Below are 57,671 nucleotides of genomic sequence, written 5' to 3' on the forward strand. Positions count from 1 at the left end.
CTGTGCCGCTCACCGGGCCCCACGCGCGCGTGCCGCCAGGTACTCCTCGAACGTCCCCTTCCCCACGGCCCGTTCGGGTGCCAGGTGGCCGCCCGCCCGGAACCCCCGGTAGGCCGCGCCGAACAGCGGCAGGTTCACCACCCGGCGCCGCTTGCCGCTCGCCTTCAGATACGCGCGGGCCAGCGACTCGAACGTACGGACCTCGGGTCCCGCCATGTCCGCGACGCGCCCCGCCGGCGCCCCGGCGGCCAGCTCCGCGAGCCGGCCGGCGACCTCGGCCACCTCCACCGGCTGATCGCTCACCCCGGCGGGCAGCACCAGCACCGGCACCCTGGCCAGCGCCTCCAGCACCTGGAGCACCAGATCGTGGAACTGGGTCGCGCGCAGCACGGTCCAGCCCAGCCCCGAGTCCGCCACCAGCCGCTCCACGGCCAGCTTCGCCCTGTAGTAGCCGAACGGCACCCGGTCCACCCCGACGATCGAGATGTACACGAGGTGCCGTACCCCCGCCTTCCGGGCCGCCGCGATCAGCTGCGCGGCCGCCTTCTCGTCGCCCCCGCGCGGGGTGCTCGCGCAGTGCACGACCGTGTCCACACCGGTCAGGGCCGTGTCCAGCCCCGGCCCGCCCTCCCGCAGATCGACGGCGTACGGCCGGCTGTGCCGGCTCAGCACCCGCACCTCGTGCCCGTCCGCCCGCAGCCGCTCGGTGACGAGCCTGCCGAGGGTTCCGGTACCGCCGGTCACCAGGATCGTGGTCATGCCGTTCAGCTCCTTCGGACACCGGGGCGCTCCCGGACGGAACGCCCTTCGCCCGCTGAGACCGAGCGGTGCCCGCCGAATGTGACAGACCCCGCGATCACGCGAGCTGACGTCGTACGAAGTCCAGCTTGTCCGGGTTGACCACCGCCCGCAGGCCGGTGATCCCGTCGGGGCCGCAGTCGAAGCCGATCGCGGCCACCAGGGTGCCGCCGTCCCGGGCGAGCAGCGCCGGTGCGCCGTTGAGCTCGACGGCGGTGTACGTGAAGCCCGCCGCGAAGCTCCGGGAGCCGCCGGCCAGGAACCGCAGCACCTTCTCGCGCCCCTCGATCGGCCGCCGGGCCGCGCTGACCCTGCCCCCGCCGTCGCTCCACCACGTCACGTCGGCCGCGAGGATCCGCTCCAGGCCGGCGAGGTCGCCGTCCCGGGCCGCCGTGAGGAAGGAGGCGACCAGCTCCTCCCGTCGCCGGGCGGGAACGTCGAAACGGCCTTCCCCGGCCGCCAGCCGCTGCTCGGCCCGCCGGTACAGCTGGCGGCAGTTGGCCTCGCTCAGATCGAGCGTCCCGGCGATCTCCCGGTGGCTGTAGGCGAACGCCTCCCGCAGCACGTACACCGCCCGCTCGGTCGGTGTCAGCCGCTCCAGCAGGACCAGCATCGCGAGCGACACGGCGTCCCGCTGCTCGGCCGACTCCAGGGGGCCGAGCGTGCCGTCGGAGGTGACCACGGGCTCGGGCAGCCAGGGCCCGGCATAGCGCTCGCGCCGCGCCCGCGCCGAGGTCAGCCGGGTGAGACACAGGTTGGTGACGGTCTTCGCGAGCCAGGCCGCCGGGTGGGTGATCGCGCTGCGGTCGGCCCCGCTGAAGCGCAGGTACGCGTCCTGGACCGCGTCCTCGGCCTCCTCGGCCGAACCCAGCATCCGGTACGCGAGCCCGAACAACCGGGGACGGTGTGTCTCGAACTCGTCGGCGGTCGCGGTCGTCGTCATGGGCTCACCCTGCCAGAGCCCCGAAGGGGGCCCGCGCCGGGAGCCCCGGGCTGGGAGGCCCGGCGACGGGCAAGGGCCGTCGTCACCGCCGCCGGACGCACCCGACGACCCTAAGAGGACTAGACCAATAGGGTCAATAGGTCTGGACCAGCTGTCGGGTGTGCTCTCGGCGCCTGTGAGCGAGCCCACATACTTCGCCCGTATGGACGACGATCGGGCGTGGCACACTGGCCCTGTACCTAAAGCAGCGCACTCCGGGGTCGGTGAAAGTCCGAACCGGCGGTTATAGTCCGCGACCCGGTCACTTCCAGTGGCCGGTTGACCAGGTGAAATTCCTGGACCGACGGTTAAAGTCCGGATGGGAGGCAGTGCGCGGCGGGCGGGCATTCGTGCGCGCCGCCGTATGTGTACTCGTCCAGGCGGACGAGTCTGTCGGCGTCGCCCCCGATGTCCCCGCTCGTGTCTGCTGTCGTCATCGACAGGCCCCGGAGTCCGTGCCCCAATGAGGCAGGAGGACCCGGGAAGTGTTCACCGGAATCGTCGAAGAACTGGGTGAGGTCACCGCCGTCGAGAATCTCGGCGACGCCTCCCGTTTCCGGCTGCGCGGCCCCGTCGTCACCGACGGCGCGAAGCACGGCGACTCCATCGCCGTGAACGGGGTCTGTCTCACCGTCGTCGACCACGAGGGCGACGAGTTCACCGCCGACGTCATGGCCGAGACCCTCGACCGCTCCAGCCTCGGCGCCCTCGCCGTCGGCTCCCGCGTCAACCTCGAGCGTCCCACCGCCGTCGGCGCCCGCCTGGGCGGGCACATCGTCCAGGGACACGTGGACGGCACCGGCCGGGTCCTGGAGCGCAAGCCCTCCGAGAACTGGGAGATCGTCAAGGTCTCCCTCCCGGCCGGGCTCGCCCGGTACGTCGTCGAGAAGGGCTCCATCACCGTCGACGGCATCAGCCTCACGGTCGTCGAGGCCGGCCCCGACTTCTTCACCGTCAGCCTCATCCCCACCACCCTCGCGCTGACCACGCTCGGCCTCAAGCAGCCCGGCGACCCGGTCAACCTCGAGGTCGACATCGTCGCCAAGTACGTCGAGCGCCTGCTGACCACCGCACAGCAGGGAGCGGGCCGGTGAACTGGCTGAACTCCGAAGCGTTCGTCGCGTTCGACCAGCACATCATCTGGTCGGACATGATCGGCAACATCCTCGGCCTGATCACCCTCGCCCTCGGCTGGCGCCGCTCGCTCCTGACCTGGCCCGTCCAGTTCCTCTCCGGCCTGGTCCTGTTCACCGCCTTCTACGGCCACCTGGCCGGCAGCGCCGGCAAGCAGGTCGTCGTCATGGTCGTCGCCCTGTACGGCTGGTGGCAGTGGAACCGCAACAAGGGCCGGGCCGAGGACGGCGGGGACGGCCACATCGTCCCGCGCTTCGCCACCTGGACCGAACGCGCGGCCATGCTCGGCGCCGCCGCCCTCGGCACGGTCGCCGTGGCCCTGCTCTTCAAGGCCTACCCGTCCCTGTCCTGGGACCCCTGGCCGGACGCCTACATCTTCGTCGGCACCGTCGTCGCCATGTACGCCCAGGCGCGCGGCATGGTCGAGTTCTGGATCGCCTGGCTCCTCGTCGACCTGGTCGGCGTCCCCCTCAACTTCGCCAACGGCTATGCCTTCTCCGGCTTCGTCTACGTCATCTACGGCGCGCTCGTCCTGTGGGGCATGCGCGACTGGTGGCTGCGCTCCCGCAAGGCCGCGCGGCCCACCCTGGAAGGAGCGCCGGCATGAGCGCGGCACCGATCCTGTACAGCACCGACGGCCTCGACGACCTCAGCCTCGACCCCGTCGAGCAGGCCGTCGCCGACATCGCGGCCGGCCGCCCGATCGTCGTCGTCGACGACGAGGACCGCGAGAACGAGGGCGACCTCGTCATCGCCGCCGAGAAGGCCACCCCCGAGATCATCGCGTTCATGATGAGCGAGTGCCGCGGCCTGATCTGTGCCCCCATGGAGAGCGACGAACTCGACCGGCTGAAGCTCCCTCAGATGGTCGAGGACAACACCGAGTCGATGAAGACCGCCTTCACCGTCTCCGTCGACGCCTCCGGCGCGCACGGCGTCACCACCGGCATCTCCGCCTCCGACCGCGCCACCACCCTGAGGCTCCTGGCGAGCGGCGACGCCGAACCGACCGACTTCGTCCGCCCCGGCCACATCTTCCCGCTCCGCGCCCGGTCCGGCGGGGTCCTGACCCGCAACGGCCACACCGAGGCCGCCGTCGACCTCGCCCGCCTCGCGGGGCTGCGCCCGGCCGGCGCGATCGTCGAGATCGCCGGCGAGGACGGCCGGATGCTCCGGCTGCCCGAACTGATCCCGTTCGCCCGCAAGCACGGCCTGACGATCATCTCCATCGAGGACCTGATCGCCTACCGCCGCAGCGCCGAGCCGACCGTCCGCCGCGAGGCCCAGACCCGGCTGCCCACCGTCCACGGCACCTTCACCGCGTACGGCTACCGCTCCACCACCGACGGCGTCGAGCACGTCGCCCTCGTCCACGGCGAACTCGGCGACGGCGAGGACGTCCTGGTCCGGGTCCACTCCGAATGCCTCACCGGCGACATCTTCGCCTCCCAGCGCTGCGACTGCGGCCCCCAGCTCGACGCCTCTCTGGAGCGCATCCAGAGCGAGGGCCGGGGCGTCGTCGTCTACCTGCGCGGACACGAGGGACGCGGCATCGGCCTGCTCTCCAAGCTGCGGGCGTACGAACTCCAGGAACAGGGCCACGACACCCTCGACGCCAACCTGGAACTGGGTCTGCCCGCCGACGCCCGGGACTACGGGGCGGGCGCGCAGATCCTCGCCGACCTCGGCGTGCGCAGCGTCCGTCTGATGACCAACAATCCCGAGAAGAGCGACGCGCTCGTCCGGCACGGTCTGGAGGTCACGGACCGGGTGCCGATGCCCGTCCAGGCGGGCGAGCACAACATCCGCTACCTGCGCACCAAGCGGGACCGGATGGGACACGACCTGCCCTGGCTGGACACGGCCCCCGTGTCCCCCTGCGGCAACCAGTAAGCAAGAAACACCTCGAGGAGAGACGTGAGCGGCAAGGGCGCACCGGAACTGTCCGTACGCAATGTGGGTGACCTCAGGGTCGCCGTCATCGCGGCCCAGTGGCACGAGAAGGTGATGGACGGTCTGGTCGACGGCGCGCTGCGCGCCCTGCACGACCTGGGCATCGACGAGCCGACCCTGCTCAGGGTCCCCGGCAGCTGGGAGCTCCCGGTCGTCGCCAAGGTCCTCGCGGGCCGCGGCTACGACGCGATCGTCGCCCTCGGTGTCGTCATCCGCGGCGGCACCCCGCACTTCGAGTACGTGTGCGGAGGCGTCACCCAGGGCCTCACCCAGGTCTCCGTCGAGACCGGTGTCCCCATCGGCTTCGGCGTCCTCACCTGCGACACCGAGGAGCAGGCCCTCGACCGGGCCGGTCTGGAGGGCTCCCACGAGGACAAGGGGAACGAGGCCGTGACCGCCGCCGTGGCCACCGCGGCCACCCTCCGCTCAGTATCTGAACCCTGGAGGTAGGCGGCCCGGCATTACGGCTAGGGTGGGACGCACCATGTCCAAGAAGACGTTCGAGGAGCTCTTCGCCGAGCTCCAGCAGAAGGCCGCCACCGGCGACCCCGCCACCTCCCGCACCGCCGAACTCGTCGGGAAGGGCGTCCATGCCATCGGCAAGAAGGTCGTCGAAGAGGCCGCCGAGGTCTGGATGGCCGCCGAGTACGAGGGCAAGGAGGCGGCCGCCGAGGAGATCTCGCAGCTGCTCTACCACGTCCAGGTGATGATGGTCGCCCGCGGAATCTCGCTGGACGACGTCTACGCCCACCTGTAATACCCGATCCCGACAGACACCCACTTCTCCCGCGAAGGAAGCCGACCTCATGCTGCGCATCGCCGTCCCCAACAAGGGTTCCCTGTCAGGCCCTGCGGCGGAGATGCTGCATGAGGCCGGCTACCGGCAGCGCCGCGAGTCCAAGGAACTGCGGATCGTCGACCCGGCCAACGAGGTCGAGTTCTTCTACCTGCGCCCCCGCGACATCGCGATCTACGTCTCCTCCGGCAAGCTCGACATCGGCATCACCGGCCGCGACCTGCTGATCGACTCCGGCGCCAGGGCCGAGGAGATCCTCCCGCTCGGCTTCGCCCGCTCCACGTTCCGCTTCGCCGCCAAGCCGGGCACGGCGAACGGCGTCGAGGACCTCAAGGGCCGGACCGTCGCCACCTCCTACGAGGGCATCGTCGAGGGCCACCTCGCCGAGCACGGCGTCGACGCCTCCGTGGTCCACCTCGACGGCGCCGTCGAGACCGCCATCGAACTGGGCGTCGCCGAGGTCATCGCCGACGTCGTCGAGACCGGCACCTCGCTGCGCAACGCGGGCCTGGAGGTCTTCGGCGAGCCCATCATGAAGTCCGAGGCCGTCGTGATCCGCCGTACCGACGCGGAGTCCGACGAGGCCGAGCCCAAGGTGCAGCAGTTCCTGCGCCGCCTCCAGGGCGTCCTGGTCGCCCGGACCTACGTGATGATGGACTACGACTGCCGTGTCGAGCAGCTGGAGAAGGCCGTCGCGCTGACCCCGGGCCTGGAGTCGCCGACCGTCTCCCCGCTGCACAACGAGGGCTGGGTCGCCGTGCGCGCCATGGTCCCCGCCAAGGAGGCGCAGCAGATCATGGACGACCTGTACGACATCGGCGCCCGCGCCATCCTCACCACGGCGATCCACGCCTGCCGCCTCTGACCTCGACCTCCACCGGGAACATGTCCGATCTTCCGGGCAGCGAGCTGCCCACCCTCCCCGTCACCTTCCGGCCGGGCCGCACCCGCGCGGTGCTGCTCTGCGCCGGGGTGGCGATCTTCCTCGTCATCTCCGGCGTCGCCATGCTGCTGGAGAAGCTCGGCCCGGGGGAGCGTCTCAGCTTCGTCGTCACCGGCGCCCTGATCTTCTGGGCGCTGGCCCAGCTCGCGCGGGTCCGGGTCGTCGCCGACGGCACCGGCGTCACCGTGGTGAACATCGCGAGCAGGCGGCGGCTCGACTGGGCCGAGATCATCCAGGTGAACCTCCGTCCGGGCGACCCCTGGGTGTTCCTCGACCTCACCGACGGCACCAGCCTGCCCGCGCTCGGCATCCAGCCCGGCATCAACAAGCAGCAGGCCATCACGGACGCCCGGGCGCTGCGCGGACTCGTCGAGGCACGCTCGGTCCGGGACCCCGAGACGCCCACTGGGCAAGATCAGGGCTGACTCGGGGCCGTCGCCCCTGCCGCTCAAGGCCCTGTCTTGATTAATCTGGTGACGGAGGCGTTCCCTTTGTGCCTCCGCCCCTGTGGTGCCCTGCCGGTGCACAGGGGTTTCCTGCTACCCGAGGAGTGACCCTCTCCGGCGATGGACGGTTCGTCCTGTAGTACCTGCGCCGCCCCCATCCGGCACGTTCCGGAGGCGGCGGCATCATGACCATCCCCTTGCTGCTCCTGGCGGCCGCGTTCCTGCTCATCCTGGCCAACGGCTTCTTCGTGGCCGCCGAGTTCGGCCTCGTCACGGTCGAGCGGCCGGAAGCGGAGAAGGCCGCCGCCGAAGGCGACAAACGCGCCCGTACGGTCGTGGAGTCCCTCAAGGAGCTGTCCTTCCAGCTCTCCGGCACCCAGCTCGGCATCACCATCACCTCGCTCGTCGTCGGCATGCTCGCCGAACCGGCGCTCGCGGAGCTGCTGCACACCCCGTTCACCGCGATCGGCATCCCCGAGGGCGCCGTCTCCGGTGTCGCCGTGGTCGTCGGCATGCTGCTCGCCTCCGCCGTCCAGATGGTGGTCGGCGAACTCGTGCCCAAGAACTGGGCGGTGTCCAAGCCCCTCCAGGTCGCGCGGTTCGTCGCCGGCCCGCAGCACGCCTTCTCCCGCCTGTTCCGGCCGGTGATCTCGGCGCTCAACACCGTCGCCAACCGGCTGGTGCGCGCGCTGGGCGTCGAGCCGACCGAGGAGCTGGCCTCGGCCCGCACCCCCGGCGAACTCGTCTCCCTGGCCCGCCACTCGGCCCAGGCCGGCGCTCTCGAACAGGACACGGCGGACCTGTTCGTCCGCACCCTGTCGCTGGCCGAGCTGACCGTCCAGCATGTGATGACCCCACGGGTGAAGGTCAGCGCCCTGCAGTCCTCGGCCACCGCCGAGGACGTGGTCAATCTGACCCGGGCCACCGGCCTGTCCCGTTTCCCCGTCTACCGCGAGAAGATCGACGAGATCGTCGGCATGGCCCACCTCAAGGACGCCCTGGCCGTCCCCGTCCAGGACCGGCTGCGCACCCCCGTCGCCCGTATCGCCCGCCCGGCGCTGCTGGTGCCCGAGACCCTGCCCGTCCAGCCACTGCTGGCCCGGCTGCGCAGCGAGCAGCCCATCGCCGTCGTCGTCGACGAGTACGGCGGCACGGCGGGCGTGGTCACCCTGGAGGACATCGTCGAGGAGATCGTCGGCGAGGTCCGCGACGAGCACGACGGCCAGGACACCCCCGAACTGGCCGCCGCCCCGCCCGAGGAGGGCAAGCCCGCCTGGGACGTCGACGGCAGCTGCCGGGTCGACACCCTCCAGCGGATAGGCCTGGAGGTGCCCGAGGGGCCGTACGAGACGGTCGCGGGCCTCGTCGCCGACCTGCTCGGACGCATCCCGGCCGTCGGCGACCGGACGGAACTGCCCGGCTGGCGGCTGTCCGTGCGCCGGGTCGGCCACTACCGGGCCGAACGGGTCCGGCTGGTCCACGTCGGCCGGCTCGGTCAGGCCGCGGCGGCCCAGGCCGCGGAGGCCGCCCGATGAGCGTCCTCCAACTCGTCTTCGCCGCGCTGCTCGTGCTGGCCAACGGCTTCTTCGTGGGTGCCGAGTTCGCGCTCGTCTCCGTGCGCCGCAGCCAGATCGAGCCCCTGGGCACCGCGCGCGCCCGCCAGGTCCTCCACGGCCTGGAGCGCCTGCCGCAGATGATGGCCGCCGCCCAGTTCGGCATCACCCTGTGCTCCCTCACCCTCGGCGCGGTCGCCGAACCGACCGTGGCCGAGCTGCTGGAACCGTTCTTCGAGTGGATCCACCTCCCGCACGGCATGATCCACCCGCTGGGCTATGTCATCGCCCTGGCCGCCGTGGTCTTCTTCCACCTCGTCATCGGCGAGATGGTCCCGAAGAACCTCGCGATGGCGGCCCCCGAGAAGGCGGCCCTGTGGCTCAGCCCGGGCCTGGTCGCCTTCGCGCGGGTCTGCCGGCCGATCACGGTCGCCCTCGGCGCCTGCGCCCAGGCCATCCTGCGGCTCTTCCGGGTCGAGCCCAAGGACGAGGTGGAGGCCGTCGTCACCAGCGAGCAGCTCAACCGGCTGCTGGAGGACTCCGGCCAGGCGGGTCTCCTCGACCCCGAGGAGCAGGAGCGTCTGGAGGACGCGCTGGAACTGGGCTCCCGTCCGGTGACGGACGTCCTCCTCAAGCGGGAGTCGCTGATCACGGTGCCCCCGTCGGTCACACCGGGCCAGATCGTCGAGCTCACCGCCCGCACCGGTTACTCCCGCTTCCCCGTCGCCGCGGAGAACGGCGCCTTCATGGGCTATGTCCATGTGAAGGACGTCCTCGACGTGGAGGACTCCGAGCGGGCGGTACCCCAGCAGCTGTGGCGCCCGATGACGACCCTGCGCTCCGACCTCCCCCTGGACGACGCCCTGACGGTGATGCGCCGCGCGGCCACCCACCTCGCCCAGGTCGCGGACGCCTCCGGCAAGGTGCTGGGCCTGGCCGCCCTGGAGGACGTACTGGAGCTCCTGGTCGGCGAGGTCACCGACCCGGCGCACCGGGACGTCCCGGAGGTCCGGCTGACGGAGCCACGGGCGAGCGGCGAACCGGAAGAGGCGATGGCCGGCTAGCGCGGCGGCCACCCGTCCCCGCTACATCGACGACGGATCCTGCGGCCCCCGCCCCGACAGCACCTCGCCGTACGCCTGCATGAGGTCCGGGAGCCGCAGGGTCGACAGGTCGTCCCGGGTCAGCGCCGTCGGGTACGTCGACAGCCGCAGATCCCGGTAGGCGCAGCTCTTCTCGTACAGCGTCCGCAGGAACCGCCCGTTGCCCAGTTCGTCGATCCACCCCTGGTCCACGACGTGTCCGGCGATCGAGCGCAGCTCGTCCAGCGCCTCCTCGTCCCACACGTCACCGTTCTCGGCGGCGAGCACCTCGCCGATGGAGGTGAGCTCGAGGGGGCGGTACGAGGGGAAGTCGACGCGGGTGGTGAAGCGGGAGGACAGCCCCGGGTTGGCGGCGAGCAGGCGGTCCATGCCCTCCGGGTAGCCGGCCAGGATCACCACCAGATGGTCACGGTTGTCCTCGGCCCGTTTCAGCAGCACCTGGAGCGCCTCGTCGCCGTACGCGTCGCCCTTGCCGTACCCGGAGTTGGAGAGAGAGTACGCCTCGTCCACGAAGAGGACACCACCGAGGGCGGAGTCGATCAGCTCATTGGCCTTGACGGCGGTCTGGCCGAGGTACTCGCCGACCAGGTCGGCCCGCTGGGCCTCCACCAGATGGTCGCCGCCGAGCAGACCGAGGGCGTAGAAGACCCGGCCGAGGATGCGGGCCACCGTGGTCTTGCCGGTGCCGGAGGGGCCGGAGAAGACGAAATGCCGTTTGGGCGGCTGGACCGGAAGGCCCTGCCCGGCCCGCAGCCGGGCCATGTTGAGCTGCGCCGACAGCGCCTTGACCTGGCGTTTCACGGGTTCCAGGCCCACCATGCGCTCCAGTTCGGCGAGCGCCTCCTCGAGTAAGCCAGGGTCGGTGGGTCCGGCGGGCAGCGGGGACCCCACGACCGTCTTCGCGCGGACCGCCGGGTCGGCGACCGACGGCAGCGGCCCCACGGGCGGCAGGTCCGGGGGGTCGGTGAGCTTGAGGTCCCGGCCCTCGGTGCCGAACAGCGGGTCGAGGACGTCCGGGCCGTCCCCCACGTCCTGCCCGATCCCGGTGAGCGTGACCGCGGCGAGGTCGGAGGGGTCGTCGTAGCCGTCGCCCTCGGCGATCGCGGCGAGCCGCGCCGAGGTGTCCATGAAGGCGGGATCGACCCGGTGCACCGCCCGGTACAGCGGGAGCGCGGCGGCCGAGCGGCCGGTGCCCTCGTGCGCCCGGGCCAGCCAGTACCGCAGCTCCTTGCGCTGCGGCTGCTCGCTGCGGCAGCGCATCAGGGCGGCGGAGAGCAGCGGTTCGGCCTGGCCGTACATCTCCAGCCGGACCCGGGCCATCCCGCCGAACAGCCCGGCCTCGATACCGAGCAGCGGGTCGTCCAGGAGCGGGTCGGTGTGCCGGACCAGCTGTTCCCAGTCCTTGACCAGATAGGCGCGGCAGGCGTGCAGAAACCGGACCTGGTGGTCGGTGTCGACGGGTGGGAGCCCGGCGAGCGCCCGGTCCAGCTCGGGCACATGCCGGCCGTCCAGCCAGTGCGAGGCGTGCGCGAGCAGCAGATCGCGCGGGCTCTCCAGCACCGGCTGCACCCACCAGCCCAGCCAGTACCAGGAGTTGAGCGTCCTGCGGTGCCGGGCGCGCTGCTCGCCGAACCGGTCCCGGTGCCGGTACATCCGCAGCAGCGCCGTCGTCGTGTCCACGCGCAGCGCGTGCAGCCCGAGCCAGCCGTCGGCCATCCCGGGATCGATCCGTACCGCCGTGCGGAATTCCTCTTCCGCCTGCGGATACGCGCCCATGGTGTAGGCGTCCACGCCTCGTAGCCAGGCGAGGTCGGCCGGGGCCTCCAGGCCCTGCGTGCCGAAATCCATCACGTCCCCCACAAACCGTGCCCCCGTCGGTTTGCCACCGGGCCCTCGCCCGCCGGCTGCCTTGGTCGAACCGCTGTGCCGCGGACCGGAGTTGCAAGGTGCGCGAAGCAGCTGTCCGTAGGTCGCACCGAGGGCATCGTACCTGCGGAGGAGTGCCTGCCGAAGGGTGCCGCCCAGGCCGTTTGACGAGGTGGGAGCGGACGGGGCGCATCCCGCAACGGTGACCCTCGGTGAGCGCGCGGCGTCGTGGCGCGTCCGGAAAAGGGGGCTGCGGAGCGGTGCGAGGGCAGAACGAAGCCCCCGATCACGGGGGAACAACCGGGGGCTTCGCGACTTGGGGCGGCTGCGATTGCCGCACATTCAGAACGTAAGACCTGTACGGGCCGCCGGTCAAGCGAAGTTGAGGCAGTTGGCGAAGTTCGAGCGCGGGGCTTTTCACACGTTCACCACATCGCGGGTGGTCCCTCACGGTGGGTGACATCCGGGTGTCCCGCGGGGTCTCCCCGCAGCCCCGGCAGTACCTCGTACCCCTTGCCCAACTGCCGTACCAGCAGCCCGGCATAGGGGCGCGAAGGGTCGTCCGAGAAGTGGTGCGCCTCCGCCCGGACCCAGCCGTCCCAGAACTCCCGCTGCTCCTCCCCGTCCCGCGCCCGCCCGCGCGCCCAGGCCTGCTCGGGCGCCATCTCCAGCCACAGCAGAAAGGCCAGATACGGACGCAGGGCGCGGCGGCCCGCGCCGACCCCCTCGATCAGGACGACGGGCGCCGCGGGCAGCGGCCGGGGCGGGCCGAAGCGGTGCTCGCGCCAGTCATAAGGGGCGTAGTGCGCGCTCTCGCCGCGGCCGAACGGCTCGATCACCTCGGTCAGCAGCCGCCCGGACCACGCGAACAGTTCCGCGTGGCTGGCGATGTCGTCGAGGTGCAGCACCGGCGCCCCGCCGAGCGCCTCGGCCAGCAGGCCCGCGAAGGTGGACTTCCCGGAGCCCGCGTGCCCGTCGACCCCGATCAGCCGGACCGGGCCGCAGGACGGCGGGAGCCGGCGGAGCCGGGCGGCCAGCCGGCGGACGGCGGGTGCCGGCGGCCTCACGGGGCGGGATGCGGGATACGGGTGCGCACGGCGCGGAAGTCTAGTGCGACACGGGTGACCTCCGAGGCTGCGGTGCTGGTGGGCGTGGCCGCCCGCGCTCATAGTGGGCGCACAGTCGTGCACCGGACACCCTGGGGGTCCTTCCGCCCATGAGCAGCTCAGACCACCCCTCCCGCAGAACCGTCCTCACCGCTGCGGTCGCCGTCGCGGTGGCGGGCGGCGCGGTCCCGGCCCATGCCGCCCCGGCCCCCGGCGCGGCCCCGGACGCCGCGGCCCCCGCCGGGACCGCGGACGCCGAGGCCATGGCCGTGACCCCGGGCGCCGGGTCGGCCGCCGCCCGGACCGTCGACCTCCGCTCCTGGTTCACGTACGCCGACTGGAGCTCGGGCTCCGCGGAGGGCACCCGTGCCGTCGCGGGCGAGCGGCCCGGCCTGGTCCTGGGCAGCGCCGCCGGCACCCTGGCCCACGCCGATCCGCACGCCAGGACCACCGCCGACTGGGAGTACGCGACCTGGACGTCCCCCGTCCACCGGCTCGCCGTCCCCGCCACCGAGGTGATCGCCTCCTGGAACGCGAGCACCCCCGCCGGCACCTGGCTCCAGGTGGAGCTGCGGGCCACGTACGCGGACGGCACCGACACCCCCTGGTACGTGATGGGCCGCTGGGCCTCCGGAGACCAGGACATCAGACGGGCCTCGGTCGACGGCCAGAGCGACGGCCGCAGCACCGTCTGGACCGACACCCTCGCCGTCGACGACGCCTCGACGGGCCTGCGCATCGGCTCGTACCGGACCCGGCTGACCCTGTACCGCCGCCCGGGTACGACGCTCACCCCGACCGTGTGGCGGCTGGGCGTGATGGGCTCCGCCGTCCCGGACCGCTTCACCGTCCCGGCCTCGGCGCCCGGCCTCGCGCGCGAGCTGGCGGTCCCGCGCTACTCGCAGGAGATCCACCAGGGCCAGTACCCGCAGTACGACAACGGCGGCGAGGCCTGGTGCAGCCCCACCTCCTCCCAGATGGCCATCGAGTACTGGGGCGGCCGGCTGACCCCCGCACAGCTGAAGTGGGTCGACCCGTCCTACGCCGACCCGCAGGTGTGCCACGCCGCCCGGTACACGTACGACCACCAGTACGCGGGCTGCGGGAACTGGCCCTTCAACGCCGCCTACGCGGCCACCTTCGACGGCCTGCGGAGCGTGGTCACCCGGCTGACGTCCCTCACCGACCTGGAGACGCTGATCGCGGCGGGCATCCCGGCCGTGACGTCCCAGTCCTTCCTCGAGGAGGAGCTCACGGGCGCGGGGTACGGCACGGCCGGCCATCTGATGACCGTGATCGGGTTCACGGCCGGGGGCGATGTGATCGCCAACGATCCGAACTCGGCCGACGACGCCTCGGTGCGGCGCGTGTACGCGCGGCGGCAGTTCGAGAACATCTGGCTCAGGACCAAGCGCTACAACGCGGCGGGCAAGACCGTCTCCGGCAGCGGGGGCGTGTGCTACCTGTACTTCCCGGTCCGTCCGACCGTGCGCCAGTGCGCGGCGCTGGAGGCGGTGGGGGTCAGCGTGTGAGCAAGGTCTCGACGGCAAAAGCCCTGGCCGGTGGCAAAGTGGACACCATGACCGCACACGCCGCCACCGCCACCCGTACCCGTACCGGCGGCCCGGGCGAGGACGGCCCGAAGATCGTCGAGCAGGTCCTGGGCTGGGTCCTCGTCGCCGTCGTCGCGATGCTGGTGACCCGCCTGGGACTGCTCTGACCTCCGCTGTTCGGCTGCCGCCGGGGTGAGCTGACCCGCTGTTCGACCTGACATACTGACGTGGTCCCGCCGACCGTTGGAGACCAGGTCGAAATTGAATATCAGCCAACAGCGCGACGCCGTCCGTCCCCGGGCGCGGGGAACCGAGCGCTCACTGGCGCGCCGCGCCGAACTCATCACCATCGGGCGCAAGTTGTTCGCCGACACGTCCTACGACGCGCTCTCGATGGACGACATCGCCCGGCAGGCGCACGTCGCCAAAGGGCTGATCTACTACTACTTCCAGTCGAAGCGCGGCTATTACCTGGCCATCGTCCAGGACTCCGTCGCCGATCTGGTCTCCTTCGCCGCGAGCGGTCTGGAACTGGCCCAGGTGGACCGGGTCCAGCGCACCATCGACGGCTATCTCCGGTACGCCGAGCACAACCAGGCCGCCTTCCGCACGATCGTCAGCGGCGGGGTCGGCTTCGACACCGAGGTGCACGCCATCCGGGACGGGGTGCGCGCGGCGATCGTCGCGACCATCGCCGAGGGCGCCTACGGCGACGGTGACGTCCCGCCGCTGCCGCGGATGGCCCTGCTCTCCTGGGTGTGCAGCGTCGAGGGCGCCACCCTCGACTGGATCGACCGCCCCGAACTCTCCCGCGACGTCATGTGCGACCTGCTGGTGAAGACCCTGGGCGGGACCCTCCGCGCGATCGAGGAACTCGACCCCGCCTTCCCGGCACCGAAGCCGGCCCGCAGGGACTGAGCACCCGCAAGGGGCGGAGGCTCGTACTCCTCCGCCCCAGGCCGTACGCCGGTCCGGTCAATGGTGTGGACCGGTCCTGGAGCCGCCCCGCCGTGCGGGGAGAGCGTCCTGCGGGCATACTCACAGCGCGAAGCCGCAGGTCGGCAGTGAGGAGACGCACCATGGGCGAGCGAGTGCCGGCGTCGGTGGACCGTCTCCTGCCCACGGAGGAGGCACGGGAACTGCTCGCCCTCGTCCGGGACATCGCCCGCCGGGAGATCACCCCGACGGCGGCCGCGGAGGAGGACGCGGGACGCTTCCCGCGCGAGCTGTTCACCCTCCTGTCCGCGTCGGGGCTGCTCGGACTGCCGTACGACTCCCGCCACGGTGGCGGCGACCAGCCGTACGAGGTCTACCTCCAGGTCCTGGAGGAACTCGCCGCGGCCCGGCTCACCGTGGGGCTCGGGGTCAGCGTCCACACCCTGGCCACCTACGCCCTGGCCGCCCACGGCACCGACGCCCAGCGGGCCGCGCATCTGCCGGGCGTGCTCGGCGGCGGGCTGCTCGGCGCGTACTGCCTGTCCGAACCCTCCTCCGGATCGGACGCCGCCGCGCTGCGGACCAGGGCCGTGCGGCACGGCGGGGACTGGGTGATCGACGGCACCAAGGCCTGGACCACCCACGGCGGGATCGCCGACTTCTACACCGTCCTGGCGCGCACCGGCGGCGAGGGCCCGCACGGGATCACCGCCTTCCTCGTGCCCGGTGACGCCGACGGCCTCACCGCCGCGCCGCCGGAGCGGAAGATGGGGCTGAAGGGCTCGCCCACGGCCCAGCTCCACTTCGACTGCGTCCGCGTGAGCGACGACCGCCGCCTCGGTGCGGAGGGCCAGGGATTCGCGATCGCCCTGGCCGCGCTGGACTCCGGGCGCCTGGGCATCGCGGCCTGCGCGGTCGGCCTCGCCCAGGCGGCCCTGGACCAGGCCGTCGCCCATGCCACCGAGCGCCGGCAGTTCGGGCGGCCCCTCGCCGACTTCCAGGGCCTGCGCTTCCTGCTCGCCGACATGGCGACCCGCGTCGAGTCGGGCCGTGCCCTGTATCTGGCGGCGGCGCGGCTGCGGGACGCCGGCCGGCCGTTCGCCCGGCAGGCGGCGATGGCCAAGCTCCACGGCACGGACGCCGCGATGCAGGTCACCGTCGACGCCGTCCAGGTGCTCGGCGGATACGGCTACACCGCCGACTTCCCCGTCGAACGCCATCTGCGCGAGGCCAAGGCCCTCCAGATCGTCGAGGGCACCAACCAGATCCAGCGCATGGTCATCGCCCGTCATCTGCTGGGCCCGCAGACTCGCTGAACTGGCCCGGCCGTACCTGGGGAGCCGCCAGCCGCACCCACTCCGGGTCGTGCCGCCCCGGCAGGGCGCGGCCCCGGTCGGACCAGGTGCGGATCAGCTCGCGGTAGATGGGCGGGTCCGGCGGGGGAGCCGGGGCGGCCGGAGCCGGCGGGGGCAGGGGAACCGATTCTTCGGGTCTGTGTCCGGTGCCTCCGGCGTCCGCGGAGGCACCGGGCTGGCGATGCCGTCCACGTGCCGTCGTACAGGTGAGGGTCATACCGGGGCCAACGCGAGGGCGTGAGGGCAGGTCACGGCCCGTTCGCCCGAGCGTGCGTTCGGCAGGGCCCCGGCCCCGCTTTCGGCCGGTCCCGCCCCTGGCCGCCGAACCGTCCCTGACGTACCGTCAAATCCCTTGCGTCCAGGGAGGAGTTCCCATGGCCGACGACCGCCCCGTGCCGCTCGACGAGTACCCCGTCCACCAGGTGCCCCTGTCGATGAAGCACGTGGCGACCGGGGACCGCAACGCCTACGACCGCTGCATCTTCCACGTCCTCGACCACCGGGGCCACGCCCTGCTGATCACCGGCCTCGGCGTCTACCCCAACCTCGGGGTGATCGACGCCTACGCCACCCTCCGCCGCGGGGACACCCTGTACGCCGTCCGCGCCTGTGACGCCCTCGGCGAGGACCGGATGCGCCTGGAGGTCGGCCCGCTGCGCATCCGTGTCGAACGTCCGCTGCGGGACTTCGTGCTGAGCTGCGCCGCCGACCCGGACGACCCGGACGGACTGTCGTACGAGATCCACTGGTCGGCCGACTTCCCGGCCCTGTGGGAACCGCACCACCAGCAGCGGCGCGGCGGCCGGCTCACGCTGGAGGGGAAGCGGTTCGTGCAGGCCGGCCGGTGCGTGGGATGGCTGCGGGCGGGCGGCGAGACGGCCCGGCTGACGGCGGGCGCCTGGACCGGGACCCGGGACCGCAGCTGGGGCGTACGCCCGGTGCCCGGGGAGGAGGGCGGCCGGCTGGCGCAGGAGCATCCGACCGAGGGCTTCCACTGGATCTGGTGCCCGGTCCGCTTCGACGACCGCTTCCTGATGGTCATCACCCAGGAGGACGCCGACGGCCACCGCTCCCTCAACGACGCCACCCTTGTGCGCCCCGGCCGCCGCGACCGCCAACTCGGCTGGCCCCAGCCCGAGATCACCTACCGGCCCGGCACCCGCCACCCCGAACGCGCCCTCGTCCACCTCGGAGACGTCCGCAAACCCCTGGAACTGGAGGCGGAGATCCTCATCTCCTCCCCGCTCGCGATCGGCGCCGGCTATCCACCGGCCGACGACTGGCAGCACGGCACCTGGCAGGGCCCGCGCTGGACCGACCGCCGCAGCTACGACCTGACGGTCCCTCACCCCCGGGCCGCCTACGGGGTGACCGACCACGCGGCCCGCTTCCGGCTCGACGGCCAGACCGGTTACGGCATCTTCGAGCACGGCTCCTTCGGCCGCCACGACCCGAGCGGCTTCTCCGGCTTCGACTCGGTCGCCCCGCAAGGAGGTTGACCCACCAGGAGGGTGACCCATGACAACGGCACCGCGGCCGCGCACCACGACCCGCGACCCCGAGGAACTGACCCGCCGGCTGACCGCCTGGCTCGGCACCCGGCTGCCCGGCGCCCGGGCGACCGGCGTGACCGTGCCCGCCTCCAACGGCCTGTCCAGCGAGACCCTGCTCTTCGACCTCGACCACCCCGAACCACCCCTGCGCCGCTGCGCGTTGAGGCTCGCGGCGGACCCGGCGGCGTACACCGTCTTCCCCGTGTACGACATGGTCCGCCAGTACCGCACCCTGCGGCTGGTGGCCGCGCACACGGACGTGCCCGTGCCGCGCGTGCTGTGGCTGGAACAGGATCCCGGTCCGCTCGGCGCCCCGTTCTTCGTCATGGAACGCGTCGAGGGACGGGTCCCGCCCGATGTGATGCCCTACACCTACGAGGGGAACTGGCTGCACGCCGCGAGTGACGCGGAGCGGGAGCGCCTGGAGGCGGCGACGATCGGCCTGTTGGCCCGGCTCCACGACCAAGTGCCGGTGAACGAGGCTGAGTTCCTCGGGTACCCCGGTGAGGGCGACGCCCTGCGCCGCCATGTCACGGCCCAACGCGCCTACTACGACTGGGTGATCGCCGGACTCGCCCCGTCACCGCTGATCGAGTCCGCCTTCGACCGGTTGGAGCACCTGTGGCCGAAGGAGCCGGCCCCACCCGTCCTCAGCTGGGGCGACGCGCGCATCGGCAACATCGTCTACGACGGCTTCGAGCCCGCCGCCGTACTCGACTGGGAGATGGCGGGGCTCGCCCCGCGCGAGGTCGACCTCGGCTGGACCGTCTATCTGCACCGCTTCTTCCAGGACCTGACGGTCGCCTCCGGACAGCGCGGACTGCCCGGCTTCCTGCGCCGCGACCGGGTGGAGGAGCGCTATGCGCGGCTCACCGGGTACCCGCCGCGCGACATGGAGTTCCACACCCTGTACGCGGCGCTGCGGCACGCGATCGTCATGCTGCGGATCGCCTACCGCCAGGCGTACTTCGGCGAGGTGGCCGTCCCGGCGGATCCGGACACACTGATCCTGCACCACGGCAGCCTGCGGGCCATGGTGCAGGGCAGCTACTGGAAGACGGGCTCCTGAGAGACGGGCTGCTGGGAGCCGGCCCCCGGGAGTCGGGCGTCGCGGCTCAGGCGGCCTGGCGGCGCATCGCCGGTACGCGCAGCGGGCGCGAGCCCGGGCCGCCGACGTGCGAGAAGGGCTGCATACGCCAGTCGAGCCCCTGAGGGAGCGTCAGCAGGAGCGCGGTCTCCTGCTCCTGGGCCGGGTCGGACTCGTCCGCCGACCGGGCCTCGGACGCCGGACGTCCGGTGCCGGCGCAGACCGTGAGCCCGAACGGGTTCCACGGCGAGGCGCACAGCGCGTGCTCCGGCAGGACCTGCTCGTCCGCCAGCAGCGCGATGGACTGCGCGCAGTCCGGGCAGATCACCCGGTACATCTCGAAGGTGTCGTACGCGTCGAGCTCGTCGGCGTCGAACGCGTCGGGTTCGACGCCCTCCGGCTCGGGCTCGACCACGGACAGCCGCTTGGGCACGGTGCGGCCAGGGCGCTTAAGACTCTGCATGGGATTCTCCCCCTCGGGCTGGGCCGTAAGGCACTGCGGCCTCGACCACAGCAAGCACTTCCCAGCCCGTCTCGGCGGTAATCACGAGGACATCACGAAGCCTCTACGCGCGCTGTGGTCTTCGTCACATGCCATCCGCAGGTGCCACTCCGCTCCGGCCGCCCGGCAGATCACGAACCGGGTATGACCTGGGCTGCATAGGTATCCGAGGAGATCACACGCACTGTAGGTTCTTGCGTCATGGAGGAGCTGGACCGCCAAATCGTGCAGCTGCTCGTCAAGGACGGGCGGATGAGTTACACCGACCTGGGCAAGGCCACGGGCCTGTCCACGTCGGCCGTGCACCAGCGGGTGCGCCGGCTGGAACAGCGCGGCGTCATCCGGGGATACGCGGCCGTCGTCGACCCCGAGGCCGTCGGGCTGCCCCTGACCGCCTTCATCTCGGTGAAACCGTTCGACCCCAGCGCCCCCGACGACATCTCCGACCGGCTGGCCGGCGTGCCCGAGATCGAGGCCTGTCACAGCGTCGCGGGTGACGAGAACTACATCCTCAAGGTGCGCGTGGCCACCCCGCACGAGCTGGAGGAGCTGCTCAGCCGGATCCGCGCCCTCGCCGGGGTGTCGACCCGGACGACCGTCGTCCTGTCCACGCCGTACGAGGCGCGACCGCCGCGGATCTAGTGCCGCGGCAGGCAACGTTCGCCCCGTCGCGACGCCCGGCACGCCCGCTCGCCGCACCGGCCGAAAGCCCAAGTACGTCCAGTACGAGGACTTCCGGCCGGCACGCCGAGATCACGAGCGCACGCCGGGCCTCCTCGGGTCCGGGGCGCCGGGTGCCCCTCGACGCGCCCCAGGTGCGAGCGCGGTCCCGCGGCGCGAGAAACTGTCGGTCATGAGTGAGCGCACACCCGAGCCGAAGACCGTCCTGCTCCGCCGCGGAGAGGTCCACAGCCCCGCCGACCCGTTCGCGACCGCGATGGTCGTCGAGCGCGGCCAGGTCGCCTGGGTCGGCTCGGAGGGCGCGGCCGACGCCTTCGCGGACGGCGTCGACGAGGTGGTCGACCTCGACGGCGCCCTCGTCACCCCGGCGTTCACCGACGCGCACGTCCACACCACCTCGACGGGCCTCGCCCTGACCGGCCTCGATCTGTCCTCCGCCGTCTCCCTCCCGGCGGCCCTCGCCCTGGTACGCGACTTCGCCGCCGCCCGTCCGCAGGACAAGGTGCTGCTCGGACACGGCTGGGACGCCTCCCGCTGGCCCGAGGGGCGCGCTCCCCGCCGGGACGAACTGGACGAGGCCGCCGGCGGCCGGCCGCTCTACCTCAGCCGGATCGACGTCCACTCGGCCGTGGTCACCACCGCCCTGCTGGACCTGGCGCCCCGCACCCGCACCGAGCCCGGCTGCACGGACGGTGAGCCGCTCACCCGCGACGCCCATCACGTGGCCCGCGCCGCCGCGTTCGCAGCCGTGACGCCCGCCCAGCGCTCCGAGGCCCAGCGGACCGCCCTCGCGCACGCCGCCTCGCTCGGCATCGGCTCCGTCCACGAGTGCGGCGGCCCCGAGATCTCCTCCGAGGACGACTTCACGGACCTGCTGCGGCTCGCCGCCGAGGAGAGCGGCCCGCGCGTCGTCGGCTACTGGGCCGAGCGCGACGCCGACCGGGCCCGGGAACTCGGCGCGCTCGGCGCCGCCGGGGACCTGTTCGTCGACGGCGCCCTCGGCTCCCACACCGCCTGTCTGCACACCCCCTACACCGACGCCGCCCACACCGGCACCGCCTACCTGACCGCCGCCGACGTCGCCGCCCATGTGGTCGCCTGCACCGAGGCGGGTCTCCAGGCGGGCTTCCACGCCATCGGCGACGCCGCCGTGACCGCCGTGGTGGACGGTGTGCGGGCGGCCGCCGAGAAGGTCGGCCTCGCCCGGATCCGTGCCGCCCGCCACCGGGTCGAGCACGCCGAGATGCTGACGCCCGGGACCGTCGCGGCCCTCGCCGAGCTGGGTCTCACCGCCTCCGTGCAGCCCGCCTTCGACGCCCTGTGGGGCGGCGAGGACGGCATGTACGCCCAGCGGCTGGGCGTGGAGCGGGCCCGCACCCTCAACCCCTTCGCGGCCCTGCTGCGGGCCGGCGTCCCGCTCGCGTTCGGCTCCGACAGCCCGGTCACCCCGCTCGACCCGTGGGGAACGGTCCGCGCCGCCGCGTTCCACCGCACCCCCGAGCACCGCGTCTCCGTACGCGCCGCCTTCACCGCCCACACCCGTGGCGGCTGGCGGGCGATCGGCCGCGACGACGCCGGTGTCCTCGTCCCCGGAGCACCCGCGGACTACGCGGTCTGGCGCACCGACGACCTGGTCGTCCAGGCCCCCGACGACCGGGTCGCCCGCTGGTCCACCGACCCCCGCTCCGGCACCCCCGGCCTGCCCGACCTCACCCCCGGCGGCGACCTTCCCGTGTGCCTGCGCACGGTGGTCGCCGGAAGGACGGTGTTCGTACGGCCGGGCGAGTGATCTCCGGGTCCGGTGCGGGGAAGATCACCCGTCCGCACGCCGAGGTGTGTCCGGCACCACTTCCCCGCTGACCAGGGCATTGACCGCAAAACCGCAGGTCGAACGGCTGTTGACAGCCGATGGCCGGGGGCGGGTAGGTTCGGCCGGGTCCACCACCGGACGCCCCGCCGCAGAACGTCCGCGCACTCGTGGCGGCGCCGCTGGGTCAGGGACGGTGTGCCGCACCGGGGCACCGCCACTGGCAGCCAGGCTCAGCGCCAGCGCCGCAGCGAGGGAACGTTCCGTCCGGCCGGGGAGGTGTGACCCGGGTGGGGCCCGGGCGCTCAGTAGACAACGGCTTTCGGTCGACCCGCAGCCAGCGGGCCCCAGGTCGGCCCGAAGGGCGCCGGGCCCCCATCCGCAGCACGCTTCGACTCACCCGGGCGGGGTACGTTCGTACAAACAAGGCCAAAAGCTGGTTCTTACCCCGCTCTTGTGGAATCGACACCACCATTCGATCGTCCTGTCACGTCATCGCAGGCGGTGGCCACTATGGTGGTGGCCTGCGTACGGACACGAAGGGGCAGCAGTGAACGACGGCGACGGGACCCTCGCGGCACAGAAGCGGGGGAGGCAGTTCGGCCCGCTCGGCACCGCCTTGGTGATCATTCCGACCTACAACGAGGCGGAGAACATCAAGGGCATCGTCGGCCGGGTGCGCGAGGCCGTCCCCGAGGCCCATGTCCTCGTGGCCGACGACAACAGCCCCGACGGCACCGGCAAGCTGGCGGACGAGCTGGCCGCCGCGGACGACCAGGTCCAGGTCCTGCACCGCAAGGGCAAGGAGGGTCTCGGCGCCGCCTACCTCGCGGGCTTCCGCTGGGGCCTGGAGAACGGCTACGGCGTCCTCGTCGAGATGGACGCCGACGGCTCCCACCAGCCCGAGGAACTGCCCCGCCTCCTCACCGCGCTCAAGGGCGCCGACCTGGTCCTGGGCTCCCGCTGGGTGCCGGGCGGCCGGGTGGTGAACTGGCCCAAGTCCCGCGAGTTCATCTCCCGTGGCGGCAGCCTCTACTCCCGTCTCGCCCTGGACCTGCCGCTGCGCGACATCACCGGCGGCTACCGGGCCTTCCGGCGCGAGACCCTCGAGGGCCTCGGTCTCGGGGAGGTGTCCTCCCAGGGCTACTGCTTCCAGGTCGACCTCGCCCGCCGCGCCGTCAGGGCGGGCTTCCATGTCGTCGAGGTCCCCATCACCTTCGTCGAGCGCGAACTCGGCGACTCCAAGATGAGCCGGGACATCCTCGTCGAGGCGCTGTGGCGGGTCACGGCGTGGGGCGTGGGGGAGCGGGTGGGCAAGATCACGGGCCGCGCCGCGGACCAGCCCGAGCCCCCGCGGACGCCGGCCGAGGCTGCCGTCCCGGCCGTCAAGGCGTCCGCCCAGGTGTCCGGAGAGACGACCGCGAAGCCCCACAGCGAGGGCTGATCGTCCTTTTATGCCGCTCTGAGCCGGGTCCGGGCACACTGGAAGCATGACGACTGGCGCTCCGATCCCGACCTACCCCGTTTCCGGCTCCGACTCCGCTCCCCACCGCCCCCGGCGCTCGCGCCTGCGGACGTACCTGCCGCTCGGGCTCGCCGCCTGGCTGGTGCTGGAGATCTGGCTGCTGTCCACGGTCGCGGCCGCGACGAGCGGATTCGTGGTCTTCCTGCTGCTCGTCGCCGGTTTCGTCCTCGGTTCCGTGGTCATCAAGCGCGCGGGCCGCCGCGCCTTCCGGAACCTCAACGAGGCCCTCCAGCGAGGCGGCTCGCCCTCGAAGGGCTCCGGCAACGGCCTGATGATGCTCGGCGGCCTGCTCCTGATGATCCCGGGCCTGATCTCCGACGCCGCCGGCCTGCTCCTGCTGCTCCCGCCGGTCCAGAGGGCGGTCAGCTCCTACGCCGAACGCAAGCTCCTCGCCGCCACCGGCCCCGGCTCCCTCGGGGACGCCTTCCAGCAGGCCCGCATCCACCGCCCGGACGGCAAGGTGGTCCAGGGCGAGGTCATCAGGGACGAGCGGTGATCCAGCGCACAAAGACCGCGGGCGCCGTACGTGTCTCACGTACGGCGCCCGCGGTCATGTGCCTGCGCTGATTACCGGCTTTCCGCTATGCCGACTTACGGCTGTCCCGGGGATGCACCGCAAGGTTCATCGCCCCGGACCGCAGAACGGCCAGCCGCTCCTCGAGGACCTCTTCGAGTTCCTCGCGGGTCCGCCGCTCCATCAGCATGTCCCAATGCGTACGCGCGGGCTTGGCCTTCTTCTCCTCAGGGCCGTCGCCGTCCACGAGGAGTGCAGTGGCACCACAGACCTTGCACTCCCACTCCGGCGGGATCTCCGCCTCGACCGAGAAGGGCATCTCGAACCGGTGCCCCTTCTCGCATGCGTACTCCACGGCCTGGCGCGGGGCCAGGTCGATACCGCGGTCCGTCTCGTAGCTGGTCACCACGAGGCGCGTGCCGCGAAGAGCTCGCTCACTCATGAATCGTGCCTCCCGGGCTTGTCGCCCACAGGACAGGTGTCGCTGTCGTCGTCGTCCGGTCAACGTCCGGTCGGCGGTAAAGATTCCCGTTCCGAGTCCCGTTCCGGGTCCTGCGTCGCCGTCGTAGCCGCAGCCTTGTCAACCAGTGCAGTACCCACCGGCGCCCGGTTTGTCACATCTGCAAGGAGATGTCACCCAGCGTTTCGGCATCTTTGACGCGCAGTAACGGTACGCCTGGCAGGCCAAACGCGTACACTACCGCCCTTTCGCCTTGAGCGCTAAATCTTCTCGGGCACCGGATTTCCGGCGGCCCCGATCGCCCGCCGCACCGGAACCCGCGCGAGCAGCAGGAACCCTATGACGAAGAAGGCCACCAGGGAGATGATCGCGTCCCGGTAACTTCCGGTGAACTGGTAGGTGATCCCGAACAGCAGCGGCCCGAGCCAGCTCATCCCGCGGTCGCTCATCTCGTACGCGGAGAAGTACTCGGCCTCCTTGCCCGGCGGTACGAGATGGGAGAACAGGGACCGCGACAGCGCCTGGCTGCCGCCGAGCACCAGCCCGATCGCCGAGGCCAGCAGGAAGAAGCCCACCGGCGCCCCGGCCGGCAGGAAGTACCCCGCCCCCAGGGTGAGCGTCCAGGCCACCAGCGAGCCGAGGATCGTCCGCTGCGCGCCGTACGTCCGGGCCAGCCGCCCCATGCCCAGCGCGCCCGCGACGGCCAGCACCTGGACCAGCAGGACGGCGCCGATGAGCGTGGACTGGCCGAGGCCGAGTTCCTCGGCGCCGTAGACCGACGCCTGGGAGATCACGGTCTGGATGCCGTCGTTGTAGATGAGGTAGGCGAGGAGGAAGGAGAGGGTGAGGGGGTGGCGGCGCATGTCGCGGATCGTCGCCGCGAGCTGGCGCAGCCCCGGAGCCGTCGCCTCCCGTCCGGCGGCCGGCTCGGTGCGGCCCCGGTCGCGCAGCCGCCGCAGCGGGATGATCGCGAACCCGCCCCACCACACACCCGCCGAGGCCAGACAGATGCGCACGGCCGTCGACTCCGAGACACCGAAGGAGTCATGGGCGAGATAGAGGACCAGGTTCACGACCAGCATCAGCGAACCGGCCGCGTAGCCGAAGGCCCAGCCGCGCGAGGAGACCGCGTCGCGTTCCTCGGGCGGGGCGATCTGCGGGAGATAGGAGTTGTAGAGCATGGTGCCGACGGACATGGACGCGTTCGCCACGACCAGCAGCACCCCGCCGAGCAGATAGCGGTCGCCGCCCAGGAAGAACATGCCGGTGGTGGCCGTGGCGCCCACGTAGGCGGTGACCCCCAGCAGCGGCTTCTTGCGCCCCGTGCGGTCGGCGGCGGCACCCACCAGGGGCATCACCACCACCGCGAGGATCACCGACAGGGACACGGAGTACGCGAAGAACGACCCCGCGCGCACCGGTATGCCCAGCGGATGCACATACCCGTCCGCATCCGCCGCCTCCTTGGCGACGGACGTCAGATACGGCCCCAGGAACACGGTGAGCACACTCGCCGAGTAGACGGAGCACGCCCAGTCGTAGAAGTACCAGCCGCGCTGTTCGCGCCGCCGCCCGGCGGCCTCCTCGGACGCCGCCGTCCGCACGGTGTCGGTGCCCACCCGTGCCCTCGCTTCCCGCTGGTGCGAAGGCGTGCGACGACGGTGTGCGGCGGGTCAGACCCAGACGCCCCGGTCCTCCATGACCTTGCGCAACGTGTCGATGTGATCGGTCATGATGCCATCGACTCCCAGGTCCAGGAGCCGGTGCATGGCATCGGGATCATTGATGGTCCACACGTGCACCTGCAACCCTCGCGCGTGGGCGACGCGGACGAAACGCCGGTCCACGACCTGGATGCCCGACTGGGCCTCGGGCACCTGCGCGGCCACCGCCGAGGGCCGCAGCGCCGCGGGCACCCCCCAGGACCGCAGCCGCAGATTGAGCACACCCCGGGTGCCGTACGACGTCGCCAGGCGCGGCCCGGCCAGCCGCTGGGCGCGCACGACGCGGGCCTCGGAGAACGAGCCCACGCAGATCCGGTCCCAGGCGCCGGTGCGCGCGATCAGGTTGAGCAGGGGATGCAGCGCCGGTTCCGCCTTGATGTCCACGTTCCAGCGCACCTCGGGGAAGGTCTCCAGCAGCTCCTCGAAGAGCGGCACCGGCTCCTTGCCCGCCACGCGCGCGTGCCGTACGTCCGCCCACGGCAGGTCGGCGATCCGGCCGGCGCCGTCGGTGACCCGGTCCAGCGTCCCGTCGTGGAAGGCGACGAGCTTGCCGTCCCGGGTGGCGTGCACATCGGTCTCGATGTAGCGGTACCCCGTCTCCACCGCGCGCCGGAACTGCGCCACGGTGTTCTCCAGACCGTCCGCGGCCCCGCCGCGGTGGGCGAACGCGATGGGCCCCGGATGGTCGAGGTAGGGGTGGCGTATGAGGGTGGTCACCCGCGCAGTATCGCCCCATGGGGTGTCCCCGTGGCAACGACCGTGCTGCCGTCGGATGCCTTGGGAACGGCGAACGCCCGCAGGAAGAACTGGGCGAGGGGACCGATGGACAGCGCGTAGAGCAGGGTGCCGACGCCGATGGTGCCGCCGAGCGTGAAACCGGTCACGACGACGGCCACCTCGATCGCCGTCCGCATCAGCCGGATCGAGCGGCCGGTGCGCCGGTGCAGACCGGTCATGAGGCCGTCGCGCGGACCGGGCCCGAAGTCGGCGGCGATGTACAGGCCGGTGGCCACCCCGTTGAGCAGGACACCGGCCACCAGGAGGGGGACGCGAACGGTCAGGGCGTGCACCTCCGGGACCAGGGCCAGGGTGCCGTCCATCGCGAGGCCGACCACAAAGACATTGGAGACGGTGCCCAGGCCGGGGCGCTGGCGCAGCGGTATCCACAGCAGCAGCACCACCGCGCCCACGACGATCGACACGACACCGATGGTCAGACCGGTGAGCTCGGCCAGGCCCTGGTGCAGGACACCCCACGGCTCCAGGCCGAGGCCCGCCTCGACGAGCAGCGCGGCACTGGCGCCGTAGAGGGCGAGCCCGGCGTACAGCTGGAGCAGTCGGCGTACGAGAGGTCCCCTGGTGGACCGGGCCGGCGTGGACAAGGGAAGCCCCCTGATGGTGGTAGTGGCCTGACGCATGACACTCTGTGGCTTGGAAGGAATCGTCATCCATGGCCAATTCGGGGAAGGTGGACTGGTATCCATGGCGCAGTGGACCTCCGCGGTGGGGGCCGCCCAGCTCGCACGGCTGCTCAAGTCCCAGCAGGACCGCCCGGCCGGCCCCGGCACCCGACGTCCGCCCGCCTACCGGGCGCTCGCCGACGGTATCCGGCTGCTGGTCCTGGAGGGCAGGGTCCCGGTGGCCGCACGCCTGCCCGCCGAACGCGAACTGGCCCTGTCGTTCGCGGTGAGCCGTACGACGGTCGCCGCCGCCTACGAGGCGTTGCGCGCGGAGGGCTTCCTGGAGTCCCGGCGCGGGGCCGGCAGCTGGACAGCGGTCCCGGCGGGCAACCCGCTGCCCGCGCGCGGCCTGGAACCCCTGCCGCCGGAGGCCCTCGGCTCGATGATCGACCTGGGCTGCGCGGCCCTCCCGGCACCCGAGCCCTGGCTCACCCGCGCCGTCCAGGGCGCCCTCGAGGAACTGCCCCCGTACGCCCACACCCACGGCGACTATCCGGCGGGCCTGCCCGCGCTGCGCTCGATGATCGCCGACCGCTACACCGCGCGCGGGATCCCGACGATGCCCGAGCAGATCATGGTGACGACCGGAGCGATGGGCGCCATCGACGCCATCTGTCATCTCTTCGGCGGGCGCGGCGAACGCATCGCCGTCGAGTCGCCCTCCTACGCCAACATCCTCCAGCTCATGCGCGAGGCGGGGGCCCGGCTGGTGCCCGTCGCCATGGCCGAGGGGCTCGCCGGCTGGGACATGGACCGCTGGCGCCAGGTGCTGCGCGAGGCCGCGCCGCGGATCGCGTACGTCGTCGCCGACTTCCACAACCCGACCGGCGCCCTGGCCGACGAGGACCAGCGGCGGCGGCTGGTGGAGGCGGCCCGGTCGGCCGGGACCGTGCTGGTCGCCGACGAGACGATGACCGAGCTGTGGCTGGACGAGGGTGTCGAGATGCCCCGGCCCGTGTGCGGCTTCGACCCCGCCGGGTCGACGGTGATCACGGTCGGTTCGGCGAGCAAGGCCTTCTGGGCGGGGATGCGCATCGGCTGGGTACGGGCGGCGCCGGACGTCATCCGCAGCCTGGTCGCGGCCCGCGCCTACGCCGACCTGGGCACCCCCGTGCTGGAGCAGCTCGCGGTGAACTGGCTGTTCGGCACCGGTGGCTGGGAGCAGGCCGTGGACCTGCGCCGCGCCCAGGCCCGGGAGAACCGGGAGGCGCTGGTCGGGGCGCTCCGGCGGGAGCTGCCCGACTGGGAGTTCGCCGTACCGGAGGGCGGGCTGACGCTCTGGGTCCGGGCCGGGGGCCTGTCCGGCTCGCGCATCGCCGAGGCGGGCGAACGGGTCGGGGTCCGCGTCCCGTCCGGCCCGCGTTTCGGGGTCGACGGCGCCTTCGAGGGATTCGTCCGGCTCCCCTTCACGGTGGGCGGCGCGGTGGCCGACGAGGCGGCGGCCCGCCTGGCGGCGGCGGCGAACATCGTGCGGAGCGGAGGGACGGCGGGCGGCGAGGCACCGCGCACGTTCGTCGCGTGACACGACGGGTGGGCGGATCCGGGAGATCCGCCCACCCGTCGCGGTGGTGAGACCGGGCCGTGGCGGGCGCTACTCCGCGACCGCCGCCTCGACCGGCACCGGAAGCGCGTCGGCCGCCGCGTCCGCCGGAGTGCTCCGCGGCGGCAGCAACTCCAGCACCGCCTGCCGCTGCACCTCACTCGTCGCGTCGTCGTACGGATCCGGAGTGGCCGGCACCTGAAGCCGATGCACCGGCCCCGCCCCCAGCCGCGCATACCCCCGCCCCGGCGGAACCTGCTCCACGGGCGTGGTGTGCGGAGGAGCCCCGAGGACCGCGGCCAGCCGCCCCGCCGAGGCGGGCCCGAGCACGACACGCGCGCGCGTGTGCTGCCGTACGGCATCGCTGAGCAGGTCGAGGCTGTCGAACTGTTCGGCCACGACCACGGTGACCGAGGCCGCGCGGCCGTGCCGCAGTGGAACCTGGAGCAGGGACTGCGGGTCCTCGCGGCCGTCCGCCGCCGCGAGCGGGACGAAGGCGGTGGGCCGGTCGAGGAGGATCCACAGCGGGCGCCTGGTGTCCTCCGGCGGGGTCTGCCCCGCCTGGCGGGCCTGGTTGGCCGCGATCAGACGGCGCTCGGTCTCCTGGGCCGCCCATTCCAGTCCGGTCAGCGCCCCCGCGAGCCCCACCTCGACGCCCAGGACGCCGTCCCGGCCGGTGAGGCAGGCGTACTCGCCGGTTCCGCCGCCCTCGACGATCAGGACGTCGCCGTACTGGAGGGCCTGGAGCGCGAGGGAGCGCAGCAGGGTGGAGGTGCCGCTGCCGGGCTGGCCCACCACCAGCAGGTGCGGCTCGGTGGAGCGGGCGCCGGTGCGCCAGACCACCGGCGGGACGTCGCGCTGTTCCGCGCCGTAGGTGAGGGGGAGCGTGCGCTGGACGCGGATGGGGTCGGTGAAGCCGAGGACGGCCTCGCCGGGCGCGGTCACGAACCGCTGGGCGGCGATGTCGGTGGGGAGCGGGTCGAGGACACCGACCGTGAGTTCGTTGCCCTCCTCGTCCCAGGTGAAGAGGTACTCGCGGCCGCGGCCCGACTTCGCGGTGAGCAGCAGCTCGACCCGCGCGCGGGGCTCGGCCTCGCCGTCCGGGAAGTAGGCCGGGTAGCGGATCACGAGCTGGGTGATGCGGCCGGAGCCGTCGAACTCGTACGCCGGGAAGGCCTTCTCCCACTCGCCGCCGTGGGCATAGAGGGGAGAAGGGTCCTCGGCCGTCGAGAAGTACGGGACCAGGGCCTCGTACAGCGACTGGAGCCGCTGGGTCTGCGACTCGTCGGGGCCTTCGGGATCCGGTGGGGTGCGGTCCCGGCCCTGCCAGGCCGCCGCCGCCATCAGGGTGATGACGGCGAGCAGCGGGCCGTACGGCACGAGCACCACGACCAGGATCACCGAGGCCGCCAGGAACAGCAGCGGGCCGCGCTTGTCCTTGGGGGTCTCGGCCCATCTGCGCCGCCCGGCCGAGGCCAGCCGGCGCAGACCGCGCGTGATCGTGATCAGTGGTTGGAGGACGTCGGTGGCGCTGTCGGCCGCCGTCCGGGCCAGCTCCCGGCTCCGGGCGATCTGCGCGCTGCCTGTGCTCAGGATGCGGGGGAGGGGGCGCCGGGCCACTGCTGTCTCCTGATCGTGCGTACGGAAGGAACGGTCGGCGGGACGGGCGGCGTCAGAACTTGATGCCGCCGAGCAGGCCGGCCAGGCTCTCGCCGCCCGCCTTGATGCTCGGGGCGATGGCCGTGCTCGCCAGGTAGAAGCCGAACAGGGCCGAGACGCAGGCGTGCGACGCCTTCAGTCCGTCCTTGCGGAAGAAGAGGAAGACGATGATGCCGAGCAGGACGACGCCTGACATGGACAGGATCATTGGGGATCTCCTGGTTCGCGTGGGGACAGTCACCATGAGTACTTCCAGGATCACAGGATGTATCCATACGATAAAAGGTGCAACTGGATGATTTTCCGTGCATTTCCCCCTGATGGCGGAACATCTGCTGGGCTGCCTGAGCAGGAGAATTACGGCGAACGGGTCGCTCCGTGATCTTTGCCTCGGACAGGACCACCCATGTACGGCACGAGCCAGTACGCTGGCGATTCACCTGAACGGTTGAGTCGAGCTGTGAGCGAGAGGCGGTCCAGGCCGATGAGTGAAGCCCCCGACCCCGAGGTCGTGGAGCTGGCGACCAAGATCTTCGATCTGGCCCGGCAGGGGCGGACCGAGGAGCTCGTGGCGTATGTGGACGCGGGCGTTCCGGCGAACCTCACCAATGACCGCGGCGACGGTCTGGTGATGCTCGCCGCCTACCACGGCCACGCCGACGCGGTACGGGCCCTGCTGGCCCGTGGCGCCGAGGCGGACCGGATCAACGACCGGGGGCAGACCCCGCTCGCGGGGGCCGCCTTCAAGGGCGAGGCAGACGTGATCAAGGTCCTTCTGGAGGCGGGCGCCGACCCGTCCGCGGGCACCCCCTCGGCCGTCGACACGGCCCGGATGTTCGCCAGGGCCGAGCTCCTGGAGCTGTTCGCGGCTCAGGGGGCCGACGGCTCCTAGCCGTCGCACCGACGGCTTGCGATCAGGTGATACGAAGTTCCTGAGCAGGTAAATCGACGACCACGGGGGAGGCGGTACAAGGCCGCCGGAAATATCGGTCGCGGCAGGCAGAAGCGCCGGGTCATCATGACGACGTGATTCACGGACGCGAGGGCTGGGCAGGTGTTGCCGCACCGCGCGGGCCGTGATGCGGTCCGCATGGGCCACCGACGAGAGGCAGAGGAAGATGGTCTACAGCAAGCAGGAAACGGCGGGCGCCCCGACGTGTTGTCACGCGGCCAGGTAGTGCACGTCCCCGGTTGCGTCGACGCTTGATGTGAGGCTGTTTCCCATGTTCGATCCGGTCATAGCGCCCAGCGGTACCCTGCTCGGCCTCCTCCAGAGAGGCCGAGGCGACGGTACGCTGCACGCGCTCACCGCCCCGCGCGCCGAAGCGCTCGCGGCACTCAACCACTGTGTGTTGCGCGATCCCCGCCACGACTGGCAGGTGGAGAACCGCTCCCTCTACTACGCCCGTCTCTATCTCGACCTCAGCGGCGAGCTGGACGAGATCGAGGCGCATCTCTTCGACGTCGAGGACGCCTTCGACACCGAGGAGTCACGCACGGGCCTCGCCCTGGCCGTCCTGGGCCACCTGGCCTCCTACGGCCGGCGGGACGCCCTGGAACTGCTGCGCAGGTACGCCGCCACGGGTGCCAACTGGGCCTGGGCCCTGGACGAGCTCGCCCTGCGCGACGACGACGCCGGGCTGCGCGCCCTCGCCGCACCGGTGCTCGCGCGGTTCGCCACCGACGCCGAGGGCGAGGCCGAACTGGCCGTCGCCGTACGGGACGCCTTCGAGCCACGGCCCTGGCGCCTGTGGGCCGAGGATCCCCGCGAATACGTCTCCACACGCGTGCGTACCGCCCAGGAGGCCGGCTGTTTCGACCGCTGGCAACGCCAGATGAGTCCCAGCGGACCGCGCCCCGGCTGGAGCGTGCGGGCCGTGTTCGAATGGGCGCAGCAGGGCCTGGAGCGCGGTGCTGCCCTCCACGTCCCCGCCGCCCGCTGCCTGACCGCCGTGGCCGGCCCCGAGGACCGCCCGGAGATCGTGCAGGCCGCCAAGGACGGCACCGACGGAGCCCGCTGCACCGCCCTGCGCTACCTCGCCGACTGCAACGACCCCGACGCCCTGACCCTCGTCGAGCAGGCCGTGATCACCGGCTCCACCGCCGTCGTGGACGCCGCCGTCGACGCCTTCGAACGCATGCGCAGCATCGCCGCCGTCGAACGGGCCCGCGGCTGGGCCCACCGGCCCGACGCCCTCGGCGCCGCCGCCGGACGCATGCTCGCCTGCCGCGGCGGCACCAAGGACAGCGACCTCGTCCTCGGCGCCCTGCGCGAGGCCGTACGCGGCGAAGGCTGCGACGCGCCGACCCTGTGGACCCTCGTCGACGGCACCGGACGACTCGGCATCGTCTGCGCGGCCCCCGTGCTGCGCCACATCTACCGCGAGACGGCCTCCTCCCATCTGCGCGGGCGGTGCGCCCGCGCCCTCGCCGCCACCGACCCCTCCTTCGCCACCGGCTTCGCCGTCGAATGCCTGTGGGACTGCGAGGAGGCCACCCGCGAGATCGCCGCCCGGCACGCCGAGACCGGCGACGCCCGGGTCGTCGAACGCCTCCGGCGGCTCGCCGCCGACCCCGCCGAGGAGGCCGAGGTCCAGACGGCCGTACGCAGCCGCATCGGACCGGACGCGGCGTCCGCGATGTAGACCCACGCCCGGCCCGGCGCCGCCGGAGCGGCCGATGTCCGCCCGCCCGGTGAACACCGGATGACCCGCGGGTCAGGCGGGCATGGACACGGCCTGACCTGCTCGGGCACCGGCGGCGCGGGCCGTTCGGGGGGCGCCGGCGCACGCAGCGCAACGCTCATGGGACGTTTGTCGTCAGGAAAGATCCACGTTGACGCGGCCACGTCCAAGGCGGCGACAACACCGGTATGCGTGTCGTCATCGTGACCGAATCCTTTCCCCCCGACGTGAACGGCGTGGCCCACTGCGCGCTCCAGACCGCGCGGCACCTCGTAGATCGCGGTCACTCCCCGCTCGTCGTCGCACCGGCCACCGCGGCCGGTACCGGGCCCGACGCCTCGGCGCCGTGCCCCGTCGTCCGTGTCCCCTCCCTCCCGCTCCCGGGCTACCCGCAGGTCCGCGTCGCCCTCCCCAGCCGGCGTGTCGCCGCGGCCATGGCCGAGCACCGCGCCGACGTGGTCCACCTGGCCAGCCCCTTCGTCCTCGGCGTACGCGGCATGGCGGCCGCCGCCCGGCTCGGCATCCCCGCCGTCGCCGTCTACCAGACCGACCTGGCCGGATACGCCCGCACGTACATGGGCGTCGGCGAGGCCACCGCCTGGCGGCGCATCCGCTCCGTGCACGCCGCCGCCGACCTCACCCTCGCGCCCTCCCGTGCCGCCCTGCACGACCTGGAGACGCACGGCATACCCCGCGTCAAGCTGTGGCAGCGCGGCGTGGACACCGTCCGCTTCCGCCCCGAGCACCGCGACGAGACCCTGCGCCGAGAACTCGCGCCCCACGGCGAACTGATCGTCGGCTATGTCGGCCGCCTCGCCCCCGAGAAGCAGGTCGAACTGCTGTCCGGAGTGTGCGGGCTGGAGGGCGTACGGGTCGTGGTCGTGGGCGACGGGCCCAGCCGCGCCCACCTCGACGAGGCCCTGCCCGGCGCGGTCTTCCTCGGCCGCCGCACCGGCGACGACCTGGCCCGGATCTTCGCCTCGCTGGACGTCTTCGCGCACACGGGTCCCTTCGAGACGTTCTGCCAGACCGTGCAGGAGGCCATGGCCAGCGGTGTGCCGGTCGTCGCGCCCGCCGCCGGCGGCCCCCTGGACCTGGTCGCCCACGGCCGCACCGGCCTGCTCTTCCCGCCGCGCGACACGGCCGCCGTACGGGACGCGGTGGCGGACCTCGCCGCCGACCCCGCCCTGCGCACGGCGTACGGCACCGCCGGGCGCGCCACGGTCGAGGGGCGCACCTGGGCCGCCGTCGGCGACCAGCTCATCGGCCACTACGGGGACGTGCTGGCCGCGCGCCGGCCGGTGGTGGCGGCGTGACCGGCGGGCCGCTGCGGATCGTCCGCCTGGCCAACTTCGTGGCCCCCGCCTCGGGCGGACTGCGCACCGCGCTGCGCGAACTCGGCAAGGGCTACCGCGAGGCGGGGCACGAACCCGTCCTGATCGTGCCGGGCGAGCGGGCGGGCGACCGGGACACCGAGCAGGGCCGGGTGATCACCCTGCCCGGACCGCTGCTGCCCGGCACCGGCGGCTACCGCGTCCTCACCGACAAGCGCCGCCTCGCCCGCCTTCTGGAGGACCTCGCACCGGACCGCCTGGAGGTCTCCGACCGTACGACGCTGCGCTGGACCGGCAAGTGGGCGCGGCGCGCCCGGGTCCCGGCCGTGATGGTCTCCCACGAGACCGCCGACGGCGTGCTGCGTACCTGGGGCCTGTCCGAGGCCACCGCCCGGCGCACCGCCGACGCGCTCAACATCCGTACGGCGCACACGTACGCGCGCGTGGTGTGCACGACCGAGTTCGCCGAACGGGAGTTCGTACGGATCGGGGCGCGGAACGTGGTGCGCGCCCCGCTCGGCGTCGACCTCGTCGCACGGCATCCCTCGCTGTACGACGCGGGCGTACGGGCCCGGCACGCGCGCGAGGACGAGATCCTGCTGGTCACCTGCACCCGGCTGTCCGTGGAGAAGCGGCCCGGTACCGCGCTGGACGCCCTGGAGGCGCTGGTGGCGCGGGGTGCGCGGGCGGCGCTGGTGATCGCCGGGGACGGGCCGCTGCGGCCGCGCCTGGAGCAGCGGGCCCGGGAACGCGGACTGCCGGTGACCTTCCTGGGGCATGTCGCCGACCGGGCCGCCCTGGGCGCGCTCCAGGCCTCCGCCGACGTGTGCCTGGCGCCGGGGCCCGCGGAGACCTTCGGGCTGGCCGCCCTGGAGGCGATGGCCTGCGGGACGCCGGTCGTCGTGAGCGCGTCCTCGGCGCTGCCCGAGGTGATCGGAGAGGCGGGCGCGGTCGCGGCCGACCGGGGTGGTGCCTTCGCGGACGCGGTGGAGAGTCTCCTGGAGCGCTCCGTGCCCGAGCGCCGGGAAGCGGCACGCGCGCGTGCGGAGTGCTTCGGGTGGGGGACGTCCGTGGAGGCGTTCCTCGCGGCACACGACGCGACGGTACGGGCGCGTTCCGTCGTGACCGGAGGGGTGGGATGAGACGCGTCCGTTTCGTCGCCCTCGGTGACTCCCTCACCGAGGGCGTGGGCGACCCGGCCGGCGACGGGTGGCGCGGCTGGGCCGCACTGCTCGCCGCCGGGCTCACCGAGGAATCGGCGGGGTCTGCGGGATCCATGGGGTCTGCGGCGCCGACGGAGTCCGTCGGGTCCGTGGAGTTCACGAACCTCGCGGTCAGCGGCGCGCAGACGCGGGACGTGCTGGAACGGCAGCTCCCGGCCGGGCTGGCGCTGCGGCCCGACCTGGTGTCCGTCGTCGTCGGCGTCAACGACACGCTCCGCTGCACCTTCGACATCCACGCCGTCGCCGCCCGGCTCGACACGGTGTACGCCGCCTTCGCCGAGCAGGGCGCGGTGCTGCTCACGGCGTGCCTGCCCGACCCGGGAGCCATGCTCGGCCTGCCCGGAGCCCTCGCCCGTCCGCTGGCCCGGCGTCAGCGCGCGGTCAACACCGTCGTCCACGCGCTGTCCGAACGGTACGGGGCCGTCCATCTGCACGCGGCGGAGGGCCCTTGGCTGACGGACCGCGCGATGCGGAGCGCGGACCGGCTGCACCCGGGCGAACGGGGACACCGGCAGCTGGCGGTGCGCTTCCACGCGCTGCTGGCCGAGGCGGGCCTCGCCACCGGACCCACGCCCTCGCCCGAGCCGGAGTGCCCGGCGCCGACGACCTCCGCGAGCCTGTGGTGGCTGGCGACGGCGGGCACCGGCTGGGTGGCCCGGCGCTGCACCGACCTGCTGCCCCAGCTGCTCAGGCTGGCCGCCGACGAGATGCACCACCGCGCGCGGGGGACGAGCGCCCGGCTCGACCTACGGGCGTCGGCGGCGGTCTCCGCGGCACTGGCGGCGCTGTCCGCGACGGAACCGCAGCCGGACGCCGCCTAGGCTGACGTGCTGACCGGAGTCGTCACCGCCGTCGTACCGCCACGAAACGCACCGGTGTGCCCGGTACCGCCTGGGCGGCCGCCGGGAGGTCGGTCGTGCGGACGACCCCGATCACCGGGTAGCCCCCCGTGGTCGGATGGTCGGCCAGGAAGACCACCGGCTGGCCGTTGGGGGGCACCTGGACGGCGCCCAACACCATGCCCTCGCTGGCCAGTTCACCGGGCAGGGCCCGCTCCAGGACGGGGCCCTCGGTGCGCAGGCCGATGCGGTTGCTCGCCGGGGACACGCGGTACGCGCGCGTGGTGAAGACACGGACCGCCTCCGCCGTGAACCAGTCCTCGCGCGGGCCGAGCGTGACGCGCAGGACGAGTTCGGCCGGGGGAGCGGCCTGCGGGGCGACGTCCACGCGCGCGTGCGGGGCGGGTTCCGGGCCCAGGGGCAGGACCGTACCGTCCGCGAGGGGTACGGGTCCGAGCCCCGAGAGCAGGTCCGTGGAGCGGCTGCCGAGGACCGGTTCGACGGCGACGCCGCCGGACACGCCCACGTAGCTGCGCAGCCCGGACACGGCGGACCCGACGTCGAGGACCGCCCCGGAGGGCACCCGGACCGGCGCCCCCCAGGCGACCGGACGTCCGTTCACCGTCACCGGACAGGGCGCACCCCCGACCGCGACGGTGACGTCGGAACGGGGCCGCAGGGCGCAGCCGTTGACGGTGGTCTCCAGGACCGCCGCCCCGGGAGGGTTGCCGACGAGCCGGTTGACGAGGGCCGCCGCGGGCACGTCCAGCGCGCCGGAGCGGGGCACGCCGAGATGGGCGTGCCCGGGCCGCCCCTGGTCCTGCACGGTGGTGAGGGCCCCCGCGCGGACGACGGAGAGAGCGCGGTCCGTCACCCGGCACCCACCGGCTCCGCCGCGACGAAACGCACGCGCGTGCCCGGCGAGAGCAGCGCGGCCGGCACGCGCGCGTGGTCCCACAGCACCACGTCCGTGCTGCCGATCAGCTGCCAGCCGCCCGGCGACGAACGCGGGTACACGCCCGTGTACGGCCCGGCCAGCGCCACCGAGCCGGCCGGCACCGCCGTGCGCGGCGTGGCCCGGCGCGGGACGTCGTAGCGCGGGGGCAGCCCGGTGAGATAGCCGAAGCCGGGCGCGAAACCGCAGAACGCGACCCGGAACTCGGTCTCCGCGTGGATACGGGCCACCTCGTGCGCGGGGACGCCCCAGTGGGCGGCGACGTCCGCGAGGTCGGGACCGTCGTAGCGCACCGGCAGCTCGATCACCTCGTGCGCCCCCGGGGGAGCGGGCGGGATCTCGGCGGCCGTCAGCTCGGACGTCAGACGGACCGGGTCGGGCACGCCGTCCAGGAGCACCGTCCGGGCCGCCGGGACGATCTCCCGGACCGTCAGCAGCCCGGCCGCGCGACGCCGGACCAGCTCGGCGTGCAGGGCCTGCGCCGCGGCGCCGGAGGCCACCTCGACGAGCAGGGCGTCGTCGCCGACCGGCAGGACACGCAGGCTCATGCGAAGGCCTCCACGCGCACCCCGGACTCCTCCAGCCGCCGCCGGACCCGGCGCGCCAGCTCCACCGCGCCGGGTGTGTCGCCGTGCAGACACAGGGAACGCGCGCGTACCTCGATGACCGGCCCCGCCGCGGAGGCGACCGTGCCGGAACGGGCCAGGCTCACCGACCGCTCCACGACGGTCACCGGATCGGTGACCACGGCCCCGTCCAGGCCGCGCGGCACCAGGGTGCCCTGCTCGGTGTAGGCGCGGTCCGCGAACGCCTCCGTGACGGCCGGCAGACCCGCCTTCCGGGCCGCGTCCAGCAGACGTGAGCCGGGCAGCCCGAGCACGGGCAGCGAGGCGTCGGCGAGGAGCACCCCGTCGACCACCGCCCCGGCCTGCTCCTCGTCGTGCACCACCCGGTTGTAGAGCGCGCCGTGCGGCTTGACGTACGCCACGCGTGCGCCCGCCGCCCGCGCGAAGACCTCCAGGGCGCCGATCTGGTACGCCACCTCGGCGGCCAGTTCGGCGGGCGGCACGTCCATGGCGCGCCGCCCGAACCCGGCCAGGTCCCGGTAGGAGACCTGGGCGCCGATCGTCACGCCCCGCTCGGCAGCCAGCTCGCACACCCGCCGCATGGTGGCCGCGTCCCCGGCGTGGAAGCCGCAGGCCACGTTGGCGCTCGTCACGACGGACAGCAGCTGCTCGTCGTCGGTGAGCCGCCAGCGGCCGAAGCCCTCGCCGAGGTCGGCGTTCAGATCGATCGCGGTCATGGTTCCTTCCGGTTCCTTCGGGCTTCCTCGTGCTTCTTCATGACGTTTCGTCCGTCCTGTTCAGGCCACGCGGTACTGCTCGTCGCGGGCATCGGTCAGGAACATCTGGCCAGGGGCGTGGGTGAGGGCGAACGGCGGGCGCGAGGCCATCACCGCGGCCTGCGGGGTGACTCCGCAGGCCCAGAACACCGGGATGTCGTCCGGTTCGGCGGCCACCGGATCGCCGAAGTCGGGCCGGCCGAGGTCGTCGATGCCCAGTCCCGAGGGATCGCCGCAGTGTACGGGGCTGCCGTGCACCGCCGGGAGCAGACTGCTCTCCCGGATGGCGGCCGCCAGGTGCCGCGGCGGCACCGGACGCATCGACACCACCATCGGGCCGTGCAGTCTGCCCGCCGGCCGGCACTGACGGTTCGTCACGTACATCGGGACGTTGCGCCCCTGTTCGACGTGGCGGATCGGGACGCCCGCCCCGGACAGCGCCCACTCGAAGGTGAAGCTGCACCCGATCAGGAACGACACCAGGTCCTCGCGCCAGTACGCGCGCACGTCCGTCGGCTCGTCCACCAGCTCGCCGTGCTCCCACACCCGGTAGCGCGGCAGATCGGTGCGCAGATCGGCGCCCTCGGCCAGGACGGTCGTCCAAGAACCGGCGTCGGTGACGTCGAGGACCGGACACGGTTTCGGGTTGCGCTGGCAGAACAGGAGCATGTCGTACGCCCAGTCCGCGGGCACCGAGATCAGGTTGACCTGGGTGTGGCCCGCGGCGACCCCGGCCGTGGGGCCCGCGAGGCCCGCCCGGAAGCGGGCCCGGGCACTTTCCGGGCTCCACGCGTGCGCGTGCTGATCCACGAGGGTCAGGGGAATGTCTCCCGCGGCGGCCGGGGGGCGGTCCTCGGTGAGGATCGGACGGTTCACTCCAGTTCCTTCCCACGCGTCTCCGGCAGCCCCAGCAGCGCCAGGGCGGCGATCCCGTAGCCGATCGCGCCGAAGACCAGCGCGCCGCCCACACCCCAGCTGTCGGCCAGATAGCCGACCGTCGTGGGGAAGACGGCGCCGACGGCGCGTCCGGTGTTGTACGTGAAGCCCTGCCCGGTGCCGCGCACGGCCGTCGGGTACAGCTCGCTCAGATAGGACCCGAAGCCGCTGAAGATCGCCGACATGCAGAACCCGAGCGGGAAGCCGAGAACCAGCAGCAGGGTGTTGGCGCCGTCGGGGATGCGGGCGTACGCCAGGATGCAGAGCGCCGACAGCAGTGCGAACAGCCAGATGTTGCGGCGCCGGCCCAGCCGGTCGGTGAGATGGCCGCCGGTCAGGTAGCCGAGGAAGGCGCCGGAGATCAGGAAGCTCAGATAGCCGCCCGTGCCGACCACCGACAGGCCACGCTCGGACTTCAGATACGTCGGCACCCAGGTCGCCAGGGTGTAGTAGCCGCCCTGGACGCCGGTGGACAGCAGCCCGGCGAAGAGCGTGGTGCGCAGCAGGGGGCCCCTGAAGATGGCCGGGAACGATCCTTTCACCGCGCTCCGCTCGCGGGCGGCGGCCGCCTCGGGCGCGTCCTTCACCCGGCGCCGCATCCACACCACGAGCAGCGCGGGCAGCGCGCCGGTCCAGAACATCACGCGCCAGGCCACGTCGTCGTCGAAGAACGAGAAGACCAGCGTGTACACGATCGCCGCCAGGCCCCAGCCGACGGCCCAGGAGCTCTGGACCGCGCCGAGGGTACGGCCCCGGTGCCGGGCGCTCGCGTACTCGGCGACCAGGATCGCCCCGACCGCCCACTCGCCGCCGAAGCCGAGGCCCTGGAGCGCGCGGAAGACCAGCAGCGTCTCGTAGTTCGGCGCGAAGCCGCAGGCGACCGTGAACACGGCGTAGGTGATCACCGTGATCATCAGTGCCCTGACCCGGCCGATCCGGTCGGCCACGATGCCCGCGGCGGCGCCGCCGATCGCGGACACGACCAGGGTGACGGTGGTGAACAGACCGGTCTGGCCGTTGTCCAGACCGAAGTACGCCGTGAGGGCGACCATGCTCAGCGGCAGCGTGAAGTAGTCGTAGGAGTCGAGGGCGTAGCCGCCGAACGCGCCGGCGAAGGCGCGGCGGCCACGCGGTCCGAGGGCGCGCAGCCAGGCGAACGCCCCGTCATCGGGGGCGTGGGCGGCGGTGGCGGGGCGCTTGTCGTGGCTCGGGGCCTGTGGTGGTGGGGTCGTGCTCATGGGGCACCTCGCAGAGGGATGACGAAGGGTGCGGGGAGTGAGCCGTGCCGTGCTGTGTCGTGTCGTGCCGTGCCGTGCCGTGCCGTGCTGTGTCGTGTCGTGGACAGGAAGGTAGAGGATCGTTGAACGATCCTTCAATACCCGTGTTGTTTCGTTCTCGTGTTCTGCGGTTGAATTCCGGGCATGGCAGAGCAGCTGGCGGGACTGGCCGACGACCGCGCCCTCCTGGGGCGCACCAGCACGGCCGAACGGGTTTCGGACATCCTCAGGAGCCGTATCGCCGAAGGCTTCTTCCCGCCGGGCACACGCCTGTCGGAGGACAGCATCGGCGGCGCGCTCGGGGTCTCCCGCAACACGCTCCGCGAGGCGTTCCGGCTGCTCACGCACGAACGGCTGCTCGTCCACGAGCTGAACCGGGGCGTGTTCGTCCGGGTCCTGACCGTCGAGGACGTCGAGGACATCTACCGCACGCGCGCGCTCGTCGAGTGCGCCGTCGTGCGGAGCCTGGGCGAGCCGCCGTACGCCCTGGACGGGCTGCGCGCGGCCGTCACCGAGGGGCAGGTGGCCTCCCTCGAGAATGACTGGAAAGTGGTGGGTACCGCCAACATCCACTTCCACCGCGAACTGGTCGCCCTGGCCGGCAGCGCCCGCACCGACGAGCTGATGCGGAGCGTCTTCGCGGAGCTGCGCCTCGCCTTCCACGTGGTCGACGACCCGCGCCGGCTGCACGAGCCGTACCTCATGCGCAACCGCCAGATCCTCCAGGCGCTGGAGGCCGGCGACCAGGTCGGCGCGGAGCGGCTGCTGGAGGTGTACCTGCGGGACTCCCTGGCCCGGGTCGTCGAGGTGTACCGGCGCCGGGTGGGTGAAGCCGCCACGGGCGAGGACGGCGCCCGAGGCCCTTCCGCGGCCCCGTGACGGCGGTCTCCGCCCCCGGTCGCATCTGCGGTCGTTTGGGTCGTTGTCAGACCGAGGACCTACTCTGTGCACCGTGACTTCGCCTGCACCGACGGACCGTGTTCCGCCCCAGCCCGGCGCGGCGCCGCGCCCGGCTCCGGGTCCGGCCGCCGACGAGGGCCTGGCGCGGCGGCTGCGCGCGCTCGCCTGCACCGCGCCCATCCACGACCTCGACGCGCGCAAGGCCAACCTCGCCGGTGAGTACTCGGTCTACGGCATGGCGGAGATCGCCCTCGCCGCCATCGACCTCGTCACCCTGAACATGGACTTCGACACCGGCGCCGACCACGACCAGATCGTGGCCCGCCTCATCCCCCGTATCGCCGCACAGGCCCCCGGGCGGCCCGTCGCCGAGCACGAGCGCGTGGCCCGCTGGGTCCTGGAGAACCTGATCAACGTCGGCAGCGTCGACCGCGGCTTCCGCGCCGTGTACGGCACCTTCGCGGCGGACGGCACCTATGTGCGCCGCGACTACGACTTCAAGCTGATCGAGGAGGTCCCCGGCTACGGCGGCACGGTCTACCTGCGGACCACGGACGAGGCGGTCAACGTCCTCGTCGGAGCCCTCGACACCGACGTGACCAGCGCCCAGATCGCCGCCGAGGTCAAGCTCGAGGTCCTCATCCGCCGCGGCCGCCTCGCCGACGCCCAGCTCGCCGCCGAGCAGGCCCGCTACCGCACCGTGCAGTACTCCGAGACCCTCCGCAGGGCCCTGGAGGCCACCCGGCGCAACGTCCGCGCGGTGGACTGGCTCAACGCCGTCCCCGACATGATCGCCGAGGCCCTCGACCACGTGGCCGACCGCTACCGCCACGAGAACGCGATCCTCACCAACATCCGCCGGGCCCGCGACGAGATCGAGGACGCCGAGAACAAGCGGCGCGCCGCCGAACTCGTCGACATCGTCAAGGACTGCATCCGCCGCCACACCCAGCTCCAGTCCCGCCTCCTGGAGGCCGGCCCGCTCTTCCGCGCCGAACAGGACCGGCAGGCCTTCGCCACACCCATGACGTCGTCGGGGATCGACCTCTACGGCCATCTCGTCACCCCCGTGCTCCCGCTGCCGCTGGAACAGGCGGCCCGGGTCACCGGCGCGTTCTTCGCGCGCGGGACGGGACTGCGGACCCCGGCGACCGTGCGGATGGGCGACCTCGTCGACCTGCTGCTGACGCCACCGGTGGAGCGCGAGCACCTGGGCGCGGAGATGCCGGAGCCCGACCTCATCGCGACCCCGGACGACAGCCGCTTCAGCGAGGAACAACTGGCGTCCGCGAAGGAACTGCTCGACCTCCCGGCGGACGCGCCCCGCAGACTCTCCGGGCTGCTGGCCGAGGCCCGGCGGACCGATCCCGACCTGCCCTACCTGGTGGCGCTGCTGGCCGTGCACGCGGCGAGCCCCGCGGTCGGCACCGCCTACCGGCAGGGCGAGGAGAAGCTCCTGTTCGCCGTGGACGACGGCACGGAGCTGGACGACCCCGAGTTCGGCGGCGCCGACCTCATCGTCGGCACCGCCCTGCTGGACGCCGCGGGGATGGCGGCCGACCGCACGGAGGCGGCATGAGCCGGACCGGACGTCCCCTGAATCACCACGAGAACACCGAGGAGCCGAACCCGTGAGCGAGCACGTCGAGTGGAGTGAGCCGGACACCGGACCCGCGCCGGTGTCCGCGCCCCTCACCCCCGCCGACGCCGCCGACGCGGCGCGGCTCGTCGCCTTCGGTCTGCAACCCAAACTGCAGCCCGCGCGCGACCAGGAGTACGCCGACCTGCTGCGCCGCCACCGCGAGGACCCGGCGTTCGCCCGGCTCGCCGACGCCGTCGCCGCCGGACTCGGACTGATCGTGCTGGAGGTGTCCCCGCGCGCGGGCATGGCCGTGACCGCCGCCGAGGACTCGGTGTTCGCCGTCCGGATGGGGGACTACGCGCGTCGCACGTCCGCCGACGGCGGCGACCGCTTCCTGCACGGACTCGCCCATCTCGCGGTCGCCGCGATGGCGTTCCCCCGCCCCGAGGACCTCGCCGACGACGGATACATCGGGCGGGTCAGCGTCAACGGCGTCGACGCCTTCGTCCGCCAGGCCTGCCGCCGGCTGGAGGAGCGCGCCGAGGAACAGGGCGAGAACACCGACCCGGCCACCGACGCCCCCGGCCTGGAGGCCGCCTGGCGGATCTGGGCCAGACGCAGTGCCGCCGGAGCCACCAAGGACGCCCGCAGACTCGCCGGCTCGACCACCGGGATCGTCGGCAAGGCCGTCGCCTTCCTCACCGACTCCGGCTTCCTCCAGCGCACCGGCGACGACAACGGCGGGACGTACCGCACCACGGCCCGCTACCAGCTCCAGGTCCGCGACATGGCGGGCAGCGCGGCCCTGGCCGAGCTGCTGGAACTGGGCGTCGTCCCGGTCACCGACGGCACGGCGACGCTGCTGCCCCCCGACGAGACGGACGATCTGGAGCTGGTCGCCGACGCCGGACTGCCGTTCCACTCCTGACGGCCGCCCGCCTGACGGCCGCCCGCAGCCCCCCGAACCCCCTGAACTGCCGAAGACTTACGAGAGTCCGCCATGTACGAGCTGTCCCGGGTCCGCCTCTACTCCATCGGGCCCGCCGGTGCGCGCTACGCCGACACCGTGCTTGACCTGCGGGGCGTCGGTGATGTCGTGCCCGACCCCGCCCCCACGCAGGCGGAGTTCTTCGAGGAGGAGCCCGTCGGCCCGCCGCGCCGGCCGGCGCCCGCCGGTGTGCTCTTCCTGGAGAACGGCGGCGGCAAGTCCGTCCTGCTCAAACTGATCTTCTCGGTGATGCTGCCGGGCCACCGCAACACCCTCGGCGGCGCCAGCTCCGGCGTGCTGCGCAAGTTCCTGCTCGCCGACGACTGCGGGCACGTGGCCCTGGAGTGGCAGCACGTCCTGACCGGCGAGTGCGTCGTCGTCGGCAAGGCGAGCGAGTGGCGGGGACGGCAGGTCTCCAACGACCCGCGGAAGTTCGCCGAGGCCTGGTACTCCTTCCGGCCCGGCCCCGGGCTCAGCCTGGACAGTCTTCCCGTCGCCGAGTCCACCGCCGTACGCCCGCCCGTCGAGGGCGCCTCCGGGGCCCAGGGGCGACGGCGCACCATGAAGGGGTTCCGGGACGCCCTCACCGAGTCGGGCAAGGCGTACCCGCACCTGGAGGTGCACTGGGAGGAGATCCACGACCGGTGGGTCGAACACCTCACCGAACTCGGCCTCGACCCCGAACTCTTCCGCTACCAGCGGGAGATGAACGCCGACGAGGGCGAGGCCGCCGGACTCTTCGCCGTCAAGAAGGACGCCGACTTCACCGATCTGCTGCTGCGGGCCGTCACGGACACCCGCGACACCGACGGACTCGCCGACCTCGTCAGCGGCTTCGGCAACAAGCTCGGCCGACGCGCCGAACTGATCGCCGAACGGGACTTCACCGCCGGCTCGGTGGATTTGCTCGGCCGGATCGTGGAGTCCGCAGAAGGCCGCTCACGCGCGCGGGACATCCACACCGGCGCCGAGCGCCGTACCCGCACCCTGGCGCGCCGGCTGTCCGCCCGGGGCGTGCAGGAGCGGATGCGGGCCGCCGACCTCGCCCAGCGGGTCACGGCCGCCGCCTACGCCGTCACGCACTCCGAGGGGGGACGTGGGCGCAGCGCGCTGATCGCCGCCGAACTCGCCTTCCGCCACGCCTCGCTGGCACTCGCCGCCGCCGAGAAGTCCGCCGCCGCCCAGAAACGCGAACTCGCCGACGCGCGTACCCTGCACTCCGCCTGGCAGGCCGCCGAGGCCGTCCTGCGCCACCGTGCCGCCGCGGACCGCGTCGCGCGCGTGTCCGCCGCGATCCAGGAGGCCGAGCGCGACGCCGCCCCGGCCCTCGCCGCCCGCGCCAAGGCCGCCGTCGACCTCGTACGCGCCCTGCACGCGGCCGCCGAGAGCGCCGAGACCCTCGCCAACGAGGGGGAGGAACGCTCGGCCGCCCTCCAGGAGGTCGGCGAGACCGCCCACCGGGACGCCACCTCCGCCGCGACCGAGGCACAGCGCGCCCGCAGCGAGATCGGGCATCTGCGCCAGCGACTCGCCGAGGTCGAACAGGAGACCGCCGAGGCCGTCCGCGCCGGCTGGCTGGACGACAGCGCGCCCGACGCCGACCCCGCCCGCGCGGCCCTCGCCGCCAGCGACGCCGAGAAGACCGCCGTGGCCGCCTGGGATACCGTCCGGGAGGCCTCCCGGCGGGCCGGCGAGCACGCGCGCGAGGCCGCCTCCGCCGAGTCCCGCGCGGAGCTGACCGCGGCCCGCGCGGCGGACGCCGCCGCGGCGGCGCACCGCTCGTACGAGGCCGAGCGCCGGCTCGCCGAGACCCTGGCAGCCGAGGGACGGCTCGCCGAGCTGCTCGGCCTGACCGGCGGCACCGCACGCGGACCCGTTCCGCAGCCCCGGCAGGACACGGACGAGGACACGGCCGCGGACGACGGCGCCCCCCTCACCCCCGAGGACCTCGACCGCTGCGCCGACGACCTGCGCGGGCTGCTCGACGACGCCGTCTCCTCCGCCGAACGGCAGCTCTTCGACCTGCGCACCGCCGCGGCCGACGACTCCCGCATCCTCGGCGCGCTCGGCGACGGCGGGCTGCTGCCGCCCGGCCCCGATGTGCTGGCCACCGTCGAGTTCCTCGGCGAGCACGGCATCCCGGCACTGCCCGGCTGGCGCTACCTCGCTCAGGCCGTCGACCCCGCCGACCACGCGCGCGTGCTCGCCGCCCGCCCCGAACTGGTCGACGGCGTGATCATCACCGACCCCGCCTCGCACGCCCGCGCGCGGGACGCCCTCAGCGACGCCGCGCTGCTGCCGCGCTCCGCCGTCGCCGTCGGCACGGCCGCCGCCCTGCTCGCACCGACCCCGGCAGCCGACGCGCACAGCGGTGACGTCTTCCTCGTCCCGCCGAACCCGGCCATGCACGACGAGCACGCCGCCGACGAGGAACGCCAGGCGCTGCGCGCCCGGGCCACCGAGCGGGACGAGGACATCCGCCGGCTCGCCGCACGGCTCGGCAAGGACCGGGAACTGTCGGCCCGCCTGGCCTCCTGGCGCACCGGCTGTCCCGCGGGACGGCTCACCGAACTCGACCGGGCCGCCGCCGACGCGCGCGTCTTCGCCGAGGAGTCCGAGGCCGAACTCGGCGAGGCCCGCGCCGTGCGCGCCGAGGCGGAGGAGGCGGCCGCCGAGGCCGCCCAGGTCCGTGACGAGAAGCAGGAAGCCGCCCAGAAGGCCCGGCGCGCCGCCGACGCCCTCGCGGGGCTCGCCTTCCGGCTGCGTGAGCGCGCCGGCTGGCAGGTCAAGCTGCGTGAACTCGCCGACGAGGCCACCGAGTCGGAGGCCCGTGCCCAGGCCTGCCTGGAACGCGCCCGCGCCGCCGACGAGGACCGCCGTGCCGCCCAGCGCGCCGCGGACGACGCCCGCCGCACCGCGCGTGCGCTGCGCGCCGAGCGGGCCGAGATCGCCGGCGCCCCCGACGACGTACCGGAGGACGACGCCGACGGGCCCAAGTCCTCCCTGCCGGCCCTGCGCGAGGCCTACCGGGCCGCCTCCCAGGTCTACGAGAAGGTCGGCGTCGGCGCCGACCTGCGGGCCGAGCAGGCGCGCGCGGAGAGCGACGAGAGCGCCGCCCGCGCCGAACTGGACCGGCTGAGCAACAAGGTGCGTACCCGTGCCGAGCAGCTGCTCCAGTCGCCCGACGGTTCCGACGGACCGTCCCGGCAGGCCGCCGCCGCCCGGGCCGAGGAGCTCGTCCAGCTCCTGGAGACCCGTGTGTCCACCGCGAGCGAGCAGCTCGGGCGGCTGCGCGGTGAGGCCGAACGGCACGCCCCCGAGGACGGCGAGGCCCACACCGAGCTGTCCGAGGAACTCCGGCCGCGCGACGCCGAACACGCCCAGGCACTGCTGCGCACCGCGACGGCCGAACTCGCCTCCCGCACCGAGGCGTTGGCGCAGGCCCGGGAGGCGCACGCCGAACTGCTCGACGCGCACCGGGCCGCCGAGGACGCGGCCGGCGGCTTCGACGAGATCGCCGCGATGCTCCGCGACCTGATGCGTGAGCAGACCCGTGAGCACTCCGAGGAGGAGCAGGAGACCCCGGAGCCCTATCCCGGGACGCTGGAGGAGGCCCGCCAGTCGGCCGCCGAGACCCGCCGCTCGCTGCGCGGCTGCGCCGCCGACCTCTCCGCCGCAGAGTCCGCCGTGCGCGAGGCCGGCGACGTGCTCGTCCGGCACGCCAACTCCACACGCTACGAGCAGGTCCGTACGCCCGCCCGGCAGCAGATCCGCGAACTGCCCGCCTCCGCGCTGCCCGAGCACGCCCAGAGGTGGGCGGACGCCTTCGCCCCCCGACTGCGGGTGCTCACCGACGAGTTGGAGCAGCTGGAACGCAACCGGGACTCGATCGTGGACCGGCTGCGCGGACTCGTCGAGTCGGCGCTCGCCACCCTCCGCTCCGCCCAGCGGCTTTCGCGCCTGCCCGAGGGGCTGGGGGAGTGGTCCGGCCAGGAGTTCCTGCGCATCCGCTTCGAGGAGCCCGACCAGGCCTCCCTCATCGAGCGGCTCGGCGAGGTCATCGACGAGGCGACCCGCGCGGCCGTCAAGAAGAACTCCGACCTGCGGCGTGACGGCATGTCACTGCTGCTGCGGGGCGTGGGCGCCGCTCTCCAGCCCAAGGGCGTCGCGGTCGAGATCCTCAAGCCGGACGCCGTGCTGCGCGCCGAGCGGGTCCCCGTCGGGCAGATGGGCGACGTGTTCTCCGGCGGCCAGCTGCTGACCGCCGCCATCGCCCTGTACTGCACGATGGCGGCCCTGCGCTCCAACGACCGGGGCCGGGACAAGCACCGGCACGCCGGCACGCTGTTCCTCGACAACCCCATCGGCCGGGCGAACGCGACCTACCTGCTGGAACTCCAGCGGGCGGTGTCGGACGCGCTCGGAGTCCAGCTGCTGTACACCACAGGCCTGTTCGACACGACGGCGCTGGCCGAGTTCCCGCTCGTCATCCGGCTGCGCAACGACGCCGACCTCAGAGCCGGCCTGAAGTACATCAGTGTCGAGGAGCACCTTCGCCCGGGCCTGCCCCAGCCGCCCCAGGCGGGTGAGGCGGTGCACAGCGAGATCACGGCGACCCGGATGTACAGGCGCGCGGCCACCAGCGCGCCGTAGGACGCGCAGGGCCTCGGCTCGCCGAGGCCCTCGGGACCGACCGCGCAGTGCTGTCCGCGGCCGACGCGCCCTCAGGGGTGCGACAGCTGCCCGGTGCCGCCCTGACGGCGTATCCGCTCCTGCGCCCGCTCCGCGGCCCGGGCCTGACGCCGCACCCGGCGGCGCTCACGGCGCAGCGAACGGGCCGTGCTGTTGGGCGCCGACACCACGCCGTTGCGCTGGTTCCACACCTGGCGGGTCACCCAGACGTCCAGCACCGACCAGGTGGCCACCACGGTGCTGACCACACTGCTGATCACCATCGGGAAGGCCAGCCAGGACTCGGCGAGGGTGCACAGGAACGCCACCATCGCCTGAAGCAGCGTCAGGGAGATGATCAGGACCGCTCGCACGGCCGCCGTCCGCACCGGGTCCGGCAGTCGACGCCGCCGCGCGGGCTCCTCGACCCACAACGGCCGGTAGGGCAACCGCTCCTGTGTCGTGGTCGTCGCACCCTCTTCGGACGCTCTGCTCCGCTCCGCCGTGCCCATCACCGTGTCACTCCCCACCGCCGGCAGACCGCCACCTCCGGGTCGAAGACCCGACTCCCCAGTGGCTGCCCGGCTTGCTCTGTTTTACGCCGCCGGGGGACGGCCTGCGGCTCCTGTGGCCGATTTCGCCCCCGATTCCCAATGATGAAGACGCGCGAGAAGCCGTGAAGATTCCCAAGTTCCGAAAAATTCTGGCCAAGTCGCCGACGCGGCCGATCAGATCCGGTCTTCTTGTAGAGGCGGGTTTCGGGGTCGCAATCCGCCGTATTGCCCGGACAATTCCCCATGTCCGGGCTCCCGTGCGGAAGTTCGGCTTCCGGACCGCTCTTCGAGTTAACTGTGCGTCGGTAGTAGGCTCGCGCCGTTTGTTGACGCACATGCGTACCCCCTGACGGAGGGGGTTCGAGCTGGGGGAGGCCATGCGCTTTCGCGGGAAGTCGATCCGCCGGAAGATCGTGGCGCTGCTTCTCGTGCCGCTGGTGTCCCTGACCGCGATCTGGGGCTTCGCCACGGTACTGACGGGCCGTGAGGCGAACCGGCTGTTCACCGTGTCGTCCCTCGTGGAGAACGTCGGCTACCCGATCGAGGACACGGTCCGCGTCGTTCAGCAGGAACGCCGCCAGACCCTCGTCTACCTCGCCGACCCGCGCGCCTCCGACGCGCTCTCCGCGCTCCGCCGCACCAGGACCGCCACGGACGAGGCGCTCGCCGAGATCCGTCGCAACGCCCAGGACTCCGATGTCCGTGACGTCCTGGACCAGGACGACACCGAAGGCCTGACCGCGGTGATCGACGCCTTCGACGGGATCGACTCCCTGCGCGGCAGCGTCGAGGAGGGCACCGTCACCCGGGCCCAGGCGCTGGACCTCTACAACCAGCTCATCGACCCCTGCTACGCCCTGCTGGCCAAGCTGGACGTGGTCGACAGCGTGGAGATGGACAAGCAGTACCGGGCACTCGTCAGCGTCGCCCTCGCCCGCGAGCTGCTCTCCCGGGAGGACGCCCTGCTCGGCTCCGCCCTGGTCGTCGGCCGGCTCACCCGCGAGGAGATCCGCGACGTCTCCGACTTCCGCTCCCAGCGTGACGTCGTCTACGACATCAGCCTCGCCCAGCTGCCCACCGCGGAACGCGAGCGCTACGAGAGCTTCTGGAAGAACGCCACCACCGCCCCCCTGCGCACCGCCGAGCAGGCCGTCGTCACCTCCGGTGCCGGCGACCTGCCCAAGGGCGTCACCGCCAGGAACTGGGACACGGCGGCCGGAGACGTCCTCCAAGAGCTGGGCACCCTGGACGAACAGGCCAACGACCGCTACCAGGACCGTGTCCGGCCGGTCGCGATCGAGGTCATCGTCAAGGCGGCCTTCGCAGGTGTCTTCGGACTCGTCGCCCTGATCGTCTCCCTCGTGCTGTCCGTGCGCATCGGCCGCGGCCTCATCCGCGACCTGCGCCAGCTCCGGCTGGAGGCCCACGAGGCGTCCGGCGTGCGGCTGCCCAGTGTCATGCGCAGACTCTCCGCGGGCGAACAGGTCGACGTGGAGACCGAGGTGCCGCTGCTGGAGTACGACAAGAACGAGATGGGCGAGGTCGGCCGGGCCCTCAACACCCTCCAGCGCGCGGCCGTCGAGGCCGCCGTGAAACAGGCCGAACTGCGCGCCGGCGTCTCCGAGGTCTTCGTCAACCTCGCCCGCCGCAGCCAGGTCCTCCTGCACAAGCAGCTCACCCTGCTCGACACCATGGAGCGCCGCACCGAGGACGCCGAGGAACTCGCCGACCTCTTCCGGCTCGATCACCTCACCACCCGGATGCGCCGCCACGCCGAGGGTCTGGTGATCCTTTCCGGCGCGGCCCCCTCCCGGCAGTGGCGCAAACCCGTCCAGCTCATGGACATCGTGCGCGCCGCCGTCGCCGAGGTCGAGGACTACGAGCGCATCGAGGTCCGCCGTCTGCCGCGCCTGGCCGTCACCGGCCCCGCCGTCGCCGACCTCACCCACCTCGTCGCCGAACTCCTCGAGAACGCCACGGTGTTCTCCCCGCCGCACACCGCCGTCCAGGTCCTGGGCGAGCGGGTCGCCAACGGGTTCACCCTGGAGATCCACGACCGGGGCCTCGGCATGGCACCCGAAGCGCTCCTGGAGGCCAACCTCCGCCTCGCGGAGACCCCGGAGTTCGAGCTGTCCGACACCGACCGCCTCGGACTGTTCGTCGTCAGCCGCCTCGCCCAGCGCCAGAACGTCCGCGTCTCCCTCCAGCCCTCTCCCTACGGCGGGACGACCGCCGTCGTGTTCATCCCCGACGCCCTGCTGACCGACGACGTCCCCGACACCAACGGCATCGGCTTCCGCCTCGACCGTCCCCGCGCCCCGAAGGCCGCCGAGTCCACCGAGACCCACCGGCCCGAGCTCTCCCCGTCGGCTCAGATCCCCGGCCTGCCCGTGCTGGACGGCCCGGTCGAGCTGGAGGCCCCCGTCGGCCTCGACGCCCTCGGCGGCTTCCCGCCCGCGCTGGACGACGAGGACGACAACGGCGTCCTGTTCCGCCCGCGCCGCTCCCTGACCCGCCCCGAGGACGAACCGGCCGTCACCCCCGTCGACCAGCACCGCAGGCTGCCCGAGACCCGCGAGCCGGACCACGGCGCCGGCGCCCCGGCCGCCCTCCTGCCGCTGCCCGACCGCCGTACGCCCAAGCTGGTCAGCTCGCACGGCCGCCCGGTCGGCGACCCGCGCTCCCCGCACCCGGTGACGGACGAGGAATCCGCCCACCGCACCCCGGCGCATCGCGCGGACACCGACGGGCCTGCGCCGCTGCCCTCGCGCCGCCGGGGCAGCGGGGCGCAGATCCCGCGGAGCACCGGCGCGACCGAGCCCCCCGCGCTGCCGACCCGCCCCGGACGCGGCACCGAAGACCCGTCGCAGCCCCCCGCCCTCCCGCAGCGCACCCGCCAGGCCACGTCCGGCGACCAGGACGGCCCGGCCGCACGCGGGCACCAGATGTCCGACCCGCGCCTGAGTGGCACGGGTGGCCCGGTGGAGCGCACGCTGGAAAACGGTCCGCAGGACCGCACCCTCGGCAACCGGCCTCATGACACCGGCTCCGCGCCCGCGGCGCTGCCCCGCCGGGTACGGCAGGCGAATCTCGCCCCGCAACTGAGGCAGGGACCCGCGCCGCGCTCGGCGAACCGGTCCGACCCGGAGGACCGGGACGCCGACGAGGTACGCAGCCGGATGGCCTCGCTCCAGCGCGGCTGGCAGCGCGGACGCGCAGAGAACGCCGCGGGCGACGAGACCCACAGCGGCACAGCACCACAACGAACGACAAAGGGGGACGGTCGATGACCGCACCGCAGGCGACCGGCCACATGAGCAACAACGGCGAACTGAACTGGCTCCTCGACGAACTCGTCGACCGCGTCGCCAGCATCCGCAAGGCCGTCGTGCTCTCCGGCGACGGTCTGGCGACCGGGGCGTCCAGGGACCTCACCCGGGAGGACAGCGAGCACCTGGCCGCCGTCGCCTCCGGATTCCACAGCCTCGCCAAGGGCGTGGGCCGCCACTTCGAGGCCGGCGACGTCCGCCAGACCGTCGTCGAACTCGACGAGGCCTTTCTGTTCGTCACCGCCGCCGGGGACGGCAGTTGCCTCGCCGTCCTCGCGGACGCCGACTCGGACGTGGGACAGGTGGCCTACGAGATGACCCTGCTGGTCAAGCGGGTCGGCGTACATCTGGGCACCGTCCCGCGCACCGATCTGTCCTCGGGCGGGTAGTGGGATGGCATGAGCACCGACGGTCAGGGAAGCAGCCACTGGTTCGACGACGAAGCCGGTCCGGTCGTCCGTCCCTACGCCATGACACGGGGCCGCACCACCAGTGCGGTCCAGCACCGTCTCGATCTGATCGCACTGGTCGTCGCCGAGCCCCACGCGGACGAAGCGGAAGCGGACCCCTCGCTGTCCCCGGAACACGTGCACATCGTGGACCTGTGCCGCGAGGCGCCGCAGTCGGTCGCCGAGCTGTCCGCCGGGCTCGACCTGCCCATCGGTGTGGTACGGGTCCTCGTCGGAGACCTCGTGGACACGGAGTACGTCCATGTGAACCGGCCCGTACCCCCTGCCGAGCTCGTGGACGTGAGTATTCTGCGTGACGTGATCAACGGCCTCCGAGCGCTGTGAGCAGCGCGGAAGCGAGGTGAGGACGTGAGCGGCTGGCAGTTCTGGGTGGACCGGGGCGGGACCTTCACCGACATCGTCGCGCGCCGCCCGGACGGCCGGCTGCTGACGCACAAGCTGCTGTCGGAGAACCCGGCGCGGTACGCCGACGCGGCCGTCGCCGGGGTCCGCGCCCTCCTCGCGGACTCGGGCGACCCCGTCGAGGCTGTCCGCATGGGCACGACGGTCGCCACCAACGCCCTGCTGGAACGCAAGGGCGAACGCACCCTGCTCGTCATCACCCGCGGATTCCGCGACGCCCTGCGGATCGCCTACCAGAACCGCCCGCAGATCTTCGCCCGCCGGATCGAGCTCCCCGAACTGCTCCACGAGCGGGTCGTGGAGGTGGACGAGCGCATCGCGGCCGACGGCACCGTGCTGCGCGCCCCCGACCTGGACTCCCTCGCCGGCGCGCTGCGAGAGGCGTACGACGACGGGATCAGGGCCGTCGCCGTCGTCTGCATGCACAGCCATCTCCACCCGCAGCACGAGCGGGCCGTGGGACGGCTGGCCGCCCGGATCGGCTTCCCGCAGATCTCGCTGTCCAGCGAGGTCAGCCCGCTCATGAAACTCGTCCCGCGCGGAGACACCACCGTCGTCGACGCCTACCTGTCGCCGGTGCTGCGCCGTTACGTCCGCCGGGTCGCCGACGAACTGCGCGACGTCCGGCTGATGTTCATGCAGTCCAACGGCGGGCTCGCCGAGGCGCACCAGTTCCGCGGCAAGGACGCCGTCCTGTCCGGGCCGGCCGGTGGCATCGTCGGCATGGCCCGGATGTCCCAGCTCGCCGGCTTCGACCGCGTCATCGGCTTCGACATGGGCGGCACCTCCACCGACGTCTCCCACTTCGCGGGGGAGTACGAGCGCGTCTTCACCGCACAGCTCGCCGGCGTCCGGCTGCGCGCCCCCATGCTGGACATCCACACCGTCGCCGCGGGCGGCGGTTCCGTCCTGCGGTTCGACGGCTCCCGCTACCGCGTGGGACCGGACTCGGCCGGAGCGGACCCGGGTCCGGCCTGCTACCGCGCGGGCGGCCCGCTCGCCGTCACCGACGCCAACGTGATGCTCGGACGCATCCAGCCCGCCCACTTTCCCGAGGTGTTCGGCCCCGACGGCGACCAGCCCCTGGACGCCGCCCTGGTCCGCGACCTCTTCAGGGCCCTCGCGCGCGAGATCCGCGAGCGGACCGGGGACGACCGCACCCCCGAACAGGTCGCCGAGGGCTTCCTGCAGATCGCCGTGGCCGACATCGCCAACGCCGTGAAGCGGATCTCCGTCCAGAAGGGCCACGACGTCACCCGCTACGCCCTGACGACCTTCGGCGGCGCCGGAGGCCAGCACGCGTGCAGGGTCGCCGACTCGCTCGGCATCCGCACCGTCCTGGTGCCGCCCATGGCCGGTGTGCTGTCCGCGCTGGGCATCGGCCTCGCCGACACCACCGCCATGCGCGAACAGTCCGTCGAGGCCCCGCTCGAAGCCGGCGCGATGCCCCGCATCCGCAAGACCGCCGACGACCTCGAATCGGCGGCCCGCGCCGAACTGCGCGCCGAGGACGTCCCCGACGACCGCGTCCGCGTCACCCGCCGCGCACAGCTGCGCTACGACGGCACCGACACGGCCCTCACCGTCGAACTCACCGAACCCGCCGCGATGACACACGCCTTCGAGGAACGTCATCGTGCCACGTACTCCTTCACGCTCGACCGCCCGATCGTCGTCGAAGCGCTCTCCGTGGAAGCGACCGGCATCACACCACCCCCCGACCTGTCCGCCCTCGCCCCGTACGAAGGCCGCACCGCCACACCCCGGACCGTCCGCCTCCACACCGGCGGCGCCTGGCGCGACGTACCCCTGCACCGCCGGGAGGACCTTCCTCCCGGCGAGTCCGTCACCGGCCCCGCGATCATCACCGAGGCCAGTGCCACGACCGTGGTCGACGACGGCTGGGAGGCGGCGGCGACCCACGACGGGCATCTGGTCATGGAACGCACGGCGGTCACGCAGAGTTCCGATCTCGCTACACAAGTCGATCCGGTCCTCCTCGAGGTCTTCAACAACCTGTTCATGTCCATCGCCGAGCAGATGGGCGCCCGACTGGAGTCCACGGCCCAGTCCGTCAACATCAAGGAACGCCTCGATTTCTCCTGCGCCCTCTTCGACCCGGACGGAAACCTGGTGGCCAACGCCCCGCACATCCCCGTCCACCTGGGCTCGATGGGCACCAGCGTCAAGGAGGTCATCCGCCGCCGCGGCGAGGGGATGCGGCCCGGGGACACCTACGCGGTCAACGACCCGTACCACGGCGGCACCCATCTGCCCGACGTCACCGTGATCACCCCGGTCTTCGACGCCCGACCCGGCGGGGACACGGAGAGTGACCGCGGGATCCTCTTCTACGTGGCCTCCCGCGGCCATCACGCCGAGATCGGCGGCATCGCCCCCGGCTCCATGCCCGCCGGCAGCCGCACCATCGACGAGGAAGGCGTCCTCTTCGACAACTGGCTTCTCGCCGAGCACGGACGCTTCCGTGAGGAGGAGACCCTCCGCCTGCTCACCGGGGCCGCGTACCCCTCCCGCAACCCGACGACCAACCTCGCCGACCTGCGTGCCCAGATCGCCGCCAACCAGAAGGGCGTCGACGAAGTCGCCCGCATGATCGAGAACTTCGGGCTCGACGTCGTACAGGCCTACATGCGCCACGTCCAGGACAACGCCGAGGAAGCGGTACGGCGCGTCATCGACGCCCTCGACGACGGCGCGTACGCCTACGAGACCGACTCGGGCGCCGTCATCCGGGTACGCGTACGCGTGGACCGTGAGAACCGCTCCGCGACCGTCGACTTCACCGGGACCTCACCCCAGCTCGCCACCAACTTCAACGCCCCCTACGCGGTCGTCAACGCGGCCGTCCTGTACGTCTTCCGCACGCTCGTCGCCGACGACATCCCCCTCAACGACGGCTGCCTGCGCCCCCTTCGGATCGTCGTGCCGCACGGCTCCCTGCTCGCCCCCGAACCGCCCGCCGCCGTCGTCGCGGGCAACGTGGAGACGTCCCAGGCGATCACCGGTGCCCTCTACGCGGCCCTGGGCGTCCAGGCCGAGGGCTCCGGCACCATGAACAACGTCACCTTCGGCAACGCGCGCCACCAGTACTACGAGACCGTGGCCTCCGGATCCGGCGCCGGCGACGG

General features: G+C 72.8%; 49 protein-coding genes, 1 pseudogene and 1 riboswitch (1 of these 51 only partly in view). Of the genes and pseudogenes, 33 read left to right on the forward strand and 17 right to left on the reverse strand.

What is annotated here, in order from left to right:
- Positions 1–9 precede the first annotated feature (9 nt).
- Together AQJ64_RS36155 and AQJ64_RS36160 are read right to left on the reverse strand one after the other, a co-directional pair.
- Positions 10–759: an SDR family oxidoreductase gene (locus AQJ64_RS36155; protein WP_055636916.1), complete on the reverse strand. Its 750-nt coding sequence runs from the start codon at positions 757–759 to the stop codon at positions 10–12.
- A 97-nt stretch (positions 760–856) separates the two neighbouring features.
- Complete coding sequence (locus AQJ64_RS36160; protein ID WP_055636917.1) at positions 857–1,741, reverse strand: RNA polymerase sigma-70 factor; 885 nt, start codon at positions 1,739–1,741, stop codon at positions 857–859.
- 245 nt (positions 1,742–1,986) lie between these two features.
- A riboswitch (FMN riboswitch) is annotated at positions 1,987–2,117 on the forward strand.
- 148 nt (positions 2,118–2,265) lie between these two features.
- Here AQJ64_RS36160 and AQJ64_RS36165 point away from each other — a divergent pair.
- The 9 genes from AQJ64_RS36165 to AQJ64_RS36205 all read left to right on the forward strand — a co-directional run bounded on the left by AQJ64_RS36165 (position 2,266) and on the right by AQJ64_RS36205 (position 9,669).
- A complete protein-coding gene (locus tag AQJ64_RS36165) occupies positions 2,266–2,874 on the forward strand; it encodes a riboflavin synthase (protein ID WP_055636918.1) in 609 nt (202 codons plus the stop codon).
- A complete protein-coding gene (gene pnuC, locus AQJ64_RS36170; RefSeq protein ID WP_055636919.1) occupies positions 2,871–3,521 on the forward strand; it encodes a nicotinamide riboside transporter PnuC in 651 nt (216 codons plus the stop codon). The genes AQJ64_RS36165 and pnuC overlap by 4 nt, the downstream gene beginning before the upstream one ends.
- Entirely contained in the window at positions 3,518–4,807 is a 1,290-nt protein-coding gene (locus AQJ64_RS36175; RefSeq protein WP_055636920.1) for a bifunctional 3,4-dihydroxy-2-butanone-4-phosphate synthase/GTP cyclohydrolase II, read from the forward strand. Before pnuC ends, AQJ64_RS36175 begins: the two co-directional genes overlap by 4 nt.
- A gap of 24 nt (positions 4,808–4,831) precedes the next feature.
- Positions 4,832–5,317 (forward strand): 6,7-dimethyl-8-ribityllumazine synthase, encoded by a 486-nt coding sequence (gene ribH / locus AQJ64_RS36180; RefSeq protein ID WP_055636921.1) that lies wholly within the window; start codon positions 4,832–4,834, stop codon positions 5,315–5,317.
- Between the two features lie 34 nt (positions 5,318–5,351).
- Positions 5,352–5,624 carry a phosphoribosyl-ATP diphosphatase gene (locus AQJ64_RS36185; protein ID WP_055636932.1) on the forward strand — a complete coding sequence of 91 codons (273 nt, stop codon included), beginning with the start codon at positions 5,352–5,354 and terminating at the stop codon, positions 5,622–5,624.
- A gap of 49 nt (positions 5,625–5,673) precedes the next feature.
- Entirely contained in the window at positions 5,674–6,528 is an 855-nt protein-coding gene (hisG, locus tag AQJ64_RS36190; RefSeq protein WP_055636922.1) for an ATP phosphoribosyltransferase, read from the forward strand.
- A gap of 20 nt (positions 6,529–6,548) precedes the next feature.
- Positions 6,549–7,031 (forward strand): PH domain-containing protein, encoded by a 483-nt coding sequence (locus tag AQJ64_RS36195; RefSeq protein WP_055636923.1) that lies wholly within the window; start codon positions 6,549–6,551, stop codon positions 7,029–7,031.
- Between the two features lie 206 nt (positions 7,032–7,237).
- Positions 7,238–8,587, forward strand: a complete 1,350-nt coding sequence (locus AQJ64_RS36200; protein WP_055636924.1) for a hemolysin family protein — start codon at positions 7,238–7,240, stop codon at positions 8,585–8,587.
- On the forward strand, positions 8,584–9,669 hold the full coding sequence (locus AQJ64_RS36205; RefSeq protein ID WP_055636925.1) for a hemolysin family protein: 1,086 nt from the start codon (positions 8,584–8,586) through the stop codon (positions 9,667–9,669). The genes AQJ64_RS36200 and AQJ64_RS36205 overlap by 4 nt, the downstream gene beginning before the upstream one ends.
- 21 nt (positions 9,670–9,690) lie before the next feature.
- On the opposite strand, the gene AQJ64_RS36210 is transcribed toward AQJ64_RS36205, so the two are convergent.
- Together AQJ64_RS36210 and AQJ64_RS36215 are read right to left on the reverse strand one after the other, a co-directional pair.
- Positions 9,691–11,556, reverse strand: a complete 1,866-nt coding sequence (locus AQJ64_RS36210) for an AAA family ATPase (RefSeq protein ID WP_055636926.1) — start codon at positions 11,554–11,556, stop codon at positions 9,691–9,693.
- A 443-nt stretch (positions 11,557–11,999) separates the two neighbouring features.
- On the reverse strand, positions 12,000–12,641 hold the full coding sequence (locus AQJ64_RS36215) for a uridine kinase family protein (RefSeq protein ID WP_055636927.1): 642 nt from the start codon (positions 12,639–12,641) through the stop codon (positions 12,000–12,002).
- A gap of 149 nt (positions 12,642–12,790) precedes the next feature.
- On the opposite strand from AQJ64_RS36215, the gene AQJ64_RS36220 reads away from it, so the two are divergent.
- From AQJ64_RS36220 to AQJ64_RS36240, 6 genes are all read left to right on the forward strand, one after another.
- A complete protein-coding gene (locus AQJ64_RS36220; protein ID WP_055636928.1) occupies positions 12,791–14,212 on the forward strand; it encodes a peptidase C39 family protein in 1,422 nt (473 codons plus the stop codon).
- A 47-nt stretch (positions 14,213–14,259) separates the two neighbouring features.
- Complete coding sequence (locus AQJ64_RS48520; protein ID WP_107103426.1) at positions 14,260–14,400, forward strand: SCO1431 family membrane protein; 141 nt, start codon at positions 14,260–14,262, stop codon at positions 14,398–14,400.
- A 94-nt stretch (positions 14,401–14,494) separates the two neighbouring features.
- Positions 14,495–15,151 carry a TetR/AcrR family transcriptional regulator gene (locus tag AQJ64_RS36225; RefSeq protein WP_055636930.1) on the forward strand — a complete coding sequence of 219 codons (657 nt, stop codon included), beginning with the start codon at positions 14,495–14,497 and terminating at the stop codon, positions 15,149–15,151.
- Positions 15,152–15,312: 161 nt separating this feature from the next.
- Positions 15,313–16,485 carry an acyl-CoA dehydrogenase family protein gene (locus AQJ64_RS36230; protein WP_055636931.1) on the forward strand — a complete coding sequence of 391 codons (1,173 nt, stop codon included), beginning with the start codon at positions 15,313–15,315 and terminating at the stop codon, positions 16,483–16,485.
- 413 nt (positions 16,486–16,898) lie between these two features.
- The gene (locus tag AQJ64_RS36235) at positions 16,899–18,023 is read left to right on the forward strand and encodes an Rv3169 family protein (RefSeq protein WP_055638080.1); all 1,125 of its coding nucleotides are present in this window, start codon (positions 16,899–16,901) and stop codon (positions 18,021–18,023) included.
- Between the two features lie 19 nt (positions 18,024–18,042).
- The gene (locus tag AQJ64_RS36240) at positions 18,043–19,146 is read left to right on the forward strand and encodes a phosphotransferase family protein (RefSeq protein WP_055638079.1); all 1,104 of its coding nucleotides are present in this window, start codon (positions 18,043–18,045) and stop codon (positions 19,144–19,146) included.
- Positions 19,147–19,192: 46 nt separating this feature from the next.
- On the opposite strand, the gene AQJ64_RS36245 is transcribed toward AQJ64_RS36240, so the two are convergent.
- A complete protein-coding gene (locus AQJ64_RS36245; protein WP_055638078.1) occupies positions 19,193–19,627 on the reverse strand; it encodes a hypothetical protein in 435 nt (144 codons plus the stop codon).
- A 240-nt stretch (positions 19,628–19,867) separates the two neighbouring features.
- On the opposite strand from AQJ64_RS36245, the gene AQJ64_RS36250 reads away from it, so the two are divergent.
- The 4 genes from AQJ64_RS36250 (at position 19,868) to fxsA (ending at position 24,175) form a co-directional block, all read left to right on the forward strand.
- Positions 19,868–20,308, forward strand: coding sequence for an Lrp/AsnC family transcriptional regulator (locus tag AQJ64_RS36250; RefSeq protein WP_055638077.1), 441 nt, complete (start codon positions 19,868–19,870; stop codon positions 20,306–20,308).
- 211 nt (positions 20,309–20,519) lie between these two features.
- Entirely contained in the window at positions 20,520–22,136 is a 1,617-nt protein-coding gene (locus AQJ64_RS36255) for an amidohydrolase (protein ID WP_059203335.1), read from the forward strand.
- A gap of 568 nt (positions 22,137–22,704) precedes the next feature.
- Positions 22,705–23,598 (forward strand): polyprenol monophosphomannose synthase, encoded by an 894-nt coding sequence (locus AQJ64_RS36260; RefSeq protein ID WP_055637207.1) that lies wholly within the window; start codon positions 22,705–22,707, stop codon positions 23,596–23,598.
- A gap of 46 nt (positions 23,599–23,644) precedes the next feature.
- A complete protein-coding gene (fxsA, locus tag AQJ64_RS36265; protein ID WP_055637206.1) occupies positions 23,645–24,175 on the forward strand; it encodes an FxsA family membrane protein in 531 nt (176 codons plus the stop codon).
- 85 nt (positions 24,176–24,260) lie between these two features.
- Here the strand turns inward: fxsA and AQJ64_RS36270 are convergent, their stop codons facing one another.
- From AQJ64_RS36270 to yczE, 4 genes are all read right to left on the reverse strand, one after another.
- Positions 24,261–24,635, reverse strand: coding sequence for an RNA polymerase-binding protein RbpA (locus AQJ64_RS36270; RefSeq protein WP_055637205.1), 375 nt, complete (start codon positions 24,633–24,635; stop codon positions 24,261–24,263).
- A gap of 278 nt (positions 24,636–24,913) precedes the next feature.
- The gene (locus tag AQJ64_RS36275; protein ID WP_055637204.1) at positions 24,914–26,272 is read right to left on the reverse strand and encodes an MFS transporter; all 1,359 of its coding nucleotides are present in this window, start codon (positions 26,270–26,272) and stop codon (positions 24,914–24,916) included.
- 54 nt (positions 26,273–26,326) lie between these two features.
- Positions 26,327–27,094: a glycerophosphodiester phosphodiesterase family protein gene (locus tag AQJ64_RS36280; protein ID WP_055637203.1), complete on the reverse strand. Its 768-nt coding sequence runs from the start codon at positions 27,092–27,094 to the stop codon at positions 26,327–26,329.
- Positions 27,091–27,795 (reverse strand): membrane protein YczE, encoded by a 705-nt coding sequence (yczE, locus tag AQJ64_RS36285; RefSeq protein ID WP_055637202.1) that lies wholly within the window; start codon positions 27,793–27,795, stop codon positions 27,091–27,093. The genes AQJ64_RS36280 and yczE overlap by 4 nt, the downstream gene beginning before the upstream one ends.
- A 64-nt stretch (positions 27,796–27,859) precedes the next feature.
- Between yczE and AQJ64_RS36290 the strand changes: the two genes are divergently transcribed.
- Entirely contained in the window at positions 27,860–29,359 is a 1,500-nt protein-coding gene (locus tag AQJ64_RS36290) for an SCO1417 family PLP biosynthesis transcription factor (RefSeq protein ID WP_059203336.1), read from the forward strand.
- A 69-nt stretch (positions 29,360–29,428) separates the two neighbouring features.
- Here AQJ64_RS36290 and AQJ64_RS36295 read toward each other — a convergent pair whose 3' ends face one another.
- Positions 29,429–30,997 carry a P-loop NTPase family protein gene (locus AQJ64_RS36295; protein ID WP_059203337.1) on the reverse strand — a complete coding sequence of 523 codons (1,569 nt, stop codon included), beginning with the start codon at positions 30,995–30,997 and terminating at the stop codon, positions 29,429–29,431.
- A 52-nt stretch (positions 30,998–31,049) separates the two neighbouring features.
- Entirely contained in the window at positions 31,050–31,244 is a 195-nt protein-coding gene (locus tag AQJ64_RS36300; protein WP_055638461.1) for a hypothetical protein, read from the reverse strand.
- Between the two features lie 276 nt (positions 31,245–31,520).
- On the opposite strand from AQJ64_RS36300, the gene AQJ64_RS36305 reads away from it, so the two are divergent.
- The 5 genes from AQJ64_RS36305 to AQJ64_RS36325 all read left to right on the forward strand — a co-directional run bounded on the left by AQJ64_RS36305 (position 31,521) and on the right by AQJ64_RS36325 (position 37,098).
- The gene (locus tag AQJ64_RS36305; protein WP_055638462.1) at positions 31,521–31,928 is read left to right on the forward strand and encodes an ankyrin repeat domain-containing protein; all 408 of its coding nucleotides are present in this window, start codon (positions 31,521–31,523) and stop codon (positions 31,926–31,928) included.
- A 331-nt stretch (positions 31,929–32,259) separates the two neighbouring features.
- Positions 32,260–33,681 carry a HEAT repeat domain-containing protein gene (locus AQJ64_RS36310; protein WP_055638463.1) on the forward strand — a complete coding sequence of 474 codons (1,422 nt, stop codon included), beginning with the start codon at positions 32,260–32,262 and terminating at the stop codon, positions 33,679–33,681.
- A gap of 227 nt (positions 33,682–33,908) precedes the next feature.
- The gene (locus AQJ64_RS36315) at positions 33,909–35,036 is read left to right on the forward strand and encodes a glycosyltransferase family 4 protein (RefSeq protein ID WP_055638464.1); all 1,128 of its coding nucleotides are present in this window, start codon (positions 33,909–33,911) and stop codon (positions 35,034–35,036) included.
- Positions 35,033–36,196, forward strand: a complete 1,164-nt coding sequence (locus AQJ64_RS36320) for a glycosyltransferase (protein WP_055638465.1) — start codon at positions 35,033–35,035, stop codon at positions 36,194–36,196. The genes AQJ64_RS36315 and AQJ64_RS36320 overlap by 4 nt, the downstream gene beginning before the upstream one ends.
- Complete coding sequence (locus AQJ64_RS36325; RefSeq protein ID WP_055638466.1) at positions 36,193–37,098, forward strand: SGNH/GDSL hydrolase family protein; 906 nt, start codon at positions 36,193–36,195, stop codon at positions 37,096–37,098. Before AQJ64_RS36320 ends, AQJ64_RS36325 begins: the two co-directional genes overlap by 4 nt.
- Before the next feature lie 22 nt (positions 37,099–37,120).
- Here the strand turns inward: AQJ64_RS36325 and AQJ64_RS36330 are convergent, their stop codons facing one another.
- The 5 genes from AQJ64_RS36330 to AQJ64_RS36350 are packed head-to-tail and all read right to left on the reverse strand — an operon-like array spanning position 37,121 to position 41,587.
- Positions 37,121–37,990, reverse strand: coding sequence for a 5-oxoprolinase subunit C family protein (locus AQJ64_RS36330; protein WP_055638467.1), 870 nt, complete (start codon positions 37,988–37,990; stop codon positions 37,121–37,123).
- Positions 37,987–38,613 (reverse strand): 5-oxoprolinase subunit B family protein, encoded by a 627-nt coding sequence (locus tag AQJ64_RS36335; protein ID WP_055638469.1) that lies wholly within the window; start codon positions 38,611–38,613, stop codon positions 37,987–37,989. Before AQJ64_RS36335 ends, AQJ64_RS36330 begins: the two co-directional genes overlap by 4 nt.
- A gap of 2 nt (positions 38,614–38,615) precedes the next feature.
- Entirely contained in the window at positions 38,616–39,374 is a 759-nt protein-coding gene (locus AQJ64_RS36340) for a LamB/YcsF family protein (protein ID WP_055638468.1), read from the reverse strand.
- Between the two features lie 60 nt (positions 39,375–39,434).
- Positions 39,435–40,289 (reverse strand): putative hydro-lyase, encoded by an 855-nt coding sequence (locus AQJ64_RS36345; protein WP_244902708.1) that lies wholly within the window; start codon positions 40,287–40,289, stop codon positions 39,435–39,437.
- A complete protein-coding gene (locus tag AQJ64_RS36350; protein ID WP_055635173.1) occupies positions 40,286–41,587 on the reverse strand; it encodes an MFS transporter in 1,302 nt (433 codons plus the stop codon). The genes AQJ64_RS36345 and AQJ64_RS36350 overlap by 4 nt, the downstream gene beginning before the upstream one ends.
- Positions 41,588–41,770: 183 nt before the next feature.
- Here AQJ64_RS36350 and AQJ64_RS36355 point away from each other — a divergent pair, with 183 nt between their 5' ends.
- The 4 genes from AQJ64_RS36355 to AQJ64_RS36370 all read left to right on the forward strand — a co-directional run bounded on the left by AQJ64_RS36355 (position 41,771) and on the right by AQJ64_RS36370 (position 49,749).
- The gene (locus AQJ64_RS36355; RefSeq protein ID WP_055635172.1) at positions 41,771–42,505 is read left to right on the forward strand and encodes a GntR family transcriptional regulator; all 735 of its coding nucleotides are present in this window, start codon (positions 41,771–41,773) and stop codon (positions 42,503–42,505) included.
- A 73-nt stretch (positions 42,506–42,578) separates the two neighbouring features.
- Entirely contained in the window at positions 42,579–44,105 is a 1,527-nt protein-coding gene (locus AQJ64_RS36360; RefSeq protein ID WP_055635171.1) for a hypothetical protein, read from the forward strand.
- A 52-nt stretch (positions 44,106–44,157) separates the two neighbouring features.
- Positions 44,158–45,036: a hypothetical protein gene (locus AQJ64_RS36365; RefSeq protein ID WP_055635170.1), complete on the forward strand. Its 879-nt coding sequence runs from the start codon at positions 44,158–44,160 to the stop codon at positions 45,034–45,036.
- A gap of 72 nt (positions 45,037–45,108) precedes the next feature.
- Positions 45,109–49,749, forward strand: a complete 4,641-nt coding sequence (locus AQJ64_RS36370; RefSeq protein ID WP_055635169.1) for a hypothetical protein — start codon at positions 45,109–45,111, stop codon at positions 49,747–49,749.
- Between the two features lie 71 nt (positions 49,750–49,820).
- Here AQJ64_RS36370 and AQJ64_RS36375 read toward each other — a convergent pair whose 3' ends face one another.
- Entirely contained in the window at positions 49,821–50,297 is a 477-nt protein-coding gene (locus tag AQJ64_RS36375) for a hypothetical protein (protein ID WP_099054004.1), read from the reverse strand.
- 401 nt (positions 50,298–50,698) lie between these two features.
- On the opposite strand from AQJ64_RS36375, the gene AQJ64_RS36380 reads away from it, so the two are divergent.
- The 4 genes and pseudogenes from AQJ64_RS36380 to AQJ64_RS36395 form a co-directional block, all read left to right on the forward strand.
- The gene (locus AQJ64_RS36380; RefSeq protein ID WP_059203338.1) at positions 50,699–53,611 is read left to right on the forward strand and encodes a nitrate- and nitrite sensing domain-containing protein; all 2,913 of its coding nucleotides are present in this window, start codon (positions 50,699–50,701) and stop codon (positions 53,609–53,611) included.
- Positions 53,608–54,039, forward strand: coding sequence for a roadblock/LC7 domain-containing protein (locus tag AQJ64_RS36385; RefSeq protein ID WP_055634363.1), 432 nt, complete (start codon positions 53,608–53,610; stop codon positions 54,037–54,039). The genes AQJ64_RS36380 and AQJ64_RS36385 overlap by 4 nt, the downstream gene beginning before the upstream one ends.
- A 9-nt stretch (positions 54,040–54,048) precedes the next feature.
- A complete protein-coding gene (locus AQJ64_RS36390; RefSeq protein ID WP_055634362.1) occupies positions 54,049–54,444 on the forward strand; it encodes a DUF742 domain-containing protein in 396 nt (131 codons plus the stop codon).
- A 24-nt stretch (positions 54,445–54,468) separates the two neighbouring features.
- Positions 54,469–57,671: pseudogene (locus AQJ64_RS36395) on the forward strand (hydantoinase B/oxoprolinase family protein) (it continues 444 nt past the right edge of the window).

Source organism: Streptomyces griseoruber (genome assembly GCF_001514205.1).
Lineage (GTDB): Bacteria > Actinomycetota > Actinomycetes > Streptomycetales > Streptomycetaceae > Streptomyces > Streptomyces griseoruber.

Excerpts from the sequence above, each read along its gene's own strand:
- AQJ64_RS36355 (WP_055635172.1), top strand. The coding sequence starts at position 41,771 with ATGGCAGAGCAGCTGGCGGGACTGGCCGACGACCGCGCCCTCCTGGGG.
- AQJ64_RS36340 (WP_055638468.1), bottom strand. The coding sequence starts at position 39,374 with ATGACCGCGATCGATCTGAACGCCGACCTCGGCGAGGGCTTCGGCCGC.
- AQJ64_RS36300 (WP_055638461.1), bottom strand. The coding sequence starts at position 31,244 with ATGATCCTGTCCATGTCAGGCGTCGTCCTGCTCGGCATCATCGTCTTC.
- AQJ64_RS36245 (WP_055638078.1), bottom strand. The coding sequence starts at position 19,627 with ATGCAGAGTCTTAAGCGCCCTGGCCGCACCGTGCCCAAGCGGCTGTCC.
- AQJ64_RS36380 (WP_059203338.1), top strand. The coding sequence starts at position 50,699 with ATGCGCTTTCGCGGGAAGTCGATCCGCCGGAAGATCGTGGCGCTGCTT.
- AQJ64_RS36195 (WP_055636923.1), top strand. The coding sequence starts at position 6,549 with ATGTCCGATCTTCCGGGCAGCGAGCTGCCCACCCTCCCCGTCACCTTC.
- AQJ64_RS36305 (WP_055638462.1), top strand. The coding sequence starts at position 31,521 with ATGAGTGAAGCCCCCGACCCCGAGGTCGTGGAGCTGGCGACCAAGATC.
- AQJ64_RS36155 (WP_055636916.1), bottom strand. The coding sequence starts at position 759 with ATGACCACGATCCTGGTGACCGGCGGTACCGGAACCCTCGGCAGGCTC.
- AQJ64_RS36270 (WP_055637205.1), bottom strand. The coding sequence starts at position 24,635 with ATGAGTGAGCGAGCTCTTCGCGGCACGCGCCTCGTGGTGACCAGCTAC.
- AQJ64_RS36200 (WP_055636924.1), top strand. The coding sequence starts at position 7,238 with ATGACCATCCCCTTGCTGCTCCTGGCGGCCGCGTTCCTGCTCATCCTG.
- AQJ64_RS36255 (WP_059203335.1), top strand. The coding sequence starts at position 20,520 with ATGAGTGAGCGCACACCCGAGCCGAAGACCGTCCTGCTCCGCCGCGGA.
- AQJ64_RS36325 (WP_055638466.1), top strand. The coding sequence starts at position 36,193 with ATGAGACGCGTCCGTTTCGTCGCCCTCGGTGACTCCCTCACCGAGGGC.
- AQJ64_RS36315 (WP_055638464.1), top strand. The coding sequence starts at position 33,909 with ATGCGTGTCGTCATCGTGACCGAATCCTTTCCCCCCGACGTGAACGGC.
- AQJ64_RS36220 (WP_055636928.1), top strand. The coding sequence starts at position 12,791 with ATGAGCAGCTCAGACCACCCCTCCCGCAGAACCGTCCTCACCGCTGCG.
- AQJ64_RS48520 (WP_107103426.1), top strand. The coding sequence starts at position 14,260 with ATGACCGCACACGCCGCCACCGCCACCCGTACCCGTACCGGCGGCCCG.
- AQJ64_RS36385 (WP_055634363.1), top strand. The coding sequence starts at position 53,608 with ATGACCGCACCGCAGGCGACCGGCCACATGAGCAACAACGGCGAACTG.
- AQJ64_RS36160 (WP_055636917.1), bottom strand. The coding sequence starts at position 1,741 with ATGACGACGACCGCGACCGCCGACGAGTTCGAGACACACCGTCCCCGG.
- AQJ64_RS36290 (WP_059203336.1), top strand. The coding sequence starts at position 27,860 with ATGGCGCAGTGGACCTCCGCGGTGGGGGCCGCCCAGCTCGCACGGCTG.
- fxsA (WP_055637206.1), top strand. The coding sequence starts at position 23,645 with ATGACGACTGGCGCTCCGATCCCGACCTACCCCGTTTCCGGCTCCGAC.
- AQJ64_RS36240 (WP_055638079.1), top strand. The coding sequence starts at position 18,043 with ATGACAACGGCACCGCGGCCGCGCACCACGACCCGCGACCCCGAGGAA.
- AQJ64_RS36175 (WP_055636920.1), top strand. The coding sequence starts at position 3,518 with ATGAGCGCGGCACCGATCCTGTACAGCACCGACGGCCTCGACGACCTC.
- AQJ64_RS36210 (WP_055636926.1), bottom strand. The coding sequence starts at position 11,556 with ATGGATTTCGGCACGCAGGGCCTGGAGGCCCCGGCCGACCTCGCCTGG.
- yczE (WP_055637202.1), bottom strand. The coding sequence starts at position 27,795 with ATGCGTCAGGCCACTACCACCATCAGGGGGCTTCCCTTGTCCACGCCG.
- AQJ64_RS36205 (WP_055636925.1), top strand. The coding sequence starts at position 8,584 with ATGAGCGTCCTCCAACTCGTCTTCGCCGCGCTGCTCGTGCTGGCCAAC.
- AQJ64_RS36235 (WP_055638080.1), top strand. The coding sequence starts at position 16,899 with ATGGCCGACGACCGCCCCGTGCCGCTCGACGAGTACCCCGTCCACCAG.
- AQJ64_RS36390 (WP_055634362.1), top strand. The coding sequence starts at position 54,049 with ATGAGCACCGACGGTCAGGGAAGCAGCCACTGGTTCGACGACGAAGCC.
- AQJ64_RS36230 (WP_055636931.1), top strand. The coding sequence starts at position 15,313 with ATGGGCGAGCGAGTGCCGGCGTCGGTGGACCGTCTCCTGCCCACGGAG.
- AQJ64_RS36250 (WP_055638077.1), top strand. The coding sequence starts at position 19,868 with ATGGAGGAGCTGGACCGCCAAATCGTGCAGCTGCTCGTCAAGGACGGG.
- hisG (WP_055636922.1), top strand. The coding sequence starts at position 5,674 with ATGCTGCGCATCGCCGTCCCCAACAAGGGTTCCCTGTCAGGCCCTGCG.
- AQJ64_RS36350 (WP_055635173.1), bottom strand. The coding sequence starts at position 41,587 with ATGAGCACGACCCCACCACCACAGGCCCCGAGCCACGACAAGCGCCCC.
- AQJ64_RS36185 (WP_055636932.1), top strand. The coding sequence starts at position 5,352 with ATGTCCAAGAAGACGTTCGAGGAGCTCTTCGCCGAGCTCCAGCAGAAG.
- AQJ64_RS36370 (WP_055635169.1), top strand. The coding sequence starts at position 45,109 with ATGTACGAGCTGTCCCGGGTCCGCCTCTACTCCATCGGGCCCGCCGGT.
- AQJ64_RS36310 (WP_055638463.1), top strand. The coding sequence starts at position 32,260 with ATGTTCGATCCGGTCATAGCGCCCAGCGGTACCCTGCTCGGCCTCCTC.